The sequence below is a fragment of the Amycolatopsis sp. NPDC101161 genome (genome assembly GCF_044768185.1).
Classification (GTDB): Bacteria; Actinomycetota; Actinomycetes; order Mycobacteriales; family Pseudonocardiaceae; genus Amycolatopsis.
On record NZ_JBIWPI010000006.1, the window covers coordinates 225623 to 282691 of the forward strand.

The window sequence follows — 57069 nt, forward strand, 5'->3', positions numbered from 1 at the left end:
GGCAGCCCCTTCGGCGGGGTCTTCGACGGCAGGATGAACACCAGGTCGACCATCCGGCCGCGCGCGGCGGAGTAGACGCGCTCGACACGGGTGCTGCCCAGCTGCGTCGTCGGGTTCGACGACGTCACGCCCAGCGTGCGCTGCAGGGCCTGGCTGAACGGCAGCTTGCCGGTGGCGGTGCCGACGGCCAGGCCGGTCACGGCCAGCCCGGACGCGCCCGCGATCAGCACGGACCGGCGCGACAGCCAGCGCCGCGCGTCCCGGACCGCGGCCGCCCCGACCGTCTCCGGGATCAAGGGCTCGCCGGGTCCGGCCGGCCGGACCTCGTCGCGCTCCCCGTTTTCCTCGTTCACCTGTCTCCGTCCCCCGCCTGCTGCTCTTTAGGACGCCGCGCACCCGCTCCGCGTTCCCCTCACGTCCCTGTTCGCCGGGTTAGTCGTTCCCACCCTGCCCGGCGTTTCGGTTTCTCGCGCGCCAAGTCGCCTTCGCGGCCTCGGTCGAGCGTTCCGCCTCCTCCACAGTGTCCCCGAGACCCACCGCGAGGGTGATCCCCAGGGGTATCAAAATGTGGTCGATGCCCTGCTCGGCGGCCCCGAAGTGGCCGGAGGCCTCGAGTGTGACGAAGCCGTGCAGCGCGCTCCACAGCTGCGCGGCGGCCTGGTACTTGTCGGCGGGCCGGAACCGGCCGGCCTCGATGGCCCGCTCGGTCGCCCGGACGATGTGCTCGAACGCCTCCAGGCCCTCCTGCGCGGCTTCGCGGCCCTCCTCGGTGGTCAGGTCGGACAGCGTCGCGCGCTTGCCGCCCGGCGCGGACTGGCCGAACGTCACCGCGAACAGCTGCGGCTGCTCGGCGACCGCCTGCCGGTAGGTGCGGGCGAGGCTGAAGATGTCGGCCACCGGGTCGTCGGTCTCGCCCACCTCGGCCAGCCACGCGCTGAGCCGGACGAACCCCGTGCGCGCGACCTCGTCGACCAGCGCCGCCATGCCCCCGAAGTGCGTGTAGACGGCCATCGTCGAGACGCCGACCTCCGCCGCCAGCTTGCGGGCCTGCAGGGCTTCGGGGCCGCCCTCGTCGAGCAGCCGGATGGCGGCCTCGACGAGCCGCTCCTTGACGTCGTTCGCGCGCGGTTTGGGGCTCATGCTTGCCAGTATCTCATAACCCTGTTATAAATGGATCCATAACCGAGTTATAGCAACTCTGGAGGGGTCGGCATGGGCAACAAGTTCCTCGAAGGCAACTTCGCCCCGGTGAGCCGGGAGCACACGATCACCGAGCTGGCCGTCACGGGTGCGATCCCGGACTTCCTCGACGGCCGCTACCTGCGCAACGGCCCCAACCCGCTGTCCGAAGTGGACCCGGCGGCCTACCACTGGTTCATGGGTGACGGCATGGTCCACGGCGTGCGCCTGCGCGACGGCAAGGCCGAGTGGTACCGCAACCGCTGGGTCCGCAACCCGGCCGTCGCGGCGACGCTGAACGGCGAGGACCCGAGCCGCTTCTGCGGGCTCGACGCACTGGGCGCCAACACCAACGTGATCGGCCACGCCGGCAAGACCCTCGCCCTGGTCGAGGCGGGCGCGCCGATCTACGAGCTGACCGACGAGCTCGACACCGTCGGCCGCTGCGACTTCGACGGCACGCTGCCCGGCGGCTACACCGCCCACCCCAAGCGCGACCCGCGCACCGGTGAGCTGCACGCCGTCTCGTACTTCTTCGGCATGGGCAACAAGGTCCAGTACTCGGTGATCGACGCGGAAGGGCGCGCACGCCGCACGGTCGACGTCGAGGTCACCGGGTCGCCGATGATGCACGACTTCTCCCTGACCGAAAAGCACGTCGTGTTCTACGACCTGCCGGTGACGTTCAACGCCGAGATGGCGGTGGCCGCCAGCGTGCCGAGCGCGCTGCGGACGCCGGCGAAGCTGGTCGTCTCGGCGATGGTCGGCAAGGTCCGCGTGCCGGACCCGGTGACGGCGATGATGACGCGCAAGATCGGCGCGAACGGCGGCCTGCCCTACCGCTGGAACCCGAAGTACCCGGCGCGCGTCGGGGTCATGCCGCGCGAGGGCGGCAACGGCGACGTCCGCTGGTTCGAGGTCGAGCCGTGCTACGTCTTCCACCCGCTCAACGCCTACGACGACGGCGACTCGATCGTGCTGGACGTCGTGCGGCACCCGCGGATGTTCGACCGCGAGCTGCACGGCCCGGACGAGGGCGGCCCGACGCTGGACCGCTGGACGGTCGACCTGACCGCGGGCAAGGTCATCGAGGAGCGGCTGGACGACCGCGGCCAGGAGTTCCCGCGGGTGGACGAGCGCCTGGTCGGCCGCCGCCACCGCTACGGCTACGCGATGTCGGCCGACGGCGGCGCGGACCCGGGCGGCTCACTGTTCAAGCACGACTTCCACACGGGGTCCCGCCAGGAGCGCGCGTTCGGCGAGGGCCGCCAGCCGGGCGAGTTCGTGTTCGTGCCGTCCCACGAGGAAGCGGCGGAGGACGACGGCGTGTTGATGGGCTTCGTCTTCGACCCGTCGACGCAGCGAAGCGACTTGACGCTGTTGGACGCGGGAACGCTGGAGACGGTCGCGGCGATCCACCTCCCGGACCGGGTCCCCAACGGCTTCCACGGCAACTGGGTCGAGTCGGTCTAGACCAGCACCCGGTGGTCGCCGGTGTAGAGGTTCATCGAGTCGCCGCGGAGGAAGCCGATCAGGGTCATGCCGTTCTCCTCCGCCAGCTCGACCGCCAGGGACGACGGTGCCGACACCGCGGCCAGCAACCCGATCCCCGCCATCGCGGCCTTCTGCACCAGCTCGAACGACGCGCGCCCGGACACCAGCAGGCCGTGACCGGGCGCCGGTACGCGACCCTCCAGGACCGCCCAGCCCAGCACCTTGTCCACCGCGTTGTGCCGGCCGACGTCCTCGCGGACGACCGCCAGCGAACCGTCCGGGCTGAACAGCGCCGCCGCGTGGAGGCCGCCCGTGCTGGCGAACACCTTCTGGCGGGCGCGCAACGCGTCGGGCAGGGCGGACAGCGTCTCGCTCTTCACCGCGAAGGCCGCCGAGGCGGGGGAGAACCTCGTACGCAGCTTGACCGCGTCGAGTGCCGCCTTGCCGCAGACCCCGCACGACGACGTCGTGTAGAAGTTGCGCTCGACGCCGGTGTCCGGCGGCGGCACACCGTCGGCGAGCGCGATGTCCAGGACGTTGTAGGTGTTGCGGCCCTGGTCGTCGACGCCGTCGCAGTAGCGGGCGACCGCGATGTCCTCGCGGCCGCCGATCACGCCTTCGGACAGCAGGAAGCCGTGGGCCAGTTCGACGTCGTGCCCCGGCGTGCGCATCGTGACCGCCAGCGCCTTGCCGCCGACCCGCAGCTCCAGGGGTTCTTCGGCCGCGAGCGCGTCGGGGCGCCGCCGGTCCCCGGTCGCGGAGATCCGCCGCACCGGCCTGCGCACGGTCACCCTGCCCATCCGCCCACCTTTCCCTACCCGAAAGTTTGACACTCGCATGGTGCAACACCGGGTATTTAGTAATACATTCCCTCCATCATCCCCACTCTACGGAGGGATCCGATGGCTCTCGGCTTCCTGGACCGTTCCCGGATCGTGGCACCCCCAGGCTGGACGCGCTGGCTGGTGCCGCCGGCGGCCCTTTCGGTACACCTGTCGATCGGGCAGGCCTACGCGTGGAGCGTCTTCAAGACGCCGCTCGAAAAGACGATGCACCTCAACGGGACGCAGAGCTCGCTGCCGTTCCAGCTGGGCATCGTCATGCTCGGGCTGTCCGCCGCGTTCGGCGGGACCCTCGTCGAGAAGAACGGCCCGCGCTGGGCGATGTTCGTGTCGATGTGCTGCTTCGCCAGCGGGTTCCTCGTCTCCGCCCTCGGCGTCGCGACCGGCCAGTTCTGGCTGGTCGTCGTCGGCTACGGCGGGATCGGCGGCGTCGGGCTCGGCATCGGCTACATCTCGCCGGTGTCCACGCTCATCAAGTGGTTCCCGGACCGGCCGGGCATGGCGACCGGCATCGCGATCATGGGCTTCGGCGGCGGCGCGCTGATCGCCTCGCCGTGGTCGTCGTCGATGCTCGGCACCGCGCCTACCACCGGCACGATCGCCACGGCGTTCCTGGTCCACGGCATCGTCTACGCGGTGTTCATGTCGATGGGCTGGCTGCTCGTGCGGGTGCCGGCCGACGACTGGAAGCCGGCCGGCTGGGAACCGAAGACCGACCACGGCAAGGCGATGATCAGCACGGCGAACGTCTCGGCGGCCAACGCCATCAAGACGCCGCAGTTCTGGTGCCTGTGGGTCGTGCTCTGCTTCAACGTCACCGCGGGCATCGGCATCCTGGAGAAGGCGTCGCCGATGATCGTGGACTTCTTCAAGAACACGTCCACGCCGGTCGGCACGGCCGCGGCGGCCGGGTTCGTCGCGCTGCTGTCGCTGTGCAACATGCTCGGCCGGTTCGTCTGGTCGTCCACTTCGGACCTGGTGGGGCGCAAGAACATCTACCGCACCTACCTCGGCGTCGGCGCGGTGCTGTACCTGGTGATCGCGCTGACGCAGAACTCGTCGAAGCTCGTGTTCATCCTCTGCGCGATGGTGATCCTTTCCTTCTACGGCGGCGGGTTCGCGACCGTCCCGGCGTACCTGAAGGACCTCTTCGGCACCTTCCAGGTCGGCGCGATCCACGGCCGGCTGCTCACGGCGTGGTCGGTGGCCGGCGTGCTCGGCCCGCTGATCGTCAACCGGATCGCCGACAGCGAGAAGGCGGCGGGCAAGTCCGGCCCGGACCTGTACACGACGTCGTTCTACATCATGATCGGCCTGCTCGTGGTCGGCTTCGTGGCCAACGAGCTGGTCCGCCCGGTCAAGGAGAAGTACCACGAGCCGGTCGCCGCGAGCGCGGCCGCGAGGAGTGAGGCGTGATGACCGAGCCGGCGACGAAACCCAACCGGGTGCCGCTGATCGTGCTGGCGTGGGCGTGGGTGGTCCTGCCCTTCGCCTACGGCGTGTACCAGCTTTTCCTGAAGCTGGTGCAGCTCTTCGGCTGAGCGGTGTGACCTGACTCACCCGTGCAGCGGGGGCCGGTCCGGCGGCGTCGGTAGGACGTGCACCTACTGGGGAAGATCGCCGTCGCCGGGCTGGCCTTCGCGGTCCTGTGCGGGACCGCGTACGGCTACACGAACCTCCACGCCCTCGACGACGTCACGCGCGACAGCGTGATCGGCGGCGACGGCACGGCGCCCGGCGAGCAGCCGGCCGACGGGTCGCTCGACATCCTGCTCGTCGGCCGCGACTCCCGGACCGACCAGCAGGAGCACCCGCTTCCCGCGGACGTCCTGCGCGAGCTGCGGGCCGGCCCCAACGGCGACGACCTCACCGACACCCTGATCGTGCTGCGGATCCCGAACGGGACCCACGACGTGAAAGCGTTCTCCATCCCGCGCGACAGCTACGTGTCGATGCCCGGCGGGAAGGGCAAGATCAACGCCGCGTTCGGCCGTGCGAAGGCCGCCGAAGCGAAGCGGCAGCGCGACGCGGGGGAGACCGACAAGGCCAAGATCACCAAGGCCGCGCTCACCGCCGGCCGGCGCGGGACGCGGCAGGCGGTCGAAGACCTCACCGGCGTCAAGATCGACCACTACGCCGAGGTCAACCTGTTCAGCTTCTACGAGATCAGCAAGGCGGTCGGCGGCGTCGACGTCTGCCTCAAGGAAGCCACGAAGGACAAGAACTCCGGCGCGGACTTCCCGGCCGGGCCGCAGCGGGTCCAGGGCGCCGAGGCGCTGGCCTTCGTCCGCCAGCGCGACGGGCTGCCGGGCACCGACTTCGCCCGCGTCCGGCGGCAGCAGGTGTTCCTCGCCGGGCTGGCCCGGCAGGTGCTGTCGGCGGGGACGCTGACCAGCCCCGGGAAGCTGTCCGACCTGATCGACGCCGTCAAGCGGTCGGTCGTGCTCGACGACTCGTGGAACCTGCTCGACTTCGTCGCCCAGATGCGCGGGGTCAGCGGTGGCGGGATCCGGTTCGAGACGATCCCGGTCGTCAACCGCGACTACCGGTACGACCAGGACAACCCGGGTGCCACGGCGGTGCAGGTCGACCCGGCCGCGGTGAAGTCCTTCGCGGCGAACCTCATCGGCGCGCCGCCGCGGCCGTCGGCGCCGGGCGCCCCGGTCACCGTCGACGTCACCAACGCGAGCCCCAAGGGCGGGCTCGCGGCCCGCGTGTCCGGCTTCCTGGGGGAGCACGGCTTCGCCAAGGGCACGACCGGGAACTCCGGCTCGCGCCGGACGTCCCTGGTCCGCTTCGGCGCCGATCTCGCGCAGCGCGGCGCGGACGTCGCACAGCTGCTGGGCGGGCTGGCGACGCAGGAGTCCGCGGCGGTGCCGCCGGGCCACATCGAGGTGGTGCTCGGGACGGTCTACTCCGGACCTGGGACGACCGGCGGCGGCGGTGCCCCGGCCGGCGGCGACGAGCCGATCACGTCCGACGGCGTCGTCTGCGTGAATTGAGGCGGAGCTTTTCCCCGGAATCGACGAAACCGCGGGAAGAATTTGCGTGAACCCCCGCGAAGGTGTTTTCCGCCGACCGGACCACGGCGGACCACGCGGGTGACTGGTCTTGACGGTGCCCCCCTGGTGAGGCAGGGTGCGATGACCGTCGGCGGCAGCCCCGCCGGGCGGACCGGAAAAGATCACCGGACCGGTGATCACCCGGAAAGTCAATTTCGAGAAATACGGAAAGTCCGGATCCTATGCGTAGCAGCGTTGCCCGCGGAGGGTGGCTCCTTCCGGTGCTCGCTTCCGCCGTTCTGTGCGCCGGGTGCCAATCGGCGTCCGCGGCGGCGCACTATCCCGAATCGATCGACGCCTGCAAGCTGCCCGGGCCGAACGCGCACAACCAGCTCGCCCCCGGGACCGTCGAAGTCCCGGCCGGCTCGGTGAAGGCCGCCGACGCGAAGGTCATCCCCCAGGACCGCTCGAGCGAGGGCAACGACCTCACCAGCTGCAAGCGCCTCTTCGCCCGCGACCTCGGCGGCGGCAAGCCCGACATGCAGGACTACCGGCTGGTGACGATCGCCGTGGTCCGGTTCACCGACTCCGACGTGAACGAAGGCGCGACCAAGGCGACCCAGCTGCTGACCGACGCGCTGGGCGACCACTCGGGCGTCCGGCTGCTCACCGGCGTCGGCGACGAGGCCGGGGTCTCCGAGCAGTGGGCGGCGGTCCGCACGGGCAACGTCGTGCTGGGCATGGCGATCGCCGACGGCGGCACGGAAGCGGCCCTGATCCCGCCCGCGACCCTCGACAACGTCCAGGCGGTGGTCACCGACATGACCAACACCCTGCAGCGCGACTACAAGGGCTGACACCGCCTGGCGTTGCGCCCACCGCGAAAACCGCTGACGGCGGCGCGCGGTGCGAGGCATCCTCCCGGAAGACCGGGAGGGGGCCGCGTGGCCGGACGACGTGGTGGCCTGTGGCGGCACCGGGACTTCCGCCTGCTGTGGGCGGGCGAGACGACCAGCAAGCTCGGCAGCAACGTCACGACGGTCGCCCTGCCGTTGGTGGCGGTGCTCGTGGCGCACGCCGGCCCGTTCACCGTCGGCGTGATCGCGGCCGCGTCCTGGGTGCCGTGGCTGCTGATCGGCTTGCCGGCCGGGGCGTGGATCGACCGGCTGCCGAGCCGGCCCGTGATGCTGGGCTGCGACGTCGTTTCGGCCGCGGCGCTCGTCAGCGTCCCGGTCGCGGCCTGGCTCGGCGTCCTGACCGTGGCGCAGCTGATCGTGGTCGCGCTGCTCGCCGGGGCGAGCAGTGTCCTCTTCAGCACCGCCTACCGCGTCTACCTCCCGGTCCTCGTCGCCCCGGCGGACCTGCCGGAGGGGAACGCGAAACTGCAGGGCAGCGAGGCGTGCGCGCAGCTCGCCGGCCGGAGCCTGGCGGGCGTGCTCGCCCAGTGGGCGGGCGCGGTGGCCGGCCTGCTCGTCGACGCGGTGACGTTCCTGGTCTCCGCGGGGTGCCTGGCGGCGATCTCCGCGCGGGAACCACCCCGGCCGGCGGTCCGGCGGCCGAGCACCTTGCGCCGGGAGATCGCCGACGGGCTGCGGTGGGTGGCCCACGACCGGTACCTGCGTTCGCTGGCGGTGTTCAGCGCGGTCGCCAACGTCGCGCTGACCGGCTACCAGGCGATCCAGGTCGTCTTCTTCGTCCGGGACGTCGGCGTCGCTCCGGGCGCCGTGGGCGTGCTGGTGGCGGCACCGGGAGCAGGCGGCGTGCTCGGCGCGGCCCTCGCCGTCCGGCTCGCGCGGCGCTGGGGCAGCGCGCGCAGCCTGCTGGTCTGCCTGCTCACCCTGACCCCGCTGGGATTCCTGATCCCCTTGACCACGGCCGGACCCGGACTGCTCCTCGCCGCGGGCGGCGGGGTGGCCGTCGGCGCGGCCGTGGTGGCGGCCAACGTGCTCGCCGCGGGCTTCCGGCAGACCTACCCGCCGCCGGGCGTGCGCGGCCGGGTCGTCGCGACGAGCAGCCTGCTGGCGAACGGCTCGAGCGCCGCCGGTGCCCTGCTCGCCGGGGCCCTCGGTTCGCTGGCCGGGCCGCGGACGGCGGTGTGGGCGGTCATGGCCGTGCTCGTCGCGGCGACGGGCATCGTCGCCGCCGGCCCGATCCGGACCGGCCGGGACCTCCCCGCCGCCGCGACGCGCCCGGCTCGTCAGGCCTGAGGTTCGAGGCGCACGACGATCGCCTTCGACACCGGCGTGTTCGACTTCTCCGCGACCGAATCCAGTGGCACCAGCGCATTGGCCTCCGGGAAGTACGCCGCCGCGCAGCCGGGGGCCGTCGGGTAGGACACCACGCGGAACGCCGGCGCCCGGCGGTCGCCGTCGCGCCACTCCGAAACCAGGTCCACCAGCGCGCCGTCGGTCAGGCCGAGCGCCGTGATGTCGGCCGGGTTCACCAGCACCACGCGGCGGGCGTTCTCGATGCCGCGGTAGCGGTCCGAGAGGCCGTAGATCGTGGTGTTGTACTGGTCGTGGCTGCGCATGGTCTGCAGCAGCAGCCGGCCCTCGGGCACGGCCGGGTACTCCAGCTCCGACACCGTGAAGTTGCCCTTGCCGTTGGCCGTCCCGGTGAACTCCCGCGAATCGCGCGGCGCGTGCGGCAGCACGAACCCGTCCGGCTCGCGGACGCGGCGGTTGTAGTCCTGGCAGCCCGGCACGACCCGGGAGATGCGGTCGCGGATCAGGTCGTAGTCGGTCTCGAACGTCCGCCACGGCACCGCGTGCCCGGCCCCGAACAGCGTTTCGGCCAGCCGGCAGACGATGGCGACCTCCGACAGCAGGTGCTCGCTCGCCGGCTTCAGGCGCCCGCGCGAGGCGTGCACCTGCGACATCGAGTCCTCGACGGTGACGAACTGCTCGCCGCTCGCCTGGACGTCGCGCTCGGTGCGGCCGAGCGTCGGCAGGATCAGCGCCGTGCGGCCGTGCACGACGTGCGACCGGTTCAGCTTCGTCGAGACGTGCACGGTCAGCGAGCACGACTCGAGCGCCTTCTCGGTCGCCGCGGTGTCCGGCGTCGCGGACGCGAAGTTGCCGCCCACGGCGAAGAACACCTTGCCGCGGCCGTCGCGCATCGCCCGGATCGCGTCGACGGTGTCGAAACCGTGCTCGCGCGGGACGTCGATGCCGAACTCGCCGGCGAGGGCGTCCATGAAGGACTGCGGCATCTTCTCCCAGATGCCCATGGTCCGGTCGCCCTGGACGTTCGAGTGCCCGCGCACCGGGCACAGGCCCGCGCCGGGCTTGCCGATCATCCCGCGCATCAGCGCGAGGTTCGCGATCTCCGAGATCGTCGGGACGGCGTGCTTGTGCTGCGTCAGGCCCATCGCCCAGCAGTAGATCGTCCGCTCCGACGACGCGATCATCCGCGCGACGCGCTCGATCTGCTCGCGCGGCAGCCCGGTGGCGCGCTCGACCTCGGTCCAGTCGATCTCGCGCAGGTGCTTGGCGTAGTCGTCGAAGCCTTCGGTGACGCGCTCGACGAAGTCGCGGTCGACGATCGCGCCCGGCGCTTCCTCGTCCCAGGCCAGCAGCAGGTGCCCGACGGCCTGGAACAGCGCGAGGTCGCCGCCGAGGCGGATCTGCGCGAACTCGTCGGCCAGCGGCGTGCCTTTGCCGACGACGCCGCGGACGTTCTGCGGGTTCTTGAACCGCATCAGCCCGGCTTCGGGCAGCGGGTTGACGGCGATGATCTTCGCGCCGTTCCCCTTGGCCTCTTCCAGCGCCGAGAGCATCCGCGGGTGGTTGGTGCCCGGGTTCTGCCCGACGACGACGATCAGGTCGGCCTTGTGGATGTCGGCGAGGCTGACCGAGCCCTTGCCGATGCCGGTCGTCGCGGAGAGGGCCGCGCCGGAGGACTCGTGGCACATGTTGGAGCAGTCCGGCAGGTTGTTGGTGCCGAAGGAGCGCACGAGCAGCTGGTAGAGGAACGCGGCTTCGTTGCTGGTGCGGCCCGAGGTGTAGAAGATCGCCTCGTTGGGGTCGGTCAGCGCCTTCAGCTCGCCGGCGACCAGCTCGAACGCGTCGTCCCAGGAGATCGGTTCGTAGTGCGTCGCGCCTTCGCGCAGCACGAACGGCTCGGTGATCCGGCCTTGCTGGCCGAGCCAGTAGTCGGTCTTCGAGCGGAGGTCCTCGATCGGGTGCTTCGCGAAGAAGCCGCGGTCCACCCGCCGTTTCGTGGCTTCCTCGGCGACTGCTTTGGCGCCGTTTTCGCAGAACTCCGCCAGCTTCCGCTTTTCGCCGTCGACCGCACGGGGTTCCGGCCACGCGCAGCCCGGGCAGTCGAAGCCCTCGCGCTGGTTCAGCAGCCGCAGCGCTTTGACCGTGCGGCCGGTGCCCATCTGCTCGACGCTGCGCGCGAGCGACACGGCCACGCCCGGTATCCCGGCCGCCCAGCCCTTCGGCTTGCCCACCTCGAGGCGGTTCTCGTCCACGTCCTGCAGCGGCGCTTCACGGGTCATGTGTTCATCGTGCGCCTCGATGATCGCGCACGCGAACACGGGTCACGCTTCGGCGGCGCGCAACCCGCGGTCGGCGACGGTGACGACGAGCAGCAGGACGCTGACGACGATCAGCGCGAAAGCCAGCCGGTGCAGGCCGGCCGAGTCCGCGTGCGGCCCGTAGCAAAGGGCGATGAGCGTCGAGGCGACGATCGCGCCGAAGTACTGCGCCGTGCGGAAGAGGCCGCTCGCCGTGCCCATCTGCTCCGCCGGTGCCTCCCGGTAGAGCGTCGTCTGGTTCGCGACGCTCGTCAGGCCCTGGGCGAGGCCGAACAACGCCGCCAGCGCCAGCAGCGCGCCGACCCACGTGCCGTCGTGGACGAGCAGCAGCAGCGCCGACCCGCCGACCAGGGCCACCGCCACCGTGATCAGCCGCGCGCGGATCCCGGACGCGCGGCCGGAAAACGCGGCCGCGCAGACCGCCGTGCCCGACATCGGCAGCAGCATCATCCCGGCGGCCTCCTCGGACAGCTGCCGCGTCGTCTCCAGCCACTGGACGTAGCCGAACATGATCGCGTAGATCGCCATGAAGCTCAGGGCCTGCCGCAGGTACGTGCGCAGGATGGCCCGGTTGGCCGCGAGCATCCGCAGGTCGAGGAACGGGTCGCCGCGGCGCAGCTCGACCAGCGTGAACGCCGTGCCGAACGCGGCGACGAGGGCGAGCACCCAGACGTCGGCGCCCGGGTCCATCAGGAAGAACAGCAGCGCCAGCAGGGTGGCGGAGAACAGCGCGATGCCGACGACGTCTATCCGCTTCGCCGTGCGCTCGCCGCGGTCGTTCTTCGGCACCCACAGCAGCGCGAGCACCAGCGACAGGCCGGCGAGGGGGATGTTCACCGCGAAGATCGCGGGCCAGCCGAACAGCGCGATCAGCACGCCGCCGAGCGTCGGGCCGATCACCATCACCGTCTGCGCGGACATCGACAGCAGCGACAGCACGCGCGCGGGCACGCCCTGGCCGGTCGCTTCCGCGTGGTGACGCAGCACGGCCATCGCGGCCGGGAACCCGGCGCACGTGCCGAGGCCGAGCACCACCCGCACGCCGGTCAGCCAGCCGACGGAGATCGGGATCATGCCGGCGATCCCGGCGATGATCACCAGCGTCGCGCCGCCGAGCAGGACCCGGCGGGCGCCGTAGCGGTCGACGAGCAGGCCGACCACCGGCTGCCCGACCGCGGTGGCCAGGTAGAGCGCCGAGATCAGCCACGCGGTCTGGCCCGGTCCGGCGCCGAAGCTCTGCCCGATCGGCACGAGCGCGACCGCGATGAGCGTGGAGTTGATCGGGTTGAGCACCGCGCCCGCCACCAGCGGGGTGACCAGGCGGGCGCCGAACTTCGCGGGGGCGGTGACGGTAGTCGTGAGGGCTCCTTGTTTTTTACAGGCCGACGGGATGTCAGTGTTCGGCGACGCGTTGCAGCAACGGAAGCGCTCGGGTGACGGTCTCGAGCTCGCCGGGGGACAGGGCGTCCGCCAGCGCCTGGGCCAGCCACTCCTCGCGGTGCTGGAGGATGCCGCGCACGGTGTCGCTGCCGGACTCGGACAGGCTGATCACCACGCGGCGCCGGTCGGCCGGGTCGGGGGTGCGGGCGAGGTAGCCGAGCTCGTCGAGGACCCCGAGGGTGGCGGCCATCGACTGCTGCCGCACGTGCTCGGCGGCGGCCAGTTCACCCTGCGTCGCGGGACCTTCGCGGTGCAGCCGGTTGAGCACGGCGGACTGCGACGGCGTCAGGATCCCGGCGTTGTCGACGTGCCGCAGCCGCCGGTGCAGCTGCGCGACGACGCCGCGGAGCCAGCCGGCGGTCTCGGCCACGTGTGCGGGTACTTCGCCCATGCACACAGTCTAACTGTACAGTCCAGACTGTGCATCTGGGTGTGACGCACCCCCGGCCGGGGGTGCGGGTGGCTCAGTGGCAGCTGTCGAGGGTCGGCACGGGGTACTTCGGGTCGTAGTAGCCGGGTGCGTCCTGGTCGCCGGTCGACGGCCCGGTCGGCGGGTTGGCGTAGTTGGGGGCGAGGAAACCCTCCCGGGCGGCGGCGCAGCCGACCGACGAGGTCGCGCTCTGCCCGCCGTCGAGCCACAGCCCGCGGCTGGTCTTCGCGAGCCCGGAGCCGGTGGCCACGACGTACGTCTCGTCCACGCGCAGGAAGCTGACGATCTCGTTCGGGCTGGTCAGCGCATCGGGGTGGACGTTGTCGAAGGCGAAGGCGACGACGTACTTGGCGTCCACGGCCAGCTCGCCGGGCTTGTCGCCGGCGCGTGCGGTGAGCGTGCCGAACGTGCGGGGGCCCGCGTCGAGCAGGTGGTACCCGTCGGCGATCTCGGTCAGGTAGGAGTCGAAGCCGGGCTTGTCCTTCGCCGGCTTCTCGGCCAGCCGCGGCACCAGCTGTTCGCGCTGGTCCGGGGCGAAGAGCGCGAGGAAGGCCTTCGGGTCGTGCGCGACCAGCACCGCGGGGTCGAGGTGGGCGGCGGTGATCGCCTGCCGCGCTTGCGCGTAGGCGTTCGCGACCGCGTCGGCCTTGAAGGCGCCGACCGGCGCGGCGGCGGGCGAGGTGATGCCGTCCAGTCCCTTGGGCCACGTGTCGGCGGGGGTGTTCGCGTACGGGCGGGCCAGGTCGACGTGGGCGAACTGCGCCACCTGCGTCGGGTTCGGCGGGGCGGCCACCGGGGCCTCCCGGCGGCCGACGTACACGATTGCCGCGGTGGTCACGCCGAGGATCAGCACGAACACGGCGAAGATCCACCAGCGGCGCCGAGGCCGCCGCGCGGCGCGTTTCTGCTGCTTGCGGAACTGCTTGCGGTCCTTCTTGGCGCCCAGCCAGGCGTCGGTCCGCGCGTGCCTGCGCCACTCCGGGTCCATCAGGTCCGGGTGGGAATCGAGCAGGTTGTCGTCGTCCACGTTGCTTTCCCCCAGGGTCGATGCCTGATCATCGACGGCGGGGGCCGGACGTTACGAGCCGAAGAACAGGAACGGGTCCTCGTTGACGCCGACGCCCTGGATCTGGTGCACGACGATGGCCGCCGCGACCAGGACCACGACCAGCAGCAGGGCGAGCACGCCCGGCCACCGGCTGCTCCCGGGCTGCTGGTGGCCGCCGGTGCGGCGCTCGCGTTTGCGGCGCTTCTTCAGGTCCTTCTTGGCGCCCAGCCAGGCGTCCCGCTCGGCGAACTTCTGCCAGTCCGGGTTCATCAGGTCGGGGTGCGTCTCCAGCCGCCGGTCGTCCGGATCCTGCGGCTGCTGAGGCTGTGCCATCGGAGAGTGCCTTCCCCCTGGGTGACCCGCCGTGACGGGTTCGTAGACTTGTCCATTGTGACCGAGAACGCTCCGCAGCAGACCACCGACCTTCCGGGTGCCTGGGACCCGGCCGCCGAGGAAGCACCGATGTACGACCGCTGGGTAGCGGCCGGGTACTTCACGGCCGACGCCTCGTCGGGGAAGCCGCCGTTCTCGATCGTACTGCCGCCGCCGAACGTCACCGGTTCGCTGCACATGGGCCACGCGCTCAACCACACCCTGATGGACGCGATGAGCCGCCGCCGGCGCATGCAGGGCTACGAGGTGCTGTGGCTGCCGGGCATGGACCACGCGGGCATCGCGACGCAGAACGTCGTCGAGCGCCAGCTGGCCGGCGAGGGCCTTTCGCGCCACGACCTGGGCCGCGAGAAGTTCGTCGAGCGCGTCTGGGAGTGGAAGGCCGAGTACGGCGGCAAGATCCTCGGCCAGATGAAGCGCCTCGGCGACGGCGTCGACTGGTCGCGCGAGCGGTTCACCATGGACGAGAACCTCTCGAAGGCCGTCCAGACGGTGTTCAAGAACTTCTTCGACGAGGGCCTCATCTACCGCGCCGAGCGGATCATCAACTGGTGCCCGCGTTGCCAGACGGCGCTGTCGGACATCGAGGTCGACCACAACGACGACGACGGCGAGCTCGTGTCGATCCGCTACGGCGACGGTGACAACGCCATCGTCGTGGCCACGACCCGCGCCGAGACGATGCTGGGCGACACCGCGGTCGCCGTCCACCCGGACGACGAGCGGTACGCGCACCTGGTCGGCACCGAGGTCGAGCTGCCCCTGACCGGGCGTCGCATCCCGATCGTGGCCGACAAGCACGTCGACCCGGCGTTCGGCACCGGCGCGGTCAAGGTGACCCCGGCGCACGACCCGAACGACTTCGAGATCGGCCGCCGCCACGACCTGCCGATGCTCACGGTGATGAACGAGCGCGCCGAGATCACGGTGTCCGGCCCGTTCCAGGGGCTCGACCGGTTCGAGGCGCGGCCCGCGGTGGTCGCGGCGCTGCGCGAGCTGGGCCGGATCGTCGCGGAGAAGCGGCCGTACGTGCACGCGGTCGGGCACTGCTCGCGCTGCGACACGGTCGTCGAGCCGCGGCTGTCGCTGCAGTGGTGGGTCAAGGTCGAGGAGCTGGCTCGCCTCGCGGGTGACGCCGTCCGCGACGGCCGTACCAAGATCCACCCGCCGGAGCTGGGCAAGCGGTACTTCGACTGGGTCGACAACATGCACGACTGGACGATTTCGCGCCAGCTGTGGTGGGGCCACCGCATCCCGGTGTACTACGGCCCGGACGGCGAAGTGGTGTGCGTCGGCCCGGACGAGCAGCCGCCGTCCGGCGAGGGCTGGACGCAGGACCCGGACGTGCTGGACACGTGGTTCTCATCGGGTCTGTGGCCGATGTCGACGCTGGGGTGGCCTTCGTCTTCGGAAGATCTGGCGAAGTTCTATCCGACCAGCGTGCTGTCGACCGGCTACGACATCCTGTTCTTCTGGGTCGTCCGGATGATGATGTTCGGCGTGCACCAGATGGACGGCAAGCAGCCGTTCGACCACGTGTACCTGCACGGCCTGATCCGCGACGCGCAGGGCAAGAAGATGTCGAAGTCGCGCGGCAACGTGATCGACCCGCTGGAGTGGATGGACGCGTACGGCGCGGACGCGACGCGGTTCACGCTGGCCCGCGGCGCGAACCCGGGCGCGGACATGGCCCTGGCCGACGAGTGGGCGGCGGGCTCCCGCAACTTCTGCACGAAGCTGTGGAACGCGACGAAGTTCGCGATGATGAACGGGGCTTCGGTCGCTTCGCCGCTGCCTGCCGCGTCTTCGTTGACGGAAGCGGACCGCTGGATCCTGGGGCGGTTGAGCGCGCTGGTGTCCGAAGTGGACGGCCTGTTCGAGGACTTCCAGTTCGCCAAGGTGGCGGGCGCGCTCTACCAGTTCACGTGGAACGAGCTGTGCGACTGGTACTTGGAGCTGGCGAAGGTCCAGCTGTACCAAGGGGATGAGGCGCGGGTTTCGTCGACCCGCGCGGTCTTGGGGCACGTGCTGGACACGGTGCTCAGGTTGCTGCACCCGTTCATCCCGTTCATCACGGAGAAGCTGTGGACGGCGCTGACCGGTGGTGAGTCCCTGGTGATCGCGTCGTGGCCGGCGCCGTTCGAGGGCTACGCGGATCCTTCGGCCGACGCCCGCATCGCGGACGTCCAGAAGCTGGTGACGGAGATCCGCCGTTTCCGAGCGGACCAGGGCTTGAAGCCGGGCCAGAAGGTGGCGGCCCGCTTGGCGGGCTACACGGGCGGCCACGAGGAGGCGGTCCGCTCACTGGTCCGCCTGACGGCGCCTGCTCCCGAGTTCGCGGTGAGCGCGTCGCTGGAGGTGGCCCTGGCCGACGGCGTGGTGACGGTGGAGCTGGACCTGTCGGGAACGGTCGACGTGGCAGCGGAGCGCAAGCGTCTCCAGAAGGACCTCGCGGCGGCGGAGAAGGAGCTGTCGCAGACGGAGGCGAAGCTGGGCAACGAGGCGTTCATCGCGAAGGCCCCGGAGCACGTGGTGGACAAGATCAAGCTCCGCAAGGAAACGGCGGTGGCAGACATCGATCGGATCACGGCCCGGTTGGCCGCTCTGCCGGCTTCCTGAGGTTGTCGACGAAGCCCGGTGCTCCCTCGCGGAGTGCCGGGCTTTGTCGTCCCCCTCCGGTAGCGTGAAAACGGGGGCTGCTCAGTCCGCCTCGATGGTTCGGGCCGCTTCGATCAACGCCACCACCTCCGGGGTCACCCGGCGATCCGCCGGGGTCGCCAGATACGTCTGCATCCGCGGCGTCGGCTCCACCAACGGCCGGAACACCACCCCCGGCACCGGCAGCAGATTGGCGTGCGCCCGGTAGAACACCGTCCACTGCGGACGGCCGAACCCCAGCGTCCCCAACGTGTCCTGAGCTGTCGTGAAATCCGGACCCAGCACCGGCTCGAACCCCGCCTCGCGGTAACACGCCACCACCAGCTCGTACAACGGACGGTTCCGCGATGGCGGGCTCAACCGCACGGGAAGCGAAGCCAGCGAAGCAAAAGAAACCTCGGCAGAAGCGGCCAACGGATGAGAAGCAGGCAACGCCGCCACGACCTCGTCCATCCACAAGGGAGTCAGATCGAGCCCGGACGACGGCCACGACCCGCGCACGATCGTCGCGTCCAGTGAGCCGGCCCGGACTCGCTCCAAACGCTGCGAAGTCGGCGCATGCACCAGCTCCAACGAAGCCGAAGGCGCCATCCGGGCGAACGCCCCCAGCAGAAGATCCAGCCGATCACCCAGTCCCTCGCTGGTCCCGAGCCGGACCGACGAACCGGACGGACGGAACTCCGCCACCGAATCCGAAGCCCGGTCGGCCGCCGACAGCACCGCCCGCGCGTGTGGCAGGAACCGCTGTCCGGCCTCCGACAAAACCACCGAGCGCGTCGTCCGGACGAACAGCGCCACCCCCAGGGCACGCTCCAGGCGACGCACCTGCTGGCTCACCGCCGGCTGGACGATGTGCAGCCGCTCCGCCGCGCGGCCGAAGTGCAGCTCCTCGGCCACCGCCACGAAGTACCTCAGCTGGCGCAGCTCCACACCGATCCCATTCATCAGTTTCCGTGATGAGTGTACGAGCGGACTGGCCATCGATGACGGCGAAAAAGAGCACCAAGCTCGAGACATGCCTTACCTGGACGTCAACAACACCCGCCTGTACTACGAAGACGCCGGCACCGGCCCGGCCCTGCTGCTCCTGCACGGCTGGGGCACCAGCGGCCGCGTCTGGCAGGCCTGCCTGCCCGATCTCGTGCACGACCACCGCGTCATCACCCTCGACTGGCGCGGTTGCGGCCGCTCGGACCGTCCGCTCGACGGCAACTCCATCGCCGGGGTCGTCGAAGACCTCGCCGCGGTGATCGAAACGCTGGACTTAGAGCCCACCGTCGTCGGCTCCAGCATCGGCGGCGTCTTCGCCACCGAACTGGCCCTCGCCCGGCCCGAACTCGTGCACCGGACAGTCGCCGTCGACAGCCCCGGGCACTGGCCCAGCACCGGCATGCGCGAAACCGTGCAGGACCTCCTGACGAAGCTCGTCGACGACCGCTTCGGCACCGTCGCCGGCTGGGTGCCCGGCTGGTTCGGCCCGAAGGCGTCGCCCGCGCTCGTCGACTGGACCGTCCGCCAGCTGCTCGACTCCGGCGTCTACATCGACGCCCACTTCACCGAGCTCACCACCTACGACCCGCGGCCCCGGCTGAAGGACCTGAAGGTGCCGATCACCTACCTGCACGGCGAGCTGGACACCCAGATCCCGCTCGAAGTCCCGCGCGAGTGCGCGGCGGAGACGCCCGGCGCGAAAGTGCACGTCCTCGAGGGCTGCGGTCACATCCCGCACCAGGAGGACCCGCGCGCGTTCACCGCCGCCCTCCGAGAGATCGCCTGAACCGTGCCGGAAGTGACGCTCGAAGACGCCGTCGTCCACTACGACCGGACCGGCGACGGCCCCGCGCTGCTCCTGCTGCACGGCACCGCCGCCTCCCGCGAACAATGGGGACCGCTGACCACGCAAGCGCGAGACCGAACCGTCCTCGCCCCCGACTTCCCCGGCTCCGGCCGCACCGTCGACGACGGCGGCCCGATCACCGTCGAAACCCTCGCCGCCCAAGCCGAAGCCGTGCTGGACCACGCGGGCGTGAACGAAGCCGACGTCGTCGGCCACTCGCTCGGCGCGGTCGTGGCGGCCCACCTGGCCGGCACCCGCCCAGACCGCGTCCGCAGAGCGGTCCTGCACGCCGCCTGGCCCGTCACCGACACCCGGCAGGACGCCGAGTTCCGCTACTGGCTGGACCTCCTCGAAACCGGGACCTTCGCCCGCATGCTCCCGCTGATGGCGTTCGGCCCGCGCTACTGGGAGCAAACCACCGCCGAGAGCAACGAACAGCTCGTCAAGACGCTCGAGCCGGCGATCCAGCCCGGGACCGCCCGCCAGATCGAAGCCGACCGCACGGTCGACGTCCGAAGTGTCCTGCCGGGAATCACCGCGCCCGTCCTGGTCCTCGCCAGCGCGCACGACCGGCTGATCACGGCGGAGCAGCAGCGGGAGCTGGTCGCCGCGATCCCGGACGCGCGCGCCGCCGAGATCGACGCGGGGCACGGTGCCCCGGCCGAGCTGCCGGACGAGTTCGCCCGGCTGGTGCTGGGCTTCCTCAGCGCAGGGACTTGAGCACCACCGCCGCCACGCCCGCCATCCCCGCCTTGAGCGGGTGGTAGGCGGCCGCCTCGAAGACGTTCTGGTCCTTCCCGTTGATCCACGCCGCGCCGCCGCGCGCGCACGCGTCGTGGCCGCGGGACGGGCCGAACGTGTCGACGAACTCCGTCCCGCCGTCCGCGTCCGCGGCGTCGGCCAGCGTCCGGTTCAGCTTCTCTTCGACGCTGTTCAGCCAGGCGTAGTCGCCGTCGGCGAACGGCAGCACGTCCGGGCAGTAGCCCTTGTCCGGCGCGATCCGCGGGTAGCCGACCAGCAGGACCCGCGCCTTCGGCGAGCGCTCGTGGATCGCGGCGAGCACCGCCTCGACGCGTGGGCCGACGTTGTCGATCGCCGAGGTCACCGAGCCGTTGAAGTGCTCTTCGCAGGGGTTGCCCGTCGGGTCGCTCGCCCGCAGGCCCGGGCACGTCGAGGTCAAGCTGCCGAAGATGCCGTAGTCGTTGCCGCCGATGCCGAGGGTGACCAGGCCGGTGTCGATCCGCAGCGCGCCCAGCTGGGGCGGGTTGGTCCCGTTGAACGGCACACCCTGCGGCCGCGTCATGTTCGTGGTGTCCGCGCCGGCGCAGCTGACGTCGGTGAACCGGTCCGCGTGCAGCGCTTCGGCCACCACCGACGGGTAGTTCGCGGTGGACCGCCCGCAGCCCAGCGGGTCGAGCCGCTGGACCGGGATGAACGGCCCGGAGGTGTAGGAGTCGCCGAGGGCGACGTAGCTGCCGATGGCCGCCGCGGACGCGGCGGTGGCCGACGCCGGCAGCAGGATGGCTGCCGAGACGACGGCGGTGAGCAGCCGGGTGATGCGCATGGATGAAGGCCCCGTTCTCGCTGGTGGAAACGCTGCCTCCACATCTAGCGAGCACCGGACGGCGACGGGGATGAACTTCACCCGGCAGTCGGGTCACCGTCGCCGTGCTCACGGTAAGTGATCAACGTGCGCCAGAACAGCAACGGCCGGACCGTGCTCCCGGGCAGCAGCCGGGCCGCCTCGCGCCGCACTTCGGCCAACGTCGGGTAGTCGTCGACGACCGGCGCCTGGGGGCGGTCCTCGGCGCCGCCGTTCAGCCGCTCGCCGGCGTAGACGACGAGCCGCGCGAGCGCGTTGACCGGGAACGCCGCGAGCGCCCGCGCCCAGTCCGCCGGCGTGCTGGGTTTGGCCAGGCCGAGCACCACGAGGACGCCGCCCGGCACCAGCGCGCGGCGCAGCTTGGCGAGCGTCTCGATCGGCATGTGGTGCAGCGAGGCCAGGCACGAGATGAAGTCGTAGTGGGCCTCGGGCAGGGGATCGGTGGTGACGTCGGCCTGCCGGTAGACGATCTCGCCCGGCCCCGGCGATCCGAGGCCCGCCGCCGCCTCGACCATCGCCGCGGAGACGTCGACCGCCTCCACCGCCATGCCGGTCGCGGCCAGCCGCCGCGCGAACCGGCCGGTGCCGCACCCGACGTCCAGCGCGATCCCCGGCCCCGGCGGCAGGTGGTCCAGCAGCAGCGGGTGGTAGTGGTCGTTGTGGTTGAACGGCATGCGTCGAGAGTGCCACCGCGCCCGCACGTAGACTCGCAAGGCAAGCCGAAAACCCCAGGCCGGAGGAGATTCAGTGCCGCAGGATGAGACAGGTCGCAAGCCGGACCTGTCGGATCTCGACAGCTTCGCGGGCGTCGACGAACTGGGGACGTCGGGGTACGAGGAGTCCGACGACCACGACCCGGAGCTGGACGTCCGCGACACCGCGTTCGAAGCCGGCGGCGGCGCGCGCGGCGGCATCGGCGGCGTCGGCCAGCTGGGCGACAACCTCGCCACCGGCCCGGTGCCCGACCTGACCGTGCCCGAGGACGCCGAGCTGCACGAGCTCGACGACCAGGGCGAAGCCGCGGTTTACGGCGACCCGAACGGCCCGGAAGCGCGGCGTGAGCTGCTGGCCGTCGAAGCCGAGCTGAACCAGCGCTGGCCCGAGACGAAGATCGAGCCGTCGCTGACCCGGATCTCCGCGCTGACGCGGCTGCTGGGCGAGCCGAACCGCGGCTACCCGGTGCTGCACATCGCCGGCACGAACGGCAAGGGCTCCACGGCCCGGATGATCGACGCGCTGCTGACCCGGATGGGCCTGCGCGTCGGCCGCTACACGAGCCCGCACCTGCAGCTGGTCACCGAGCGGATCGCGCTCGACGGGCAGCCGATCTCCGCCGCGCGCTACGCCGAGCTGTGGAACGACCTCGCGCCGTACGTGTCCATGGTGGACGGTGCCGCCGCGGACGGCGTCGAGATGAGCAAGTTCGAGATCCTCACCGGGATGGCGTTCGCCGCGTTCGCCGACGCGCCGGTGGAGGCCGCCGTGCTCGAAGCGGGCCTGGGCGGCGCCTGGGACGCCACGAACGTCGCCGACGCCGACGTCGCGGTCATCACGCCGATCGGCATCGACCACGTCGAGTACCTGGGGCCCGACGCGGTCAGCGCGGCGCGCGAGAAGGCGGGCATCATCAAGCCCGGCTCGGTCGCGGTCATCGCCGAGCAGGACCCCGAGGTGCTGAAGGTGCTGCTGGCCCGCGCCGTCGAGGTCGACGCCGCGGTCGCCCGCGCGGGCAGCGAGTTCGGCGTGCTGGAGCGCGAGATCGCCGTCGGCGGGCAGCTGCTCAAGCTGCAGGGCCTCGGCGGGGTCTACGACGAGATCTTCCTGCCGCTGCACGGCGCCCACCAGGCCGCGAACGCTGCGCTGGCGCTGGCCGCGGTCGAGGCGTTCTTCGGCGCGGGCAAGGACAAGCAGCTGGTCGTCGAGGCCGTCCGCGAGGCGTTCGCGGAGGTCGAGACGCCGGGCCGGCTCGAGCGGGTCCGGGCCGCGCCGGCGGTCATGATCGACGCCGCGCACAACCCGCACGGCGCCCGCGCGCTGGCCGCGACCGTGGCCGAGGAGTTCGCCTTCCGCCGCCTGGTCGCGGTGGTCGGCGTGATGGCCGACAAGGACGCGCACGGCATCATCGACGCCCTGGAGCCGGTGGTGTCCGACATCGTCGTGACGCGCAACTCGTCGCCGCGCTCGATGCCCCTGGACGAGCTGAACCAGCTGGCGATCTCGATCTTCGGCGAGGAGCGCGTGGTCGCCGAAACCGACCTCGAGACGGCGATCGAGACGGCGATCGCGCTGGTGGAGACCAGCGACGACCCCGAAGAGCCGCTGTCCGGCGGCGGCGTCCTGGTCACCGGCTCGGTCGTCACCGCGGGCGAGGCGCGCACCCTGTTCGGGAAGGAGCCCGCGTGACCGCGAACGAGCCCGGGACGCCCAAGCCGAAGGACCCGATGAAGGGCTTCCGCGGCGTGATGTCGGGAACCCTGATCATGGAGGCGATCACGGTCGCCCTCGCGCTGCCGGTCGTCAACAAGCTCGGCGGCGGGATCAGCACGGGCACCGGCTGGACGGTCATCGCGGTGGCCGTCCTGCTCATCGTGACCTGCGGGTTCGTCAAGCGCCCGTGGGCGGTGCCGGTCATCCTCGGCCTGCAGGTCGTGCTGATCGCGCTGGTGTTCTGGCTGCCCGCGATCGCCGTGCTGGGCGTGCTCTTCCTGGCGGTCTGGCTGTGGCTGCTGTGGCTGCGCAAGGACGTCGCCCGCCGCATGGCCGCCGGCACCCTGGCGAGCCAGCAGCAGCCCCAGCCCTGACCTCCTACGCCAGGTAGTCGCCGTTCGCCACGTCGTCGAGCAGCGTCGGGTGGCGGGGTGACCAGCCGAGCAGTTCCCGCGTGAGCCGGCTGGACACGGGTGCGTCGAGCCCGTACGCCGCCGCGATGAACGGGCTGACGAAGTGCCCCGCGGCCTCCTCCGGGGTCAGCGAGACCACGGGCAGGCCGAGCCCGCGCCCGACCGTCTCCGCGATGCTCCGGAACGGCACGTTCTCGGCGGTCGCGTGCAGGACGCTGCCCGCCGGAGCCGTCTCCAGCGCGAGCCGGAAGACGACCGCCGCGTCGAGCCGGTGCACCGCGGGCCAGCGGTTGGCGCCGTCGCCGACGTAGGCCGACTGCCCGCTCTTGCGCGCGGTGTCCACGAGCCAGGCGATGAACCCGTGGTCGCCGGGGCCGTGGACGGTCGGGGCGAGCCGGACGACGCTCGCCCGCACCCCTTGCCCGGCGAAGTCCAGGCAGGCCCGTTCGCCGGCGATCCGGAAGGCGGCGAGCCCGGCCGTGTCCGGCTCGTCCCGCTCGGTGCTCTCGCGGCCGGCGGGCATGACCAGCGTGCCGGACGTGCTCACGAACGGCTTGCCGGAACCCACCAGGACCTGGCCGAGCGCCTCGATCGCCGTCCGGTCGCGGCGGGTCATGTCGGCCAGGTCGCTGAAGTCGCCGCCGAAGGCCATGTGCAGGACGCCGTCGGCGGCTTCGGCGCCGGTGCGCAGGCTGTCGAGGTCGTCGAGCGAGCCGGGGTGCGGGGTGGCGCCGAGCGCCTCGAGCCGGGCGGCGGCCGCGTCCGAACGCGCCAGGCCGGTGACGGTGTGCCCGGCCGCGAGCAGCTCGGTGACGACGGCGGGGCCAGTCAGGCCGGATCCGCCGGTGATGAAGACGTGCATGGAACTCTCCCACGTAGTGACAGTGACTGACGCTACGAACGCTACCCCGTAGCGTCAGTGACTGTCACAACGGGTAGGCTGACGGGGTGCCACGCAGTGGAGAGGACGCGCGCCGCCGCCTTCAGCAGGCGGCGCTGGAGCTGTACGCCGAGCGGGGCTTCGACCGGACCACCACCGCCGAGATCGCGGCCCGGGCCGGCGTCACCGAACGCACGTTCTTCCGGCACTTCCCGGACAAGCGCGAAGTGCTGTTCGACGGCGAAGCCACCCTTCGCGCGGACCTGACCGAGTCGGTGGCCGGCGCGCCCGAGGGACTGCCGCCGCTCGAAGTCCTGCTCCGCGCGTTCCGGAAGTCCGCGCGGATCCTCGAGGGCAACCGGTCGTTCGCCGAGCCGCGGCTCGCGGTCATCGCCGCGACTCCGGCGCTGCGCGAACGCGACCTGGCCAAGGCCGCCACGATGATCGACGCGCTGGCCGCGGCGCTGCGCGCTCGCGGCGTCGCCGGCCGGGTCGCCGCGCTGGCCGCCCACGTCGGCTGGGTGACCTTCCACCACGCGGCCGGAGCGTGGATCGAGGAATCCGGCCGCGGTTTCGACGAGCACCTCGACGAGGCTTTCGCCGATCTGCGCACGCTGGCGGCGGAGACGGGCGGCTGAGCGCCCGCCTCCGCCGGGGACGTCAGCGCAGGACGACCACCCGCAGCGCGGGGGAGTGCAGGATGTCGGCTTCGCAGAAGCGTTCCTTCACCCATTCACCGCGGCTGTAGAGCTTCGTCTGGTCGCTGAAGTACGGCGACTTCGGGTTCGCCGACTGCGAATACGTCAGCAACGTCGAGGAGTCCGGGCACGCGTTGCCGCGGAACCCGACCACCTGGATGTAGCTCGACCCGTGGGCCACTTCGACGTTCCCGCGCGCCGGGTCCCACACCGGCGTCATCACGTTGAGCACGCCGAGGAAGCCCTGGGCGCCGTGGATCGGGATGCGCTCGCCGTTGCGCGTCACCGCTTGCCCGTCCCGGAGCCGCGCGTCGGGAGCCAGCCCGGCCGTGCGCAGCTCCACGAGCGCGTCCCCGAACGCCTTCTGCACCTCGGCGTTACTGACGTTCAGCGTGTTCGGCGTGGTCAGCGGCGCTTTCGGGTCGAACGGCACGGTGAACCGGTCCACGTTGCCGAGCCGCGCCGCGAACCGCTGGAACAGCAGCGAACCCCGGCTGTCGAGCGAGTACGTGTGGTCCCACTTCGCCAGCGCGGCGCAGGCCGGCCCGACCGGCACCGGGCCGGTCGACGACGGTGCCTGCCCGCCCGGGAAGGACGCGCACAGCTTCGCCAGGTCCGCCGCCGTCAGGTCGGCGAAGAGGCTGTGGTCGGTGAAGAGCATCTTCTTCATCGAGTCCGTCGTGAAGCCGCCCTTTTCGGCCGTCAGCAATGCTTCCCGCGTGCGCGGCGAGCGTTCGGTGCCGATGTCGCCGACGATGTGCGGGTACCCCGTGATGGGCGCCTTCGCGTTCGCCAGCCAGGCGCTGTCGTTGGTGTTCAGCTCGTAGTCACGGCTTTGCTGCTGCGGCAGCCGCGACGGCGCGAAGATGCCCGGTTCGACCGCGCCCGGGTCGGAACCCCACTGGCACGACGACTTCGAACCGTCCAAAATGGCCAGTCCGACCTGCTCGAACGTCCCCTGGCCCAACGGGGTGCTGCACACCTTCGCCTGCTCGTCGGTGACGTGCGGGACGACCTGGATGTCGGCGTACAGCGCGTTGCCGGCCCGGTCGGTGGCGATCGTGTTGACCCACGGGACGCCCTGCGTGCGGCTCAGCGCGCGCACGATGTCACCCGTGCTGCGGGCCTGGTCCAGCTCGAACCACGTGTTGAGCCCGCGCAGGTTCGTCGCGTTGGCGTCGCGGACCGCGTACGCCGACTTCGTCGTCCACGGCAGCGGAATGCCCTGGAAGTCGGCCATCACCGGCCCGTACCGCGTCGACCAGAAGGTCTGGCGGACCGGCTTCACCGAGCCGTCGGCTTGGCGTACCTGGACGGTCACGTCGCGGGACGTCATCTTCTCGGCCTTGCCGTCGACCAGGTACGTCGTCGGGTCGCCCGGCTTCAGCGGCACCTCGAAGAGGCCGAAGGTGACCGGCGTGGACACCGTGTGCGTCCAGGCCGCGTCGGCGGTGTGCCCGATCTGGACGAACGGCATGCCCAGCAGGCTCGCGCCGGCGACGTCGAACCGGCCGGGGATGGTCAGCTGGCTCTGCCAGAACCGGCGCCCGGCCTGCCACGGGTAGTGCGGGTTGCCGAGCAGGACGCTGCCCTTGCCCGCCGCCGTCGAGTCCGCGCCGATCGCGATGCCGTTGCTGCCCAGCCCGCTGCCGCTCAGCGCCTTCTTGACCTGAGCGGAAAGCTGTCCGGCCGTGCCCGGCGCCGGTGTCGCGCCGGAAGGCGGTGCGGTGAACAGGCTTTCGGTGACCACGCCCTGGCCACCGGTGATCGCGATGGCGTAGAAGTGCCGGTAGAAGTCCTGCTCGGTGATCGGCCGGACCCAGGCCGCGCCGCGGCAGGCCGGGTCGGAGATGCCGGCGCGGCCGGTGCGGGCGAGGTAGGCGTTGAACCCGTTGACGTACCCCGAAACGATCTGCCGGACCTCGGGCCGCGGCCCCTGCGGCGCGGGCTGCGCGGCCAGCCGGTCGACGACGCCGGAGTCGTTGATCCGCTGGAAGAACAGGTCGCTGTGCAGGTTGTTCGCGGCCTCGGACAGCGACGGGTAGCCGTCGCCGTCCGGGCCGAGGTACTTCGACCGCTGCGCGCTCACCGTGAGGTAGATGTTCGCGAGTTCGCAGATGTTGTCGGTCGCCGCCGCGTAGCCGTACCCGTAGCCGAGGCCGGCGAAGTCCTTCGCGACGATGTGCGGGATGCCGTGTTCGGTGTAGCGGAGGACGGCTTTCCCGCTGCTTTCTTCCCCCGCCGCCGCGATGCCGGTCCCCAGTGTGGTGATGGTGAGTGCCGCTGTCAGAACCGCCAGGGTTTTCCTGAATGGTTTCATCTGACCCCCTTGTCGTGATCGCCACGCTACCGATGGCGACGGCGCGCGGGCATGGGGGAAAACCCGGGGATTCGTTCATCCGTGCGCAAACCGGCGTTGGCCGGGGCGGGATAGAAACCGCGCATGACCCACTCTCGCCGTTCCCTGCTCAAGGCCGGTCTCACCGGCGCCGCCGCCGGTCTGGTGCTGCCGTCGACGGCGTTCGCCGCGACGCCGCTGGTGCGCGCCGGCCGGCCCGTGCTCACCCACGGCGTCCAGTCCGGCGACGTCACGCCCGGCTCGGCGATCGTCTGGTCGCGCGCCGACCGGCCGTCGCGGCTGGTCGTCGAGATCGCCCGCGACCCGTCGTTCCGGCACGCCCGCCGGGTGCCGGGGCCGCTCGCCGGGCCGGCCACCGGCGGGACCGGGCAGGTCCGCGTCGCCGGCCTCGCGCCCGGCACCGAGTACCACTACCGCGTCACGGCGGAGTCCCTCGACGGGCGCGCCACGAGCGAGCCGCTGACCGGCCGGTTCGCCACGGCGCCGGTGGGCCGCCGCGACACCCGGATCGTGTGGTCGGGCGACGTCGTCGGCCAGAACTGGGGCATCAACCCGGCCCTGGGCGGCATGACGATCTTCTCGGCGATGGCCGACCGCTGCCCGGACGTGTTCCTGCACAGCGGCGACACGGTGTACTCCGACGGCCCGCTGACGGAGACGGTCACCCTCCCGGGCGGCCGGACGTGGCGCAACGTCGTCACGCCGGAGAAGTCGAAGGTCGCCGAGACACTGGCCGAGTTCCGCGGCCAACACGCGTACAACCGGCTCGACGAGAACTTCCGCCGGTTCGCCGCGCAGGTGCCGTCCTACGTCCAGTGGGACGACCACGAGGTCCTGAACAACTGGTACCCGGGCAAGATCCTCGACAACCCGGCCTACACCGAGAAGCGCGTCGACGTGCTCGCGCCGCGGGCGTACCAGGCGTTCCACGAGTGGCACCCGATCGACTCGCGCGCAGCGGTCGACGGGCGCGTCTACCGCAGCTTCAAGTACGGTTCGCGCGCCGAGATCTTCGTGCTGGACATGCGGACCTACCGCAACGCCAACACCGCGGACCAGACCAAGCCGGGCTACATCCTCGGCGACGCGCAGGCCCGCTGGCTGGCCGACGCGCTCGGCCGCAGCACGGCGACGTGGAAGATCGTCCAGGCGGACATGCCGCTGGGCCTGGTCGTGCCGGACGGCACGGCGATCGAAGCGGTGGCGAACAACCTGCCGGGCGCCCCGGGCGGCCGCGAGACGGAGCTGGCGTGGGTGCTGCGGGAGATCCAGCGCCGCCGCGTCCGCAACGTGGTCTGGCTGACCGCGGACGTCCACTACACGGCGGCGCACCACTATTCCCCCGACCGGGCGGCCTTCCAGGACTTCGACCCGTTCTGGGAGTTCGTGTCGGGCCCGCTGAACGCGGGCGCGTTCGGCCCGAACACCCTCGACCCGACGTTCGGCCCGGAGGCGGTGTTCGTCCACGCCCCGCCGGCCGCGAACACGGCCCCGATCGACGGCTTCCAGCACTTCGGCGAGCTGAACATCGACGGCGGCAGCGGTGACCTGACGGTCGACCTCCGGGACGCCACCGGGGCGTCGCTGTGGTCGAAGAAGCTGCACCCGCAGGGCCGCTGACCGAGGTCGGCTACGCTCACGCGCACCGATGACATCCCGTACCAAGGAGAAACACCGTCGTGACTGAACGCACGCTGGTCCTCGTCAAGCCCGATGGCGTCGCGCGCGGCCTCGTCGGCGAGGTCGTCTCGCGGATCGAGCGCAAGGGCCTGAAGCTCGCCGCCCTCGAGCTGCGGACCGTTCCGCAGGCACTGGCCGAGGAGCACTACGCCGAGCACAAGGAGCGTCCGTTCTTCGGGGACCTGCTGGAGTTCATCACCTCGGGCCCGCTGGTCGCGCTCGCCGTCGAAGGCCCGCGCGCCATCGCCGCGTTCCGTCAGCTGGCCGGCGGCACCGACCCGGTCGAGAAGGCCACGCCGGGCACCATCCGCGGCGACTTCGCGCTGGAGACCCAGTACAACCTGGTCCACGGCTCGGACTCGCCGGAGTCGGCCGAGCGCGAGCTGAAGCTCTGGTTCCCCGACCTGTGACCGGCCCCGGGGCCGCGCCCGCCGCGCGGCCCCGGTTTCCGCAGGAGACCCCATGACGACGATGCCGTTCCCCGCCCGCGAGTACCTGCCGGTGCTGCGCGAGCTGACCGGTGCGTTCGCCGAGCGGCTGCGCACCGCCGACCCGGCCGCCGACGTGCCCGACTGCGCCGGGTGGACGCTGACCGACCTCGGCACGCACCTCGGGAACGTGCACCGCTGGGCCGCGACCGTCGTCACCACCGGGGAAGTGCAGCCGCAGGACTTCGAAGCCGGCGCGGACACCGATCTCGCGTCCTGGTACGCCGAAAGCGCTCAGCTGCTCCTCGACGCCCTCGAGAAGGCGGTCCCCGAAGACCGGTGCTGGCACTTCGGCGGCACCGAGAAGACCAAGGCGTTCTGGTTCCGCCGCCAAGTGCACGAAACCGCCGTCCACCTCGCCGACTCCGGCAGCGACCACGCGCTCGACCCGGCGGTCGCCGCGGACGGCGTCGACGAGGTCCTGACCGCCTGGCTCCCGCGCGTCACGCGCTGGCACGCCGCGCCGTCGCTGACCGCGCCCCTCGCGTTGCGGGCCACCGACACCGGTGACGTCTGGACGCTGCACCCGGGGGAGCCGCCCGCGCTCGGCCCGGCGACCGAACCCGCCGCGACCGCCGAGGCGACGGCCCGGGACCTCCTGCTGCACCTGTGGAAGCGCACGGCCACCCCGCCGAGCGTCAGCGGGGACACCGCGATCGCCGACCAGCTCCTCAAGGCTCCTTTCACCGCCTGACGCGGTAGCTGTTCTAGACCATTCAGGCGGCGTTCACCGGGAAGCCTTCCCCCGGCCGTGCCACTGCGCTGTGCTGGTGCGGCTCGCTCTCACTCGATACTGGGGTACCTGGTGAAGAAGTCACGCTTAGTGCTGCCGCTCGCCGCCCTGTTCGCGACGGTGTTCGTCGTCCCCGCCCACGCCGATCCGCTGAAAGCGCCGCTCGGCACGCCGCCGGTCGAGGCCGCGCCCGCCGCGTCTTCGGCCCACGAGGGCCCGAGCGCCTTCGCCGCCGCGGACCCCGACGACGGGCTCGTCACCGGCAGCGCGACCACCGAGGTCGCGCCCGGGCTGAACCTCACCCAGTTCGACCGGTTCGACCCGGCGGGCTGGATCCGCGGCGACACCCTCGCCGTCGACCTGGGCAGCAAGGTCCTGAAGCCGACGTACCTGAGCCCCGGCACGGTCTCCGCGCGCACGCCGCTTTCGCAGCAGGTCGCGCGCACCGGCGCGGTCGCCGGCGTGAACGGCGACTTCTTCGACATCAACGCCACCGGCGCGCCGATCGGCGTCGGCATCGACCGCGGCGAGCTGCAGACCGCGCCCGCCGCCGGGCACAACCTCACCGCGTCGATCACCGACGAAGGCAAGGCACAGCTGGCTTCGGTGTTCCTCGAAGCTACCGTGACGTTGCCCGGCGGCACCGTCAAAGCCACGAACTTCAACAGCCCGGTCCTCGGTGCGGACGCGATCGGCGTCTACACGCCGTTGTGGGGCGCCTCCGGCCGCGCGACCTCGGTGGCCGGAGCCTCCCGGGTGCGCGAGGTCGAACTGCGCGACGGCGTCGTGACCGCCACGCGCGAGCAGCCCGCGGCCGGCCCCATCGCGGCGGGCACGACCCTGCTCCTGGCCCGCGAAGCCGGGGCGGACGCCCTCGCGGCCCTCAAACCGGGTGACCCGGTGGGCGTCACGTACGCGCCGCGCTCGGACGCCGGGAAGATCGCGGTCGCCGTGGGCGGCAACGAAGTCCTGCTCCGCGACGGCGTCGTGCAGCCGGTCGACAACGTGGCCATGCACCCGCGGACCGCGGTCGGCTTCTCCGCCGACGGCAAGCGGCTGTGGCTGGCCACTGTGGACGGCCGGCAGGCCGACAGCCGCGGGATGACCGAGCTGGAGCTGGCCCGGCACATGAAGAGCCTCGGCGCCGACGACGCCATCAACCTCGACGGCGGCGGCTCCTCGACGCTCTTGGCGCGCAACGAGGGCGAAGCCGCGCCGAGCGTCCGCAACGCGCCGTCCGACGGCGGGGAACGCCTGGTGCCCAACGGGATCGGCTTCGCGACCGTGCCGGGCAGCGGCAAGCTCACGGCGTTCTCCCCGGCGCCGGCCATGGCGACCGGGGACGCGAACCGCGTGCTGACCGGCCTGACCCGGCACCTGGTCGCCGACGGCCACGACGAAACCGGCGCCGCCGTCGCGGCCGACCCGCGCTGGAGCACCTCCGACCCGCGGCGGGCCGCCGTCACCCACGGAGTCGTCACGGGCCACAGCCCGGGCGCCGTCGACGTCGTCGCGAGGTCCGGCCGCGCGTCCGGCAAGACGGCGCTTTCCGTGCTGGGCAAGGCGGTCCGGCTCGGCACGAGCACCGAGCAGGTCGCGCTGTCGGCCGCCGGCGCGAAGAGCACGTTCAAGGTCTACGGCTACGACGCGGACGGCTACGGCACCTGGCTGGAACCCGACGACGTCAAGCTCGACTACGACCACTCGGTCGTGCGGGTCGAGCCGTCGGGCGACGGTTACGAGGTGACCGCCCTGACCGCGTCCGGCGCGTCGGCGATCACCGCTTCGGCCGCGGGCCTGACCACGCACCTGGCCGCTTCGGTCGGCACCGTGCCGCAGGTCGCGTCCCCGCTGGACGGGCCGGCGGGCTGGACGGCGACGGTGTACCCGGCGGTCGTCGGCGCGGCGCTGTCCGCGGCACCCGGGCGCGACGGCGGCGCCGGGCTCGCGCTGGACTACCGGCTCACCGGCACGACCGCGACGCGCGCCGCGTACGTGACGCCGTCGTCGCCGCTTCCGGTTCCGCCGGGAACGCAGAAGATCGGGCTGTGGGTGAACGGCGACGGCAAGGGTGCCTGGCTGCGTGCCGAACTGCGGGACGCCGCCAACGTGGCGTCCATTGTGGACCTTTCGCTGAGCGTCGACTGGACGGGCTGGCGGTACGTCACGGCCGCGGTCCCGGCCGGGCTGCCCGACGGCCAGCGCCTCGCGCGGTTCTACGCCGTCGAAAACGTGCCGGACCAGCAGTACGAGGGTCACCTGGTGTTCGACGACCTGACCTTCGAGGTGGCGCCGACGACGGCCGTGCCCGCCGACCCGGCCCCGCGCGACCCCGCGCTGGTCACCGACGGGACGCTGACCGGCGGCCTGCGCGTCGCGGTCGTCAGCGACGCGCAGTTCACCGCGGACGACCCGGCGGGCCCGCTGGTCGCCCAAGCCCGGCGGGCGCTGCGGGAGGCCGTCGCGGCCAAGCCGGACCTCGTGCTGATCAACGGCGACTTCGTCGACCGCGGCACGGCGCCCGACTTCGTGCTGGCCCGGCAGGTCATCGCCGAGGAGCTCGACGGCAAGGCGCCCTGGTACTACGTGCCGGGCAACCACGAGGCCGAAGGCGGCAACGGCCTGGCTAACTTCCAGGCCGCGTTCGGCGTCACGCACCAGGTCGTCGACGTGCACGGCATCCGGCTGGTGCTGATGGACTCTTCGCGCGGCTCGCTGCGGGCCGGCGGGTTCGACCAGGTGCGAATGCTGCGGGGTGCCCTCGACACGGCGGCCAAGGACCGGTCGATCCGCGGGGTCGTCGTCGCGATGCACCACCCGGTGAAGGACCCGAGCCCGACCGGCAACTCCCAGCTCGGCGACCGGAAGGAGGCCACCCTGCTGACCCAGTGGCTGACCGGGTTCGAGCAGGCGTCGGGCAAGCCGGCCGCTTCGGTGGCTTCGCACGCGGGCGTGTTCTCGCTATCGCGCGTGGACGGCGTGCCGTACCTGGTCAACGGCAACTCGGGCAAGGCGCCCGCGGCCGCGCCCGGTGACGGCGGGTTCGTCGGCTGGACGCTGCTGCGCGTCGACCCGGCCGACCGCGCCCAGCCGGTGCGGTTCGAGACGCGGCCGAACGTCGACTCGCTGACCGTCTCCGGGCCGTCCTCCCTGGCCCGCGGCGAACGCGCGGTCGTGCGCGCTTCCCTGCGGCAGGGCACCCGGGACGTGCCGGTGGCGTACCCGGTGAGCGCGGACTGGTCGGTCGGCTGGGGCGTCGTTTCCTTCGACCCGGCTTCGGGCGTGCTGACGGCGTTGCGGCCGGGGGTCGCGCGGCTTTCGGTGACGGTCAACGGGGTGACGCAGACGCTGGTCGTGACCGTGCGCGGCTAATCCGTTCGGTTTTTGTCGGTGCCCGCTCGTATGGTCGGGGGGTGGACGAATCGGAGGACCGGGAACCGGCACTGGTGCAGGCCAAGGCACTGGTGAAGCGCTTCGGCGAGTTCGAAGCCGTGCGCGGGATCGACGTCGAGGTGCGGCGCGGGGAGTCGTTCGGCTTCCTCGGCCCGAACGGCGCCGGCAAGTCGTCGACGATGCGGATGATCGCGTGCGTGTCACCCCGCACCGACGGCGACCTCCGCGTGCTGGGGCTGGACCCGGAGGTGGCCGGGCCGCGGATCCGCGCGCGCCTGGGGGTCGTGCCGCAGCAGGACAACCTGGACGTCGAGCTGACGGTCCGGGAGAACCTGCTGATCTACGGCCGCTACTTCGGCCTGTCCCGGGCGGCGGTCCGGAGCAAGGCGGACGAGCTGCTGGAGTTCGCGCAGCTGGGCGACCGGGCGGGCGACAAGGTCGACCCGCTGTCGGGCGGCATGAAACGCCGGCTGACGATCGCCCGCTCGCTGGTCAACGACCCCGAGCTGCTCCTGCTCGACGAGCCGACGACCGGGCTCGACCCGCAGGCCAGGCACCTGCTGTGGGACCGGCTGTTCCGGCTGAAGGCCCAGGGCACGACGCTGATCGTGACGACGCACTACATGGACGAGGCGGAGCAGCTGTGCGACCGGCTCGTCGTGATGGACCACGGGCGCATCGCGGCGGAGGGCTCGCCGGCGGAGCTGATCGCCCGGTACTCGACGCGCGAGGTCGTCGAGCTGCGGTTCGCACCGGGGGAGCAGGTGTCCGCGGCCGAGCAGGTCGAGGGGCTGGCGGAGCGGGTCGAGGTGCTGCCGGACCGGGTACTGCTGTACAGCGACAACGGCGAGGACACCTTGGAGCACGCGCATTCCCGTGGGCTGCGGCCGCTGTCGAGCCTGGTGCGCCGCAGTTCGCTCGAGGACGTGTTCCTGAGGCTGACCGGCCGGACGCTGGTGGACTGATGACCACCGTCGAACCCACCGGCCGCGTCGTCGGCCACTGGCACGGCGCCTGGCTGCGCGTCGAGGGGTACTGGACCTGGTACCGCCGGCATTGGCTGTCCACTTTGTACTCCACCGGCCTCCAGCCGGTCCTCTTCCTCGCCGCGATGGGCCTCGGCTTCGGCTCGCAGGTCCGGCCCGGCGCGGTCACCGGCGGCCTGTCCTACCTCCAGTACATCGCGCCGGCCCTGCTCGCCGCCGGTGCCGCGCAGCAGGCCGTCGGCGATTCGAGCTACCCCGTGCTGTCCGGGTTCAAGTGGCAGAAGGACTACCTCGCCGTCACGGCCACCCCCGTGTCACCGGGCCAGGTCCTCGGCGGCCACCTGATCTGGACGGCCCTGCGCCTGACCCTGGCCGGCGCGATCTACGCGTTCGTCGCGCTGTTCTTCGGCGCCTGGACCGGGCCGGGCGTGCTGCTGGTGATCCTCGTCGGCACGGTCACCGGCCTCGCCTGCGCCACGCCGATCACCGCGCTGGCGGCGCGGACGTACGACGAGGGCCAGCGGTTCGGGATCATCTTCCGGTTCGTCGTGATGCCGATGACGTTGTTCTCCGGCACGTTCTTCCCGATCGCCCAGCTGCCGGCCGCGATCCGCTGGCTCGCCTGGCTCTCCCCGCTCTGGCACGGCACGCAGCTGGCGCGCGGCGCGAGCCTCGGCGGGGTCGGCGGCTGGGCGATGCTCGGCCACTTCGCGGTGCTCGCGGCGTTGTTCGCGGCCGGGTGGGCGGTCGCGCACCGGGCCTTCTACCGGAGGCTGGTGGTCTGATGGTGAGCGTCCAAGCCCCGCCGGCGCGGGCCGGGCTTCTGCTGCGGATCCTGCCGCCCGGGCTGTACGCGGGCCGGGCCCGCATGCTCGTCGAGCGGTCGGTGCGGGTGAGCTGGAACAGCTGGCTGATGTTCCTCTCCGGCGCGGCCGAGCCGTTCCTCTACCTGCTGGCGTTCCAGCTCGGGTTCGGCAAGCTCGTCACCGAGGTGGCGGGCCCGGACGGCCGCCCGATGGGCTACGTCGCGTTCGTCGCGCCGGCGCTGCTGGCGACGTCGGCGATGAACGGCGCGGTCTTCGAGTCGACGTACAACCTGTTCTTCAAGCTGCGGTACGCGAAGCTGTACGACGCGATGCTGGCGACCCCGATCGGCCCGCTGGACATCGCGCTGGGCGAGATCGGCTGGGCGATGACCCGCGGCGGCCTCTACGCGGTGGCATTCCTCGCGATCGCGGCGGGGATGGGGCTGCTGGCGTCGTGGTGGGCGCTGCTGATGGTCCCGGCGGCGCTGCTGGTCGGCCTGGCCTTCTCGGCGATCGGCATGGCGCTGGTGACGTTCCTCAAGTCGACGGCCCAGTTCGACTACATCGCGCTGGGCCTGATGCCGATGTTCCTGTTCGCGACGACGTTCTTCCCGCTGTCGGTGTACCCGGAGCCGCTGCAGTGGCTGGTCCGCTGCCTCCCGCTGTACCACGCGATCGAGCTGATGCGCGGCCTGGCGACGGGCCTGCTGTCGGGCAGCATGCTCGTCAACCTGGCCTACCTGCTGGTCCTGGGCGCGGTGGGCTTGTGGGCGTCGACGAGGAGGATCGCCAAGCTCCTGCTGACGTGAGCCTCAGCGGGCCGGGTCGGGCTTGCCCCGCGGCGCGGAAGCGGCCAGCGCGTCGACCATCCCGTGGCCGTAGAAGCCGTTGAACCCCTCATAGCCCGCGCAGTAGGCGTCCTGGGTCCCGTCGCCGGTGAGGTCGTAGTCGGCCGGGCACGGCATCGGCATCGCCTGGGCGTCCAGCGTCCGCCGCAGCTGGCGCGGCCCCGCGGTCGGCAACGCCGACGCGAGCAGCGCCAGCACGCCGGTGACGTGCGGCGCGGCCATCGACGTCCCGCACAGCGGCGCGTACCCGCCGGGCACCGTCGAAAGCACGCACTCGCCGGTCTCGCCGCCGGGCGCCGTGACGTCGATCACGCCCAGCCCGTACGAGCTGTACCCGGCCTTCACCCGGTCCGAGCCGACGGCGGACACCGCGACGACGTCCCGCAGCGCGGCCGGGAGCGCTTCGCACCCGGACCCGGACCCGGCGGTGCCGGAGCGCGCCGACGGCGTCAGGTCGACGGCCTCGTTCGTCGCCGCCGCGACGTTCAACGTCCCGGCCGACGTGCTGTACTCCACCGCCCGCGCCAGGACCTCGTGCACCACCCCGCGGTCGTCGCCGCGGATGCACGACAGCGTCCACGGGTTCACGAAGAAGCTGCTGTTCGTCAGCCGCAGGTGCCGCGCCGCCGCCCACATCAGGCCGCACACCGCGGCCTCGGGATCGGCGTAGCCGCGGTCGTCGATCACCTTCACCGACGCCACGCGGACGCCGGGCGCGACGCCCGTCACCCCGTGCCCGTCGTCGGCCGCCGCGATGATCCCCGCCACGTGCGTGCCGTGCACCGACGTCGTCGGCGACCAGGCCGCCGGCGCGCGGTCGGGCGCGCCGGTCAGGCAGCCCGCGGAGTCGTCGCGGTCGAGGGCGGCGGTCAGGTCCGGGTGGTCCGGGTCGATGCCCGAGTCGAGGACGCCGACGACGACGTCGCGGCGGCCGGCCGACGCGCCCGGCGCGCGGCCCGCGTTGATCATCCGCATGTCCCACTGCTGCCCGCTCAGGTCCGCGGTGGGCACGCGAGCCGGGTCGGTGACGGGCAGCGTGGCCCGCGCGGGCTGCGGCCGGACCTCGGTGGCGCGCTGCGCGGCCAGCCGCTCGGCCTGGGCGCTGAACGCCCGGTCGAGCCCGATCCGCGCGCCGAACGCCGGGTCGCCCGACGTGGCGACCGCCACGGCGATCTGCGGGTAGTAGACGGTGGTGGTGCCGCAGGCGGCGGTGACCTGCTCGCGGGCGGCGGGCTCGGCGGTGCCGCGGTCGAAGGCGACGACGTAGCGCAGGGCCCGGCCGTGGCCGCAGGCGGGCGCGTCGGCCGCCGCCGGACCGGCGGTGACGCATCCCGAAAGCACCAGTACGGTGCACACGGCCGCTCGCAGCGGCCGCGCCAGCAGGGACACCGGACCTCCCACCGGATGCAGGAACCGCGGGTGCCGGCGCGCGAGATCCCGGTCACCCCGAGCCGCACGGTAGCCACCCCGTGCCCGGCGGACAAGCGATCCGGCCAAGTTCCCCCCGGCCGGTGGGCCCGCGGCGCGCCCGGCGGCGTGGGCGGAGGTACCGAGTACACCGGAGCAGTCACCCGGTGTGGGATACTCGGGGTGGCCGCTGGGCCGCGGGGCGCACGTGAGAGGTGCTGCCTGCGGCGTTGTGGCCCGGTGATGTGCGCGATCTCCCGCGACTCGTCGCCGCCCGCGGACCGGGCGGCTGGACGACGTGGCGGGCGGCCCGGGGGCCGCGAGTGCCGCGCACAGCGCCGAGCAGACCTTTGACCGGGTTGCGCGCCGCCGGCTGCGGTGGTGCGGCGCCCGGTCGTCGGGCAAGGATTCCCGTCGCTGGTGACCACCACGGCGGAACGAACAGAAAGGGGCCCCTGCGCGGCCGCGTCCCTGCCGGTGTGAACCGGCAGACGCGCCCGGGGGCGGAGGAGACACATGTCGAACGCGGAAACACCCGCCGAGCACACCGGCGGGAATCCCGCCACACCCACGGGCGGCCCGCTGGCCGACCTGCCGCCCCGGATCCGGGTGCACGCGCTGGCGAAGCTGCTGGAAAAGCACAGCCGGGACGTCCTCGCCCAGCTCGCCGAGCTGGGGGAAAGCGTGCGCAGCGCGCAGTCGAGCGTGACCCGGGACGTGGCGCTCAAGGTGGCGGAGGCCTTCGCCCCCGCCGAGGGTGAGCAGCCGGCCGGCGCGCCGGGGACGGCCACGACCGGCCAGGACCAGGCCACCGGTCAGGACACCGCTGGTCAGGGCCGTGCCGGTCAGGACACCGTCGGTCGGGACACCGCCCGTCAGGGCAGTGCCGGCCAGGGCACCGTCGGCCAGGGCAGTGCTGGTCAGGGCACCGTCGGTCAGGACACCGCCCGCCAGGGCGGCGCCGGTCAGGACACCGTCGGTCAGGGCACTGCCGGTCAGGACACCGCCCGTCAGGGCGGCGCCGACCAGGCACCCGCCCGGCAGACCGCCGGCCGGGGCGCCAATCAGCCCTTCTCCCAGCCGGCCGCCACCGGCCAAGCCGCCGAGCAGGGCCAGGCCCCCGCCGCCCGGCCCGCCGAGGCCGAGAAGCCGCGCCCGCGGCAGAAGACCCGCGCCCACCTGCCGGTCTTCGCCGCGCCGTCGCCGGTCTTCCTGCCGCCGGAGCCCGCCGAGCCCGCGGCCAAGCCGGCCCGCAAGCCTGCCGACCCGTTCGCGGAGCCGGAGCCCCGCCCGGAGGCGCGCACCCGTCCCGAGCCCGAGCCGGCCGAAGACGACACCGAGGACACCTCGCCCGCCGCCGACACCGGCGTCGACGACGACGATGACGCCGGCAGCCGCCGTCGCCGCCGCCGGGGCCGTCGCGGCCGTGGCCGCGGCAAGGGCGCCGAGGGCGGCGACGAGACCGCCGAGAACGAGGACCAGGCCGAAGAGCAGCCGCGCCGGAGGTCCCGCAACGGGGACGAAAGGCCCGAAGCGGACGCCGAAGAGGCCGAGGAAGCCGCCGAGTCGGACTCCGACGGCGACGAGGGCGAGGGCGGCAGCAAGCGCCGTCGTCGCCGCCGTCGTCGCAAGGGCTCGGACGGCGACGAGGCCGAGACCACCGACGACCCGCCCAACACCGTCACGCACGTCCGCCAGGCCAAGGCCGAGCAGGCCGAGCGCGAGCGCCCGGCGCGCGACGAGGTGCGCAGCGTCCGCGGGTCGACCCGCCTGGAGGCCAAGCGCCAGCGCCGCCGCGACGGCCGCGAGGCGGGCCGCCGCCGCGCCCCGATCCTGTCCGAGGCCGAGTTCCTCGCCCGCCGCGAGTCGGTCGAGCGCACGATGGTCGTCCTGGAGAAGGGCGACGCGACGCAGATCGCCGTCCTCGAGGACGGCGTGCTGGTCGAGCACTTCGTGACGCAGTCGGGCTCCGGCTCGATCGTCGGCAACGTCTACCTCGGCCGCGTCCAGAACGTGCTGCCGAGCATGGAGGCCGCGTTCATCGACATCGGCCGCGGCCGCAACGCCGTGCTCTACGCCGGCGAGGTCGACTGGGACGCCGCCGGCCTGGAGGGCAAGGCCCGCAAGATCGAGCAGGCGCTGTCCACCGGCGACTCCGTGCTGGTCCAGGTCACCAAGGACCCGGTCGGGCACAAGGGCGCCCGGCTGACCACGCAGATCTCGCTGCCCGGCCGCTTCCTGGTGTACGTCCCCGCGGGCGGCGCCACCGGCATTTCCCGCAAGCTGCCGGAGAACGAGCGCCGCCGGCTCAAGGACATCCTCAAGCGGATCGTCCCGGAGGACGCGGGCGTCATCATCCGCACCGCCTCCGAGGGCATCGGCGAGGAGGAGCTGGGCCGCGACGTCGACCGCCTGAAGGCGCAGTGGGACGTCATCAAGGAGAAGGCCGCCGCCGGTTCCGGTAAAAAGGGCGGCGCGCCGACCATGCTCTACGAAGAGCCGGACCTGCTGGTCAAGGTCGTGCGCGACCTCTTCACCGAGGACTTCGCCAAGCTGGAGATCCAGGGCAACCGCTCCTGGGAGACCATCAACGACTACGTCCGGCACGTCGCGCCGGAGCTCACCGAGCGCCTCAAGCGCTACACCGGCACCGGCGACGCGTTCGCCGACCACCGGATCGACGAGCAGATCACCAAGGCGCTCGACCGCAAGGTCTGGCTGCCTTCGGGCGGTTACCTGGTCATCGACCGCACCGAGGCGATGACGGTCATCGACGTCAACACCGGCAAGTTCACCGGATCGGGTGGCAACCTCGAGGAGACGGTGACCCGCAACAACCTGGAGTCGGCGGAGGAGATCGTCCGCCAGCTCCGGCTGCGGGACATCGGCGGCATCATCGTGATCGACTTCATCGACATGGTGCTCGAGTCCAACCGCGAGCTGGTGCTGCGCCGCCTCACCGAGTGCCTCGGCCGCGACCGCACGCGCCACCAGGTCGCCGAGGTCACCTCGCTCGGCCTGGTGCAGATGACCCGCAAGAAGATCGGCACGGGCCTGCTGGAGGCGTTCTCGACGCCGTGCGAGCACTGCAAGGGCCGGGGCGTGCTCGTCTCGACCGAGGTGCAGCGCACGGGCGGCGGCGGTGGCGGCCACAACCACGGCGGGAACGGCAACGGCGGCGGTGGCAACACCGGCGGCGGTGGCGGCGGCGGGGAGAAGAGCTCCCGCCGGTCGCGGGGTCGCGGCAAGGCCGAGGAGGCCCCCAAGGAGCCGGCCGAGGCCGCGAAGGCCGAGGTCCACGCCGTCCCGACCCCGGAGCAGCGCGAGTCGATCGCGTCCGCGGTGGCGGCGATGGCCAACGCCTCGAAGGCGGCCAAGGAACACGACCACGGCGCGCTGAACGGCGACGGGCCCGCCCCGGAGCCGGCCAGGGAGGTCGCGGGCACCCCGGCGACCACGGAGGCCGACGAGACGCCGGTGGCGGCCGAGCCGCCCGCCGAGCCCGCCCAGGAGGTCGCCGGCACGCCGGTGACCACCGAGGCGGACGAGGCGCCGGTGCCGCAGGACGAGGAGCCCGAGGTCGAGCGGACCCCGGCGCCGGAACCGGCCGAAGAGCCGGTCACGGCGGCGGAGCCCGAGGTCAGCGTCCCCGAACCGGCCGCGCGCTCCACCCGGCGCCGTCCGCGCCGGGCCGCGTCGCGCCCGGCGGGGCCGCCGGTGCACGCCTCCGACCAGAGCAAGTGAACGACTAGGGGACCCCGGTGGTAACGCACCGGGGCACCCCACGTAACCTGTAGTACGGCCTGCCACCAGAGCAGGTCGCTGCGCGAGTCCAGGACCGCCGTCTCCACCAGGTGGGCCGGTCGCGCGGGCCCCCACCCATTGTCGAGTAATGCAGGAGACTTCCGTGTCGGCGTACGCGATCGTCAAGACCGGCGGCAAGCAGTACAAGGTGGCCGTCGGCGACGTCGTCGAGGTCGAGAAGCTCGAGGGCGAGCCGGGCACCGAGCACATCCTCCCCGCCGTTTTGTACGTCGACGGTGGCGAGGTCACCACGGACGCGGACGCGCTGGCGAAGGTCTCGGTCACCGGCAAGGTCGTCGAGCAGACCAAGGGTCCGAAGATCCGGATCCACAAGTTCAAGAACAAGACGGGCTACCACAAGCGCCAGGGTCACCGGCAGAAGCTGACCCGCGTCGAGGTCACCGCCATCTCCCTGTAAGGGCTTCTCCGGATCTTCGTTCGTTCAGAAAGAGGACTGAGCTATGGCTCACAAGAAGGGTGCGTCCAGCTCCCGCAACGGTCGTGACTCGAACGCGCAGCGCCTCGGCGTCAAGCGCTTCGGCGGCCAGCAGGTCAACGCCGGCGAGATCCTGATCCGCCAGCGCGGCACCAAGTTCCACCCCGGCGTCAACGTCGGCCGTGGCGGCGACGACACGCTGTTCGCGCTGGCCACCGGTGCGGTCCAGTTCGGCGAGAAGCGTGGCCGCAAGACGGTCAACATCGTGCCGTCGGAAGCCTGATTCGGCTTCTTTCTAGACCTCTGACGAGGGGTGGGGCCGGAATATCCGGTGCCACCCCTCGTTTGTTTTGTTCGTAGCTTTTTCAGAAGACACTGTCGTTGAGTGAAGTGAGGCGAAGTCATGGCGTCCCGGTTCGTGGACCGCGCGGTCATCCACCTGACCGCCGGTGACGGGGGCAACGGCTGCGCCTCGGTGCACCGCGAGAAGTTCAAGCCGCTCGGCGGCCCGGACGGCGGCAACGGCGGCAACGGCGGCGACGTCCTGCTGGTCGTCGACCCGAACGTGCACACCCTGCTCGACTTCCACTTCCGCCCGCACGCCAAGGCGGGCAGCGGCAAGATGGGGCAGGGCGGCAACCGCGCCGGCGCGGCGGGGGAGACCCTGGTGATGAAGGTGCCGTCCGGCACCGTCGTGTTCACCGAAGACGGCGAGCTGGTCGCCGACCTCATCGGCCCGGGCACCACGTTCGTCGCCGCCCAGGGCGGCCGCGGCGGGCTCGGCAACGCCGCACTGTCGTCGAAGGCCCGCAAGGCGCCCGGGTTCGCGCTGCTGGGCGAGCCGGGCGAGACCCGCAACCTGGTGCTGGAGCTGCGCTCGGTCGCCGACGTCGGCCTGCTCGGCTTCCCGTCCGCGGGCAAGTCGTCGTTGATCTCGGTGCTGTCCGCGGCCAAGCCGAAGATCGCCGATTACCCGTTCACCACGCTGGTGCCGAACCTCGGCGTCATCACCGGCGGCGAGACGGTGTTCACGATGGCCGACGTGCCCGGCCTGATCCCCGGCGCGTCCGAGGGCAAGGGCCTGGGCCTGGACTTCCTCCGCCACATCGAGCGCTGCGCCGTGCTGGTGCACGTCGTCGACTGCGCCACGCTGGAGCCGGGCCGCGACCCGCTGTCCGATGTGGACGCTCTGGAAGCGGAGCTGGCCAAGTACACCCCGGGTCTCGGCGGCAAGCTCGAAGAGCGTCCGCGCGTGGTCGTGCTCAACAAGATCGACGTCCCGGAGGCCGCCGAGCTCGCCGAGTTCGTCCGGCCGGAGTTCGAGGCCCGTGGTCTTCCGGTCTTCGAGGTCTCGACCGCTTCCCGCAAGGGCCTGCGCGAGCTGACGTTCGCGCTCGCGGCGGTCGTCGAGAAGTACCGCGAGGCGCAGCCGGTGCTGGAGCCGGAGAAGATCGTCCTGCGGCCGCTCGCCGTCGACGACTCCGGGTTCACCGTCGAGGTCGACCCCGAGGAAGAGGGCGCGTTCATCGTGCGCGGCAGCCGCCCGGAGCGGTGGATCCGCCAGACCGACTTCGGCAACGACGAGGCCGTCGGCTACCTGGCCGACCGGCTCGAGCGGCTCGGCGTCGAGGAGAAGCTGGCCAAGCTCGGCGCGGTGCCGGGCAGCCCGGTCACGGTCGGCGACGTCCAGTTCGAGTGGGAGCCGTCGACGCCCGCGGTGGCGATGCACCTGTCCGGGCGCGGCACCGACGTCCGGCTGGAGCGCAACGACCGCGTCGGCGCGGCCGAGCGCAAGGAGGCCCGCCGGATCCGCCGCGACGGCACCGGCGAGGACGACGACCTGGACCTCGACGCGTGAGCGGGACGCGCGAAGCGATCGCCGCGGCCCGGCGTCTGGTCGTCAAGGTCGGCTCGTCGGCCCTGACCACGGCGGGCAGTGGCCTCGACGTGGCGAGGCTGGACGCGCTGGTCGACGCGATCGCCGAGCGCGTGTCCCGCGACGCGCAGATCGTGCTGGTGTCCTCGGGCGCGATCGGCGCCGGCCTCGCCCCGCTTTCCCTGGGCAAGCGTCCCCGCGATCTGGCGACCCAGCAGGCGGCGGCGAGCGTGGGGCAGCTGGCGCTGGCGCACGCGTACGCGGAGTCGTTCGGGCGCTATTCGCTGACGGTCGGCCAGGTGCTGCTCACTTCGGACGACGTCGTCCGCCGGTCCCACTACCGCAACGCGCAGCGCACGTTCTCGCGGCTGCTGGCGCTGGGCGCGGTCCCGGTGGTCAACGAAAACGACACGGTGGCGACGGAAGAGATCCGCTTCGGCGACAACGACCGCTTGGCGGCGCTGGTCGCGCACCTGATCGGCGCGGACGCGCTGGTCCTGTTGTCCGATGTGGACGGTCTGTACGACGGCGACCCCCGCGACGGCGCGACCCGCAAGCTGACGGAGGTCCTGTCGGAGTCCGATGTGGACGGAATCTCGGTCGGCATGTCCAGCTCCGGCCTGGGAACGGGCGGCATGGTCTCGAAGCTGGCAGCCGCCCGCACGGCGGCGGGAGCGGGCATCCCGGTCCTCTTGGCGGCGGCTTCGGAAGCTTCGGCGGCGTTGACGTCGGCGTCCCCGGGAACGGCGTTCGCCCCGGCGGACACGCGCTTGTCGGCCCGCAGGTTCTGGCTGGGCTACGCGGCGGACACGACGGGAACGCTCCGCCTGGACGACGGCGCGGTGACGGCGGTGGTCCGCCGCCGCAGGTCGTTGCTGGCGGCGGGGATTACAGGCGTGGAGGGCGAGTTCCAGGCGGGCGACGTGGTCGACCTGGTGGACGCGAAGGACCGCCCGGTGGCCCGCGGAGTGGTGGCGTTCGACGCGACAGAGCTCCCGGACTTGATCGGCCGGTCATCGCCGGAGCTCCCGGAGGAGCAGCGCCGAGAGGTCGTCCACGCTGACGACCTCGTCCCCCTGCGCCGCTGACCCGAGCCCTGGCTCGCCACCGCCCAACGCTCGACTGATGCCGCGCCGCCGCGGTCCCCGACTCCGCACCGCCGAGGGGGCCGTCGCCCATGGCTCGGCTGATGCCGCGAGGCCGCGGTCTCGCCGCACAGCCGACTGCGCACCCGCTGGCGGACCCCGCGCGGCCGATCTCGCGGCCCCTCCGCGCCCCTGACCGGCGCTTTCCCGTGAAGGCGCCCCGCCATCACCCCAGCGAGACCAGCCGGGCACCGCCGTCGGCTTCCAACACCGTTCCCGTCAAGTTCCGGTTCGTCGCCGCCAGCGTCACCACCTCCGCCACGTCCTCAGCCGTCGCCACGCGCCGCGCCGGGATCGAAGCCGCCGTCTGCGCGAAGAACCCTTCCCGCACCTCCGCCGGGAACCCGCTCCACCACGCCGTGTCCACCACCCCCGGCGAAACCGCGTTGACCCGCCGCGGCGCCAGCTCCACCGCCAGCGGCTTGACCAGCCCCTCGATCGCCGCGTTCAATGCGCCGATCCCGGCCGTGCCCGCCATCGCCGCCCGGGCCGTGATCGCGCTGAGCAGCGTGATCGACCCGTCCGCGGCCAGGTGCGGCAGCACCGCCTGGACCGTCGTCAGGTGCGCCCAGAACTTCGCGTCGAAGGCCCGCCGCAGCATCGCCAGGTCCAGCGAATCGATCGGCCCCATGCCCTCCACGCCGGACAGGCACACCACCAGCACGTCGACCGTCCCCAGCGACGACGCCAGCGCGCCCATCGCCGTGGCGTCGCCGCCGTCGGCCTGGTGCCCGGTCAGCTCCGGGTCGCTCGCGGCGACGTCGTCCAGCCGCTCCTTGCCCCGTCCGGTGATGTGGACGGCGTACCCCTGCTCGTGCAGCCGCCGCGCGGTCGCCAGGCCGATGCCCGAGGTGCCGCCGGCGACGAGTGCGATGCTCATGCTCTGTTCCCCATTTCGAACCGGTACGTCTCGTTTCGAAATCGACGCTACCATCGGATCCCATGACCGACCAGTCCCGCCCCGGCCGCAAGCGCAGCGAGCAGAGCCGGCTGGCGATCCTCGCCGCCACGCTCGACCTGGTCGCGGAGTCGGGTTACGGCACGCTGACCGTCGAAGGCATCGCCGCGCGCTCCGGCGTCGGCAAGCAGACGATCTACCGCTGGTGGCCGTCGAAGGCCGACGTCCTCCTCGACGCGCTCGCGACGAAAGCCGACCTGCAGATCCCGATCCCCGACGAGGGTTCGTTCCGCGCCGACCTCGAGCACTTCCTCGGCAGCACGTTCGAACTGGGGGAGAAGAACCAGGTCGCGGACACGCTTCGCGCGCTGATGGCGCAGGCGCAGCTCGACCCGGAGTTTGGCAAGCGGTTCCGCGAAGACTTCCTGTACCGCCGCCGCGAAGCGCTGGGCACGATCGTCGACCGCGCCCGCGAGCGCGGCGAACTGCTCGCGGGCGTCGCGCCCGGCACGGTGATCGACGTCGTGTTCGGCACGCTCTGGTACCGGCTCCTCGCGACGCGGGAGCCGATCGGCCGCGGCCTGGCCGGTGAGCTGGTGACGCTGCTAGCGGGTCACGGCGCCTCGACCGCCGAAATCCGGTAGCGCGCGACCGACGCGTCGAGGACCTGTGCCGCTTGTTCGTCCGACGGCCCGGACCCGCGGAAGCGCTCAAGGTCCGCATCGGACTCCCAGCGCTCGTACACGGTGATCCGGCCGGGGTCGAGCAGGTCGGCACCCAGCGCGTACTCCAGGCAGCCGGGCGCTTCCCGCGCGAGCCGGACGGCTTCGGCGCACCCGTCGAGGTAGGCGTCACGCTCTTCGGGAGCGACGGCGAGCCAGCCGGCGACGATGATCACGACGTGATCCGATCGGCTTTGATGGTGAGCAGCAGCCGCGTCTGGTCGCGCCCGCCCCACCAGGGGTACGGGCCGCCGAGGTAGCGCTGCGACAGCTGTTCGATGTGCTCGACGGCGCCTTCCTCGGTCATCTCCAGGACCCGCCCGCGGATCGCGTAGTAGCGCGACGGCCGCTCGCGGTCGGCGACGTTGAGCGCCACCCGCGGGTCGCGCGCGATGTTGCGCTGCTTCTGGTGGCCCAGCACGGTGTTGACGAGGATGTGCGTGCCGTCGGTGTCCACCCAGGTCTGGGTGAGCTGCGGCGAGCCGTCGGGCATCAGCGTCGACAGGAAGCAGAGGCTGGGCTCGCGCAGCAGGGCGAGCAGATCGCCGGGCAGTTCCACAGTGGTCTCCCGCTAGAGCTGGTCGGGCGCTTCGATGCCGAGCAGGGAAAGCCCGAGCGCGAGCGTGTGCGACGTCAGCGTAGTCAACCTCAGCCGGGACGCGCGCAGTGAAGGCGTGGGCGCTTTCAGGACGTGACATTCCTCGAAGAACCGGGAGAACGTGACCGCCGTCTCGTACAGGTACGTGCAGAGCTTGTGCGGCGCGTAGCCGTCCGTCGCGGCTTTCAGCGCTTCGCCGAACCTGAGCAGCTTCAACGCCAACGCCCGTTCCTCCGGCGCGTCCAGCAGGATTTCCGCGCCGTCGGGTACGCCGCCCGCCTTGCCGAGGATCGACTGCGTCCGCGCGTGCGCGTACTGCAGGTAAACCGAGGTGTTGCCCTCCTTGGCGAGCATCCGGTCCCACGCGAAGACGTAGTCGCGCTCGCGGTCACCGGACAGGTCGGCGTACTTCACGGCGCCGATCCCGACGGCCCGGGCGACCTCGGCCTGCCTGGCGGCGTCGAGCTCGCTGCGTTCGGCGACGACCGCGGCGGCTTGCGAGACGGCCTCGGTGAGCAGGTCGGCCAGCTTGACCGTGTCGCCGGCCCGGGTCCGCATGGTCTTGCCGTCGGCGCCCAGCACCGTGCCGAAGCCGATGTGCTCGGCGTGCCCGGTCAGCCAGCCGGCCGCGCGGCAGACGGCGAACACCATCGCGAAGTGCTGCGCCTGCGGGGCCCCGACGACGTAGAGCAGATCGGTCGCGCCGCGTTCTGCCGTCCAGTACCGCGCGGTGGCCAAGTCGGTCGCCGCGTACCCGTAGCCGCCGTCGCGCTTGCGGACGATCAGCGGCAGCCGGTCGCCCTCGCGGTTGCGGAACCCTTCGGGGAACACACAGATCGCGCCGTCGCTGACCTCGGTCAGCCCGGCTTTCTCGAGGTCGTCGACCACCGCGGCGAGGTACGGGTTGTAGAAGCTCTCGCCGTAGATGTCCTGGTCCGTCAACGAAATCCCGAGCAGCGCGTAGACCTCGTTGAAGTGCCGCGTCGACTCGGCGATCAGCTCGCGCCAGACGCCGAGCGTCTCTTCGTCGCCGCTTTGCAGCAGCACGACACGCTCGCGCGCGCGAGTCGCGAACGCGTCGTCGGTGTCGAACTTCCGGCGTGCTTCGCGGTAGAAGGCGTCGAGGTCGGCGATGGCGCTGCGGCCGGCCGAGACGTCGAGCAGGTGCTCGATGAGCATGCCGAACGGCGTGCCCCAGTCGCCGAGGTGGTTGTGCGGCAGCACTTCGTGCCCGGCGAACCGCAGCAGCCGCGCGAGCGCGTCGCCGATGACCGTCGTGCGCACGTGCCCGACGTGCATCTCCTTGGCGACGTTCGGGCTGCTGTAGTCCAGCGCGATGCGCCGCGGCTCAGTCGTTTCGGGCACGCCGAGACGCGGGTCGCCGAGCAGTGCGCCGGTGCGGTGTTCGAGCCATTCCTTGCGCAGCACGAAGTTGAGGAACCCGGGCCCGGCGATCTCGGGCGGCTCGGCGATGCCGTCCAGCTCTATCGCTCCAGCGATGGCTTCCGCGACCTCGCGCGGTGGACGGCCGAGCCGTTTGCCCAGGCTCATCGCGAGGTTGGCCTGGTAGTCGACACCCTCGCGCGGCGACGCCTGGACCAGCGCCTGCTCCGGCGTCAGTTCGACGTCCAGTGCCTTGCCGGCGGCGGCCACCACGCGGCGCGCCAGCTCCTCGGTAACGTCGGCGGTCTGCTGCACGGTGTCCCTCCTTCGGCTCAGTCACGGAACTCGCAGCGTAGCGAGGGTGACCGGCCGGTGACGAAGGGTTTACCGCAGCTCGCTGCCCTTGGTCTCGGGCAGCGTGAGGATGACGGCGAACGCGATCGCCGCGCCCACGGCGACGTACCAGAAGTAGAGCGTCTGCGAGACCGTGCCGAAGAGCGTGATGAGCAGCGGAGCCGTGCCGCCGAAGATCGCGACGGTCAGGTTGTACCAGGCACCGATCCCCAGCCCGCGCAGTTCGGTGGGGAACAGCTCGCTCATGATGGCCGGCGCGATCGACGTCATCGCCGTGTACAGCCCGAGCCCGACGCAGAACACCACGAGCAGGCCGCCGACGTTCGGGCCGATCAAAGTGGACAGCGGCACGACGACCACCGCGGTCACCCCGGACCAGACCAGCAGCTGCGGCTTCCGCCCGACCCGGTCGGCGAGCGCGCCCATCGGGTACTGCAGCGCGATGAACAACGCCGTGCCGACCGAAAGCGCAAGGAAGACCGCGCCGGCGTCCGCGTGCCGGTTCTTCACCGCGAACGACGTCAGCGCGCTGAAGAACGTGTAGTAGCAAAGCGTCGAGAGCATCGTGAAGCCGACGAGCCGGCCGACGGCCTTGGGGTGGTGCGTCAGCGTGGTCAGCAGCGGCCGCTCGAGCTTGCGCGCCTTGGTCTTCGTCTGCTCGAACAGCTCGGTTTCGGTGAGGCTCCGGCGCAGCCACAGCCCGACCAGGCCGAAGACGCCGCCCAGCAGGAACGGCAGCCGCCAGCCCCAGGAAGCGAGCTGCGCCTTGTCGAGCGTCCGGGCCAGGACGAACCCGAGCACGGTCGCGATCAGCACGGCCGTCCCGGTCGAGATGTAGAAGAACGCCGAGTACCGGCCGCGACGCTCCGGCGGCGCGATCTCGCCCAGGTAGGCCGACGCGTTCGACACCTCCCCGCCGAGCGACAGCCCCTGAGCGACGCGGGCGAGCAGCAGCAGGATCGGCGCGAGCCAGCCCACTTGCGAGAACGTCGGCAGCAACCCGATCGCCACCGACCCGCCCGCCATGAGCAGGATGGTGAGGATCATGGCCGGCTTCCGGCCGCGCGTGTCCGCGAAGCGCCCGAGCAGGACCCCGCCCAGCGGGCGGAAGAAGAACGCGAGCGCGTAGGTGGCGAACGTGTTGATCAGGGCGAGGGTGTCGTTCCCGGAGGGGAAGAACGCGCCGGCGAAGTAGATGCTGAACGTCGCGTAGATCGTCCAGTCGAACCACTCCAGCGCGTTGCCCGCGCTCGCCGCGAACAGCTTGCGCACCGGCAGCCGGTGCCGCTGGGATACCCGCACGGTGGACTCGGTCATGGCGGCCTCCACGTCACCCGAAGGTGGACGGGACTTTGCCACATCCGTTCGCAGTCCGAAAGGTTCCGACCGTCCTCCCTTCTCCTACGCCGTGCTCGCCAGCGCGAACGGCAGGACCGCGGGCGCCCCGGCCCGCCGCAGCAGGCGCGCGGCCAGCGTCATCGTCCAGCCCGTGTCGATGACGTCGTCGACGAGCAGCACCGGCCCGGCCGGCAGGATCCCCGCGAGGTCGGCCGGCATGCTCAGCCGCCGCCACAGGTCCGCCAGCCGTTGCGCGCTGTTCGCCTGACGCGGGGGCGGCCCCTCGGCGTCGAGCGCGCCGAGGAAGTCCAGCTTGCCGATCTCGGCCAGCCGCGTCGCGAGGCTGTAGACGAGCTGCGGCCGCGTCTCCGACGGGACGGCGACCACCGCAACCGGCCGATCCGCCCACTGCCACCCGGCGAGCACCTGCACACACGCCTTGAACACCGAGTCCGGCACCTCGCCGTCCTTCGCCTGGGGACCGACCAGCTCGCGCAACCGGTTGCCCCAGCCGACGTCGGTGAGCCGCCCGAGCACCTGGCCCGGCTCGGCCTGGTCGTCGGCGCCGATCCGGCCGGAGACCGGAACGTCCAAAGAGGACATCCCGGTGGGCCACTGCTTCCGGGGCGCTACCTCGACACCCGGCCGCTGCAGCCGTTCGCGGGTCGCCTCGGCGACCTCGTCGGACACCGTCGTGTCCCAGTGCTGCCCGGTGCAGTTGTCGCACCGCCCGCACGGCGCCGCCTCGGGGTCGTCGAGCTGGCGCCGCAGGTACTCCATCCGGCAGCCGTCGGTCGCCAGGTAGCCGAGCATCGCCGCCTGCTCGCGGTCGCGGGCCTCCGCGACCCGCCGGTACCGCCCGCTGTCGTACTCCCAGTCTTCGCCCGTGCTCGTCCAGCCGCCCTTGACGCGCCGCACCGCGCCGTCGACGTCCAGCACCTTGAGCACCATTTCCAGCCGCGACCGCGAAAGCTCGACCGACGGCTCGAGCGCGGCCGTCGACAGTGGACGGTCGGCGTAGGCGAGCGTGTTCAGCACCTGCGTCACCCGCAGCTCGTCCGGGAAGGCGAGCGAGCCGAAGTACGCCCAGATCGCGCGGTCCTCCTCGCCGGGCAGCAGCACGACCTCGGCGCGTTCCACGCCACGCCCGGCGCGGCCGACCTGCTGGTAGTAGGCGATCGGCGATGACGGCGCCCCGAGGTGCACGACGAACCCGAGGTCGGGCTTGTCGAACCCCATGCCCAGCGCCGACGTCGCGACCAGGGCCTTGACGCGGTTGCCGAGCAGGTCGTCCTCGGCCGCCTGCCGGTCGGCCGGGTCGGTCTTGCCGGTGTAGGCCGCCACCGGGTAGCCGCGGTCCTTCAGCAGCGACGCGACGTCGTGCGCCGCCGCCACGGTCAGGCAGTAGATGATCCCGGAGCCCGGCAGCTCGGCCAGGTGGTCGGCGAGCCACGCCAGCCGCGCCTGCGACGTCGGCAGCCGGCACACCGACAACCGCAGGCTCTCCCGGTCGAGGGTGCCGCGCAGCACCAGCGTGTCGGTGCCGGTGCCGAGGCCCAGCTGCTCGGCGACGTCGGTGACGACGCGGTCGTTCGCCGTCGCCGTGGTCGCCAGCACCGGCACTCCGTCGGGCAGGTCGCCCAGCAGCGTGCGCAGCCGCCGGTAGTCCGGCCGGAAGTCGTGCCCCCAGTCGGAGATGCAGTGCGCTTCGTCGACCACTAGCAGCCCGGTGCTCGCGGTCAGCTTCGGCAGCACGTTGTCGCGGAAGTCCGGGTTGTTCAGCCGTTCGGGGCTGACCAGCAGGACGTCCACCTCGCCGGCCGCGACCGCCGCCTGCACCTGGTCCCACTCCTGCGGGTTCGCGGAGTTCATCGTCGCCGCGTGGATCCCGGCGCGGGCCGCCGCCGAGATCTGGTTGCGCATCAAGGCGAGCAGGGGCGAGACGATGACCGTCGGCCCGCTGCCCTGTTCGCGCAGCAACGCCGTGGCCAGGAAGTACACGGCGGACTTGCCCCAGCCGGTGCGTTGCACGACCAGCGCGCGACGCCGCTGGGCGACCAGGGCCTCGATGGCCGTCCACTGGTCTTCGCGCAGCTTCGCCGAATCGCCGGCCAGTGCCCGGAGGAGGGTCTCGGCGCGGTCGCGGAGGGCTGGGGTGGTGCTGGTCGTGTCCACGTCCCCACGTCTACCCCATGGCACCGACGAACCGGGAATCGGCGGCGTCGCGAACGGACCGTTCGCGACGAATACGGGCCGTTATGTGACCTGAATCACATCTCTTGCCCGGTCGGGCGAGGTGTCCCACAGGACCCGGCTGCGCGGGCCGCGGCTGTATAGGCTCTCCGGTCATGTCACCACGGCGGATCGGGGTCATGGGCGGCACGTTCGACCCCGTGCACCACGGTCACCTCGTCGCGGCCAGCGAGGTCCAGTCCCGGTTCGGGCTCGACGAAGTGATCTTCGTCCCCACCGGCCAGCCCTGGCAGAAGACCAGCCGCCAGGTGACCAGGGCCGAGGACCGCTACCTGATGACAGTCATCGCGACCGCGTCCAACCCGGTCTTCTCGGTCAGCCGCGTCGACATCGACCGCGGGGGCCAGACCTACACCGTCGACACCCTGCGCGACCTCCACGCCGAGTACCCCGACGACCAGCTCTTCTTCATCACCGGCGCCGACGCCCTCGAGCAGATCCTGACCTGGCACAAGGCCGACGAGCTGTTCGACTTCGCCCACTTCATCGGCGTCACGCGGCCCGGCTACCGGCTCAACTCGCACCACCTGCCCAGCGGCAAGGTGAGCCTCGTCGAGGTCACCGCGATGGCGATCTCCTCGACCGGCTGCCGCGATCGCGTCGAACGCGGGGAGCCGGTCTGGTACCTCGTACCCGACGGCGTCGTCCGCTACATCGCGAAGAAGGATCTCTACCGGAAGAGCGACTGAAGGGTCCCTGGTCGCGGCGGGTACTCTTCTCGGGCGAACCCGATCTGAGAAGGAGCACCGTGGCAGCCACGTCCGAGGCACGAGAGCTGGCCGTAGCGGCGGCACACGCGGCGGCGGACAAGAAGGCCAGCGACGTCGTCGTGCTGGACGTGTCCGAGCAGCTCGTCATCACCGACGCCTTCGTCATCGCCTCCGCGTCCAACGAGCGCCTGGTCGGCGCGATCGTCGACAACGTCGAGGAGAAGCTGCGGGAGAGCGGCCACAAGCCGGTCCGCCGCGAAGGCGCCCGCGAGGGCCGCTGGGTCCTGCTGGACTACGTCGACGTCGTGGTGCACGTCCAGCACGTCGAAGAGCGCACGTTCTACGGCCTCGAACGGCTGTGGAAGGACTGCCCGCGCATCGAGGTGGCCGGACTCGAGGAGCCACCCGCCGACGAGGACCCGGACGTCCCGTGAGCCCGCGGCGGCTTGTGCTCTGGCGCCACGGCGAGACGGACTACAACGCCGCCGGGCGGATGCAGGGTCACCTGGACTCGGCGCTGACCCCGCGCGGGTGGAACCAGGCCCGGTTCGCGGTTCCCGCGCTGGCCCGGTTCTCCCCGGACCTCGTCATCGCGTCCGACCTGCGCCGCGCCACCGACACGGCCACCGTGCTCACCGACGCGATCGGCGTCCCGCTGCGGATCGACAAGCGGCTGCGCGAGACGCACCTCGGCGAGTGGCAGGGCATGACCGGCGCCGAGGTCGACGAGGCCTACCCCGGTGAACGCGCCCGCTGGCGCCGGGACGCCACCTGGGCGCCGCCGGGCGGCGAGAACCGCCTCGACGTCGCCGATCGCGCCGGCGAAGTCGTCACCGACCTGCAGCAAGCCAACTCCGGCGCGGGCGAGACCGTGCTGCTGGCCGCGCACGGCGGGTTGATCACGGCGCTCACCGCGCACCTGCTGAACCTGCCGGTGGAGACCTGGCCGTCGCTGGGCGGGATCTCGAACTGCCACTGGGTCGAGCTGGGAGCACGCGACGGGAAGTGGCGCCTGCAGGCCTACAACGCGGGGATGCACGGCTAGCCGATGGGGCCGCGCCTGCTGGTGTTCGGCGATTCGCTGAGCTTTCACGGTCCCGAAGGACCCTGTGCCGCCGACGAACCGCGGCTGTGGCCGAACATCGCGGCCGCCGCGCTCGGCGGCACCGCCGACCTGGTCGCCGGGATCGGCTGGACCGCCCGCGACGCCTGGTGGTCGCTGACCGGCGACCCGCGCGTGTGGGCCGATCTGCACCACGTCGACGCGGTCGTCCTGGCGGTCGGCAGCATGGACACGCTGCCCTCGCCGTTGCCGACCTACCTGCGCACCGGGCTGAAGTACCTGCGGCCCGACCCCGTGCGACGCGTGGTGCGCAAGGCCTACCTCTCCGCGCAGCCCCGGTTGTCGGTCGCGTTCCGCGGCCGTCCGGTGGTGCTGCCGGCCAAGCTCACCGTGCAGTACCTCGACACCGCCGTCGGCGCGCTGCGCGTCCTGCGGCCCGAGCTGCCGATCTACGGGTGGCTGCCGTCGGTGCACCGGGCCGCGGCCTACGGCGGCGTGCACACCGCGCGTCCGGCCGCGGAGGCCGCGATGAAGGCTTGGGGCGCGCGGGCCGGGATTCCGTTGCTGGACTTGGAAGCCGTCGTCGGCGAGCACGTCCTGAGCGGCGAGGGCAACCCGGACGGCATGCACTGGGGCTGGAAAGGGCACGCCGCGGTGGGCGAGGCGATGTCCGTGTTGCTGGCGCCGGTGGCGGCCCCCGGCCACGTAGGCTGACGGCGTGTCGGTCGCCGTAGTCACGGATTCCACCGCCCACCTGCCGGAGGGCTTCGCCGAACGGCACGCGGTCCGGGTGGTGCCGCTGCACGTCCTGGTCGACGGCGTGGTTTCCCTCGACGGCGTCGAGACCGGCCCGGCGGCGGTCGCCGAGGCGATGAGCCAGCGCAAGATCGTCACGACCTCGCGCCCGACCCCCACCGAGTTCGTGAAGGAGTTCCGCGCGGCGCTGGCCGACGGTGCCGACGCGATCGTTTCCGTCCACCTGTCGCGCGAGCTGTCGGGCACTTGGGAAGCCGCCGTGCTGGCGGCGCAGGAAGTCGGGCCGGACCGGGTCCGTGTGGTCGACTCGCGCACCACCGCGATGGGCCTGGGGTTCGCCGCGCTGCACGCCGCTTCGGCCGCCTCCGCCGGGGCCGACGCGGCCGAGGTCGAGGCCGCGGCGGTGGCCGCCGCCGGGTGCTCGTCGACGCTGTTCGTCGTGGAAACCCTGGACCACCTGCGCCGCGGCGGCCGGATCGGCCCGGCCGCGGCGCTGCTGGGCACGGCGCTGGCGGTGAAGCCGGTGCTGCACATGTCGGACGGCCGGATCCTGCCGCTGGAAAAGGTCCGCACCATGAACCGGGCGCTCGCGCGGCTGGTCGAGCTGGCCGCCAAGGCCGCCGAGGGCGATGACGTCGAGCTCGCCGTCCACCACCTCGCGTCGCCGGAGCGGGCGGTCGAGCTGGCGAACCGGCTGGAGGAGGCGGTGCCGCGCTCGGCGGGGTGCGTGGTCTCCGAGCTGGGCGCGGTGATCGGGGCGCACACCGGGCCCGGCGTGCTCGGGGTGGTCGTCCAGCGGACGGTCCCGTCCCGGCGCTAGCCGCCGAACCCGCCAGCATGCCACCCGGGTACGGCGGAAACGGCCGTTCCCGGGCCGGGCCGGGTGGATCCATCCACATCACCCCGGTTGTCCACAGGACGCGGCGGCACCCCTGTCGGACGCCTCCCCGCGGGCCCTAACGTCGATCGTGTGTTCGAGCAGCCCGCCCGGGATCCGGGCCCTCCCGTCAACGACCGGCTCGCCTGGCTGGCCGACCAGCTCTCGCCCGACGCGAGCACGGTCGGGCCCGGCGGCCGGCTGGTCCGGCGCTGGCTACCGGGCGGATCGGCCGGTCCCGGCCGCCGCCGGTGGGCGCTCGCCGGTGTCCTCGCGGCGGTCGTGGTGATCGTCCTCGGCTCGGTCGCGCTCCTCGGCGGCCGTCCGGTGCCCGAGTCACCACCCGCGCTGCCGAGCGCGAAACCGGCGAGCGAGGCATCGGCCCGGGCCGCACCCCAGGCCGGTCTCGTCGTCAGCGTCATCGGCCGCGTCCGGTCGCCCGGCCTGGTCACCGTGGTCCAGGGCGCCCGGGTCGCGGACGTGCTCAGGGCCGCGGGCGGCGCCGAGCCCGGCGCGGACCTGAGCTCGCTGAACCTCGCCCGCCGCGTGACCGACGGGGAGCAGCTCGCGGTCGGGATCCCGGCACCCGCCGCCGCGGCGCCGGCCGGTACCCCGGCGGGCGGCAAGGTCGACCTCAACGCGGCGAGCGCGGACCAGCTGGACACGTTGCCCGGCGTCGGCGCGGTGACGGCTCAGCGGATCGTGCAGTGGCGCACCGAGCACGGCGGTTTCACGAAGGTCGAGCAACTGCGCGATGTGTCCGGCATCGGGGAAAGCAAATTCCAGAAGCTGCGCGAGCAGGTGATGGTCGGATGAGCACGCTTCCCACGACCGACACCCGGCAGGACATGCGGCTCGTCCCGGCAGCGTTGGCGTGCTGGCTCGCCGCCCTCTGCGGCCTGCTGCTGGGCTGGTGGACGGCGGTCGCCGTCGGCCTCGCTTCGGCGGTGCTCGCCGGGCTGGTGTGCTGGCGCGCCCGTGACCGTCCCCGGGCGCTCGGCGCGGCCGCGGCCCTGCTGGTGCTGGGACTCGTCGCCGCGGGGCCGATCGCTTGGCGGATCCGAAACGCGCAGCAGGACGACCTCCGGGTCGCCGCGGCCGACGGGCTGCCCGCGGCGTTGCGGGTCGTCGTCACCGAACGCCCGAAGCCCGTGCGCAGCGCGGGGTACGCCGACCAGCAGGCCGGTGCCCGCTCGGTGGTGCTGACGGCCGACGTCCGCACGGCGTCGGTCGACGGCCGGCCGTTCACGTCGTCCGGGCGCGTCCTGC

52 protein-coding genes (2 of these 52 only partly in view) are annotated in these 57069 nt (G+C 72.1%); 32 read left to right on the plus strand and 20 right to left on the minus strand.

The annotated features are described in order from the left end of the window. Both ACIRSS_RS39550 and ACIRSS_RS39555 read right to left on the minus strand, forming a co-directional pair. Positions 1-353: the start of an alpha/beta hydrolase gene (locus ACIRSS_RS39550; RefSeq protein WP_400904407.1), read on the minus strand. It extends 637 nt beyond the left edge of the window; the window shows 353 of its 990 coding nt (coding positions 1-353); the start codon lies at positions 351-353; its stop codon lies beyond the left edge, outside the window. Between the two features lie 79 nt (positions 354-432). Further along, positions 433-1140 carry a TetR/AcrR family transcriptional regulator gene (locus ACIRSS_RS39555; protein WP_400904409.1) on the minus strand — a complete coding sequence of 236 codons (708 nt, stop codon included), beginning with the start codon at positions 1138-1140 and terminating at the stop codon, positions 433-435. A 72-nt stretch (positions 1141-1212) separates the two neighbouring features. On the opposite strand from ACIRSS_RS39555, the gene ACIRSS_RS39560 reads away from it, so the two are divergent. Then, complete coding sequence (locus ACIRSS_RS39560) at positions 1213-2652, plus strand: carotenoid oxygenase family protein (protein WP_400904411.1); 1440 nt, start codon at positions 1213-1215, stop codon at positions 2650-2652. Here ACIRSS_RS39560 and fdhD read toward each other — a convergent pair. Beyond that, positions 2649-3473 (minus strand): formate dehydrogenase accessory sulfurtransferase FdhD, encoded by an 825-nt coding sequence (gene fdhD / locus ACIRSS_RS39565; RefSeq protein WP_400904412.1) that lies wholly within the window; start codon positions 3471-3473, stop codon positions 2649-2651. The two genes, ACIRSS_RS39560 and fdhD, sit on opposite strands and share 4 nt — an antisense overlap. 102 nt (positions 3474-3575) lie before the next feature. Here fdhD and ACIRSS_RS39570 point away from each other — a divergent pair, with 102 nt between their 5' ends. From ACIRSS_RS39570 to ACIRSS_RS39590, 5 genes are all read left to right on the plus strand, one after another. Next, positions 3576-4931 (plus strand): OFA family MFS transporter, encoded by a 1356-nt coding sequence (locus tag ACIRSS_RS39570; RefSeq protein ID WP_400904413.1) that lies wholly within the window; start codon positions 3576-3578, stop codon positions 4929-4931. Continuing rightward, a complete protein-coding gene (locus ACIRSS_RS39575; RefSeq protein ID WP_284742082.1) occupies positions 4931-5056 on the plus strand; it encodes a hypothetical protein in 126 nt (41 codons plus the stop codon). Before ACIRSS_RS39570 ends, ACIRSS_RS39575 begins: the two co-directional genes overlap by 1 nt. Positions 5057-5113: 57 nt before the next feature. Next, on the plus strand, positions 5114-6517 hold the full coding sequence (locus ACIRSS_RS39580) for an LCP family protein (protein ID WP_400904416.1): 1404 nt from the start codon (positions 5114-5116) through the stop codon (positions 6515-6517). 281 nt (positions 6518-6798) lie between these two features. After that, a complete protein-coding gene (locus ACIRSS_RS39585; protein WP_400904417.1) occupies positions 6799-7374 on the plus strand; it encodes a hypothetical protein in 576 nt (191 codons plus the stop codon). 87 nt (positions 7375-7461) lie between these two features. Further along, positions 7462-8724 carry an MFS transporter gene (locus ACIRSS_RS39590; RefSeq protein ID WP_400904419.1) on the plus strand — a complete coding sequence of 421 codons (1263 nt, stop codon included), beginning with the start codon at positions 7462-7464 and terminating at the stop codon, positions 8722-8724. On the opposite strand, the gene ACIRSS_RS39595 is transcribed toward ACIRSS_RS39590, so the two are convergent. The 5 genes from ACIRSS_RS39595 to ACIRSS_RS39615 form a co-directional block, all read right to left on the minus strand. Then, positions 8715-11021 (minus strand): FdhF/YdeP family oxidoreductase, encoded by a 2307-nt coding sequence (locus ACIRSS_RS39595; protein WP_400904421.1) that lies wholly within the window; start codon positions 11019-11021, stop codon positions 8715-8717. The genes ACIRSS_RS39590 and ACIRSS_RS39595 overlap by 10 nt on opposite strands. A 42-nt stretch (positions 11022-11063) precedes the next feature. Continuing rightward, entirely contained in the window at positions 11064-12365 is a 1302-nt protein-coding gene (locus ACIRSS_RS39600; RefSeq protein WP_400904423.1) for an MFS transporter, read from the minus strand. An 88-nt stretch (positions 12366-12453) separates the two neighbouring features. Next, complete coding sequence (locus tag ACIRSS_RS39605) at positions 12454-12891, minus strand: MarR family winged helix-turn-helix transcriptional regulator (RefSeq protein ID WP_400904425.1); 438 nt, start codon at positions 12889-12891, stop codon at positions 12454-12456. A 73-nt stretch (positions 12892-12964) separates the two neighbouring features. Continuing rightward, positions 12965-13957: a hypothetical protein gene (locus tag ACIRSS_RS39610; protein ID WP_400904427.1), complete on the minus strand. Its 993-nt coding sequence runs from the start codon at positions 13955-13957 to the stop codon at positions 12965-12967. Between the two features lie 51 nt (positions 13958-14008). Then, positions 14009-14311 (minus strand): hypothetical protein, encoded by a 303-nt coding sequence (locus ACIRSS_RS39615; protein WP_400904429.1) that lies wholly within the window; start codon positions 14309-14311, stop codon positions 14009-14011. Between the two features lie 57 nt (positions 14312-14368). On the opposite strand from ACIRSS_RS39615, the gene ACIRSS_RS39620 reads away from it, so the two are divergent. Beyond that, on the plus strand, positions 14369-16990 hold the full coding sequence (locus tag ACIRSS_RS39620) for a valine--tRNA ligase (protein WP_400904430.1): 2622 nt from the start codon (positions 14369-14371) through the stop codon (positions 16988-16990). A gap of 81 nt (positions 16991-17071) precedes the next feature. On the opposite strand, the gene ACIRSS_RS39625 is transcribed toward ACIRSS_RS39620, so the two are convergent. Continuing rightward, positions 17072-18010, minus strand: a complete 939-nt coding sequence (locus ACIRSS_RS39625; RefSeq protein ID WP_400904432.1) for a LysR family transcriptional regulator — start codon at positions 18008-18010, stop codon at positions 17072-17074. 34 nt (positions 18011-18044) lie between these two features. Between ACIRSS_RS39625 and ACIRSS_RS39630 the strand changes: the two genes are divergently transcribed. After that, positions 18045-18806: an alpha/beta fold hydrolase gene (locus ACIRSS_RS39630; RefSeq protein WP_400904434.1), complete on the plus strand. Its 762-nt coding sequence runs from the start codon at positions 18045-18047 to the stop codon at positions 18804-18806. 12 nt (positions 18807-18818) lie between these two features. Then, entirely contained in the window at positions 18819-19586 is a 768-nt protein-coding gene (locus tag ACIRSS_RS39635) for an alpha/beta fold hydrolase (protein WP_400904436.1), read from the plus strand. Here the strand turns inward: ACIRSS_RS39635 and ACIRSS_RS39640 are convergent. After that, the gene (locus ACIRSS_RS39640) at positions 19570-20430 is read right to left on the minus strand and encodes an SGNH/GDSL hydrolase family protein (protein WP_400904438.1); all 861 of its coding nucleotides are present in this window, start codon (positions 20428-20430) and stop codon (positions 19570-19572) included. The two genes, ACIRSS_RS39635 and ACIRSS_RS39640, sit on opposite strands and share 17 nt — an antisense overlap. Positions 20431-20507: 77 nt before the next feature. After that, entirely contained in the window at positions 20508-21143 is a 636-nt protein-coding gene (locus tag ACIRSS_RS39645; RefSeq protein ID WP_400904440.1) for a class I SAM-dependent methyltransferase, read from the minus strand. A gap of 73 nt (positions 21144-21216) precedes the next feature. On the opposite strand from ACIRSS_RS39645, the gene ACIRSS_RS39650 reads away from it, so the two are divergent. Next, positions 21217-22872: a bifunctional folylpolyglutamate synthase/dihydrofolate synthase gene (locus tag ACIRSS_RS39650; RefSeq protein WP_400904442.1), complete on the plus strand. Its 1656-nt coding sequence runs from the start codon at positions 21217-21219 to the stop codon at positions 22870-22872. A gap of 38 nt (positions 22873-22910) precedes the next feature. Beyond that, complete coding sequence (locus ACIRSS_RS39655; protein WP_400905867.1) at positions 22911-23270, plus strand: DUF4233 domain-containing protein; 360 nt, start codon at positions 22911-22913, stop codon at positions 23268-23270. 4 nt (positions 23271-23274) lie between these two features. On the opposite strand, the gene ACIRSS_RS39660 is transcribed toward ACIRSS_RS39655, so the two are convergent. Next, positions 23275-24171 carry an SDR family oxidoreductase gene (locus ACIRSS_RS39660; protein ID WP_400904444.1) on the minus strand — a complete coding sequence of 299 codons (897 nt, stop codon included), beginning with the start codon at positions 24169-24171 and terminating at the stop codon, positions 23275-23277. An 86-nt stretch (positions 24172-24257) separates the two neighbouring features. Between ACIRSS_RS39660 and ACIRSS_RS39665 the strand changes: the two genes are divergently transcribed. Then, the gene (locus ACIRSS_RS39665) at positions 24258-24827 is read left to right on the plus strand and encodes a TetR family transcriptional regulator (RefSeq protein ID WP_400904446.1); all 570 of its coding nucleotides are present in this window, start codon (positions 24258-24260) and stop codon (positions 24825-24827) included. A gap of 22 nt (positions 24828-24849) precedes the next feature. Here the strand turns inward: ACIRSS_RS39665 and ACIRSS_RS39670 are convergent, their stop codons facing one another. Continuing rightward, entirely contained in the window at positions 24850-27207 is a 2358-nt protein-coding gene (locus ACIRSS_RS39670; RefSeq protein WP_400904447.1) for a penicillin acylase family protein, read from the minus strand. A gap of 123 nt (positions 27208-27330) precedes the next feature. Between ACIRSS_RS39670 and ACIRSS_RS39675 the strand changes: the two genes are divergently transcribed. The 7 genes from ACIRSS_RS39675 to ACIRSS_RS39705 all read left to right on the plus strand — a co-directional run bounded on the left by ACIRSS_RS39675 (position 27331) and on the right by ACIRSS_RS39705 (position 36141). Then, positions 27331-28866 (plus strand): alkaline phosphatase D family protein, encoded by a 1536-nt coding sequence (locus ACIRSS_RS39675; RefSeq protein WP_400904449.1) that lies wholly within the window; start codon positions 27331-27333, stop codon positions 28864-28866. Between the two features lie 59 nt (positions 28867-28925). After that, positions 28926-29336: a nucleoside-diphosphate kinase gene (gene ndk / locus ACIRSS_RS39680; protein ID WP_043777641.1), complete on the plus strand. Its 411-nt coding sequence runs from the start codon at positions 28926-28928 to the stop codon at positions 29334-29336. 52 nt (positions 29337-29388) lie between these two features. Continuing rightward, positions 29389-30108: a maleylpyruvate isomerase family mycothiol-dependent enzyme gene (locus ACIRSS_RS39685; protein ID WP_400904451.1), complete on the plus strand. Its 720-nt coding sequence runs from the start codon at positions 29389-29391 to the stop codon at positions 30106-30108. A gap of 111 nt (positions 30109-30219) precedes the next feature. Then, entirely contained in the window at positions 30220-33519 is a 3300-nt protein-coding gene (locus tag ACIRSS_RS39690) for a phosphodiester glycosidase family protein (RefSeq protein ID WP_400904453.1), read from the plus strand. A 41-nt stretch (positions 33520-33560) separates the two neighbouring features. Further along, positions 33561-34505 (plus strand): ABC transporter ATP-binding protein, encoded by a 945-nt coding sequence (locus ACIRSS_RS39695; protein ID WP_400904455.1) that lies wholly within the window; start codon positions 33561-33563, stop codon positions 34503-34505. Continuing rightward, positions 34505-35311, plus strand: a complete 807-nt coding sequence (locus tag ACIRSS_RS39700) for an ABC transporter permease (protein WP_400904456.1) — start codon at positions 34505-34507, stop codon at positions 35309-35311. Before ACIRSS_RS39695 ends, ACIRSS_RS39700 begins: the two co-directional genes overlap by 1 nt. Continuing rightward, entirely contained in the window at positions 35311-36141 is an 831-nt protein-coding gene (locus ACIRSS_RS39705) for an ABC transporter permease (protein WP_400904458.1), read from the plus strand. The genes ACIRSS_RS39700 and ACIRSS_RS39705 overlap by 1 nt, the downstream gene beginning before the upstream one ends. A gap of 3 nt (positions 36142-36144) precedes the next feature. Here ACIRSS_RS39705 and ACIRSS_RS39710 read toward each other — a convergent pair whose 3' ends face one another. Next, complete coding sequence (locus tag ACIRSS_RS39710) at positions 36145-37569, minus strand: S8 family peptidase (RefSeq protein ID WP_400904460.1); 1425 nt, start codon at positions 37567-37569, stop codon at positions 36145-36147. 534 nt (positions 37570-38103) lie between these two features. On the opposite strand from ACIRSS_RS39710, the gene ACIRSS_RS39715 reads away from it, so the two are divergent. The 5 genes from ACIRSS_RS39715 (at position 38104) to proB (ending at position 44791) form a co-directional block, all read left to right on the plus strand. Further along, positions 38104-41331, plus strand: coding sequence for a translation initiation factor IF-2 N-terminal domain-containing protein (locus ACIRSS_RS39715; RefSeq protein WP_400904462.1), 3228 nt, complete (start codon positions 38104-38106; stop codon positions 41329-41331). Between the two features lie 163 nt (positions 41332-41494). Further along, positions 41495-41809: a 50S ribosomal protein L21 gene (gene rplU, locus ACIRSS_RS39720; RefSeq protein ID WP_086678418.1), complete on the plus strand. Its 315-nt coding sequence runs from the start codon at positions 41495-41497 to the stop codon at positions 41807-41809. 43 nt (positions 41810-41852) lie between these two features. Then, positions 41853-42110 carry a 50S ribosomal protein L27 gene (gene rpmA / locus ACIRSS_RS39725; RefSeq protein ID WP_285480691.1) on the plus strand — a complete coding sequence of 86 codons (258 nt, stop codon included), beginning with the start codon at positions 41853-41855 and terminating at the stop codon, positions 42108-42110. A 120-nt stretch (positions 42111-42230) separates the two neighbouring features. Then, positions 42231-43685, plus strand: coding sequence for a GTPase ObgE (gene obgE / locus ACIRSS_RS39730; RefSeq protein WP_400904464.1), 1455 nt, complete (start codon positions 42231-42233; stop codon positions 43683-43685). Continuing rightward, entirely contained in the window at positions 43682-44791 is a 1110-nt protein-coding gene (gene proB, locus ACIRSS_RS39735; RefSeq protein WP_400904466.1) for a glutamate 5-kinase, read from the plus strand. Before obgE ends, proB begins: the two co-directional genes overlap by 4 nt. Positions 44792-45014: 223 nt before the next feature. Here proB and ACIRSS_RS39740 read toward each other — a convergent pair whose 3' ends face one another. Then, on the minus strand, positions 45015-45728 hold the full coding sequence (locus tag ACIRSS_RS39740) for an SDR family oxidoreductase (protein ID WP_400904468.1): 714 nt from the start codon (positions 45726-45728) through the stop codon (positions 45015-45017). Positions 45729-45790: 62 nt separating this feature from the next. Between ACIRSS_RS39740 and ACIRSS_RS39745 the strand changes: the two genes are divergently transcribed. After that, positions 45791-46390: a TetR/AcrR family transcriptional regulator gene (locus tag ACIRSS_RS39745; RefSeq protein ID WP_400904470.1), complete on the plus strand. Its 600-nt coding sequence runs from the start codon at positions 45791-45793 to the stop codon at positions 46388-46390. Here ACIRSS_RS39745 and ACIRSS_RS39750 read toward each other — a convergent pair. The 5 genes from ACIRSS_RS39750 to ACIRSS_RS39770 form a co-directional block, all read right to left on the minus strand. Continuing rightward, a complete protein-coding gene (locus ACIRSS_RS39750) occupies positions 46360-46644 on the minus strand; it encodes a putative quinol monooxygenase (protein WP_400904472.1) in 285 nt (94 codons plus the stop codon). The genes ACIRSS_RS39745 and ACIRSS_RS39750 overlap by 31 nt on opposite strands. Beyond that, complete coding sequence (locus ACIRSS_RS39755; RefSeq protein ID WP_400904474.1) at positions 46641-47027, minus strand: PPOX class F420-dependent oxidoreductase; 387 nt, start codon at positions 47025-47027, stop codon at positions 46641-46643. Before ACIRSS_RS39755 ends, ACIRSS_RS39750 begins: the two co-directional genes overlap by 4 nt. Positions 47028-47039: 12 nt before the next feature. Next, complete coding sequence (gene argS, locus ACIRSS_RS39760; protein ID WP_400904476.1) at positions 47040-48764, minus strand: arginine--tRNA ligase; 1725 nt, start codon at positions 48762-48764, stop codon at positions 47040-47042. Between the two features lie 69 nt (positions 48765-48833). Then, positions 48834-50120, minus strand: coding sequence for an MFS transporter (locus ACIRSS_RS39765; RefSeq protein WP_400904478.1), 1287 nt, complete (start codon positions 50118-50120; stop codon positions 48834-48836). Between the two features lie 84 nt (positions 50121-50204). Next, a complete protein-coding gene (locus ACIRSS_RS39770) occupies positions 50205-52316 on the minus strand; it encodes a RecQ family ATP-dependent DNA helicase (protein ID WP_400904480.1) in 2112 nt (703 codons plus the stop codon). A 197-nt stretch (positions 52317-52513) separates the two neighbouring features. Between ACIRSS_RS39770 and nadD the strand changes: the two genes are divergently transcribed. The 7 genes from nadD to ACIRSS_RS39805 all read left to right on the plus strand — a co-directional run. Continuing rightward, positions 52514-53083 (plus strand): nicotinate-nucleotide adenylyltransferase, encoded by a 570-nt coding sequence (nadD, locus tag ACIRSS_RS39775; protein ID WP_400905870.1) that lies wholly within the window; start codon positions 52514-52516, stop codon positions 53081-53083. Between the two features lie 59 nt (positions 53084-53142). Next, the gene (rsfS, locus tag ACIRSS_RS39780; protein ID WP_003067112.1) at positions 53143-53538 is read left to right on the plus strand and encodes a ribosome silencing factor; all 396 of its coding nucleotides are present in this window, start codon (positions 53143-53145) and stop codon (positions 53536-53538) included. Then, the gene (locus ACIRSS_RS39785) at positions 53535-54149 is read left to right on the plus strand and encodes a histidine phosphatase family protein (RefSeq protein WP_400904482.1); all 615 of its coding nucleotides are present in this window, start codon (positions 53535-53537) and stop codon (positions 54147-54149) included. The genes rsfS and ACIRSS_RS39785 overlap by 4 nt, the downstream gene beginning before the upstream one ends. A 3-nt stretch (positions 54150-54152) precedes the next feature. Next, on the plus strand, positions 54153-54881 hold the full coding sequence (octT, locus tag ACIRSS_RS39790; RefSeq protein WP_400904486.1) for a diglucosylglycerate octanoyltransferase: 729 nt from the start codon (positions 54153-54155) through the stop codon (positions 54879-54881). Positions 54882-54885: 4 nt separating this feature from the next. Further along, the gene (locus ACIRSS_RS39795; protein WP_400904489.1) at positions 54886-55743 is read left to right on the plus strand and encodes a DegV family protein; all 858 of its coding nucleotides are present in this window, start codon (positions 54886-54888) and stop codon (positions 55741-55743) included. A gap of 150 nt (positions 55744-55893) precedes the next feature. Beyond that, the gene (locus ACIRSS_RS39800; protein ID WP_400904491.1) at positions 55894-56616 is read left to right on the plus strand and encodes a helix-hairpin-helix domain-containing protein; all 723 of its coding nucleotides are present in this window, start codon (positions 55894-55896) and stop codon (positions 56614-56616) included. Continuing rightward, positions 56613-57069: the 5' end (the start) of a ComEC/Rec2 family competence protein gene (locus ACIRSS_RS39805; protein WP_400904493.1), read on the plus strand. 1916 nt of this gene lie beyond the right edge of the window; only the first 457 of its 2373 coding nucleotides appear in the window; it begins with the start codon at positions 56613-56615; its stop codon lies off the right edge, out of view. The genes ACIRSS_RS39800 and ACIRSS_RS39805 overlap by 4 nt, the downstream gene beginning before the upstream one ends.

Bases quoted from the DNA above. Each gene is read 5' to 3' on its own strand.
- ACIRSS_RS39575 (WP_284742082.1), top strand. From the start codon at position 4,931: ATGACCGAGCCGGCGACGAAACCCAACCGGGTGCCGCTGATCGTGCTG.
- octT (WP_400904486.1), top strand. From the start codon at position 54,153: ATGGGGCCGCGCCTGCTGGTGTTCGGCGATTCGCTGAGCTTTCACGGT.
- nadD (WP_400905870.1), top strand. From the start codon at position 52,514: ATGGGCGGCACGTTCGACCCCGTGCACCACGGTCACCTCGTCGCGGCC.
- ACIRSS_RS39655 (WP_400905867.1), top strand. From the start codon at position 22,911: ATGAAGGGCTTCCGCGGCGTGATGTCGGGAACCCTGATCATGGAGGCG.
- ACIRSS_RS39660 (WP_400904444.1), bottom strand. From the start codon at position 24,171: ATGCACGTCTTCATCACCGGCGGATCCGGCCTGACTGGCCCCGCCGTC.
- ACIRSS_RS39765 (WP_400904478.1), bottom strand. From the start codon at position 50,120: ATGACCGAGTCCACCGTGCGGGTATCCCAGCGGCACCGGCTGCCGGTG.
- ACIRSS_RS39675 (WP_400904449.1), top strand. From the start codon at position 27,331: ATGACCCACTCTCGCCGTTCCCTGCTCAAGGCCGGTCTCACCGGCGCC.
- ACIRSS_RS39625 (WP_400904432.1), bottom strand. From the start codon at position 18,010: ATGGCCAGTCCGCTCGTACACTCATCACGGAAACTGATGAATGGGATC.
- ACIRSS_RS39630 (WP_400904434.1), top strand. From the start codon at position 18,045: ATGCCTTACCTGGACGTCAACAACACCCGCCTGTACTACGAAGACGCC.
- ACIRSS_RS39670 (WP_400904447.1), bottom strand. From the start codon at position 27,207: ATGAAACCATTCAGGAAAACCCTGGCGGTTCTGACAGCGGCACTCACC.
- ACIRSS_RS39555 (WP_400904409.1), bottom strand. From the start codon at position 1,140: ATGAGCCCCAAACCGCGCGCGAACGACGTCAAGGAGCGGCTCGTCGAG.
- ACIRSS_RS39645 (WP_400904440.1), bottom strand. From the start codon at position 21,143: ATGCCGTTCAACCACAACGACCACTACCACCCGCTGCTGCTGGACCAC.
- ACIRSS_RS39740 (WP_400904468.1), bottom strand. From the start codon at position 45,728: ATGAGCATCGCACTCGTCGCCGGCGGCACCTCGGGCATCGGCCTGGCG.
- ACIRSS_RS39715 (WP_400904462.1), top strand. From the start codon at position 38,104: ATGTCGAACGCGGAAACACCCGCCGAGCACACCGGCGGGAATCCCGCC.
- ACIRSS_RS39705 (WP_400904458.1), top strand. From the start codon at position 35,311: ATGGTGAGCGTCCAAGCCCCGCCGGCGCGGGCCGGGCTTCTGCTGCGG.
- rpmA (WP_285480691.1), top strand. From the start codon at position 41,853: ATGGCTCACAAGAAGGGTGCGTCCAGCTCCCGCAACGGTCGTGACTCG.
- ACIRSS_RS39685 (WP_400904451.1), top strand. From the start codon at position 29,389: ATGACGACGATGCCGTTCCCCGCCCGCGAGTACCTGCCGGTGCTGCGC.
- obgE (WP_400904464.1), top strand. From the start codon at position 42,231: ATGGCGTCCCGGTTCGTGGACCGCGCGGTCATCCACCTGACCGCCGGT.
- ACIRSS_RS39605 (WP_400904425.1), bottom strand. From the start codon at position 12,891: ATGGGCGAAGTACCCGCACACGTGGCCGAGACCGCCGGCTGGCTCCGC.
- ACIRSS_RS39570 (WP_400904413.1), top strand. From the start codon at position 3,576: ATGGCTCTCGGCTTCCTGGACCGTTCCCGGATCGTGGCACCCCCAGGC.
- ACIRSS_RS39595 (WP_400904421.1), bottom strand. From the start codon at position 11,021: ATGACCCGTGAAGCGCCGCTGCAGGACGTGGACGAGAACCGCCTCGAG.
- ACIRSS_RS39745 (WP_400904470.1), top strand. From the start codon at position 45,791: ATGACCGACCAGTCCCGCCCCGGCCGCAAGCGCAGCGAGCAGAGCCGG.
- fdhD (WP_400904412.1), bottom strand. From the start codon at position 3,473: ATGGGCAGGGTGACCGTGCGCAGGCCGGTGCGGCGGATCTCCGCGACC.
- ACIRSS_RS39560 (WP_400904411.1), top strand. From the start codon at position 1,213: ATGGGCAACAAGTTCCTCGAAGGCAACTTCGCCCCGGTGAGCCGGGAG.
- ACIRSS_RS39615 (WP_400904429.1), bottom strand. From the start codon at position 14,311: ATGGCACAGCCTCAGCAGCCGCAGGATCCGGACGACCGGCGGCTGGAG.
- ACIRSS_RS39700 (WP_400904456.1), top strand. From the start codon at position 34,505: ATGACCACCGTCGAACCCACCGGCCGCGTCGTCGGCCACTGGCACGGC.
- ACIRSS_RS39640 (WP_400904438.1), bottom strand. From the start codon at position 20,430: ATGCGCATCACCCGGCTGCTCACCGCCGTCGTCTCGGCAGCCATCCTG.